This window comes from Mesorhizobium ciceri biovar biserrulae (assembly GCF_001618845.1).
GTDB classification, from domain to species: Bacteria; Pseudomonadota; Alphaproteobacteria; order Rhizobiales; family Rhizobiaceae; genus Mesorhizobium; species Mesorhizobium ciceri.
In genome coordinates, this window is the sequence record NZ_CP015064.1 from 4,132,980 (window position 1) to 4,188,117 (window position 55,138).

The 55,138-nt window shown below is 63.7% G+C and carries 59 protein-coding genes (2 of these 59 only partly in view); 27 read left to right on the forward strand and 32 right to left on the reverse strand.

What is annotated here, in order from left to right:
• Window positions 1-645, reverse strand: partial view of a transporter substrate-binding domain-containing protein gene (locus tag A4R29_RS19375; protein WP_224621835.1) — the 5' portion only. 489 nt of this gene lie to the left of the window's left edge; only the first 645 of its 1,134 coding nucleotides appear in the window; the start codon lies at window positions 643-645; its stop codon lies beyond the left edge, outside the window.
• Between the two features lie 241 nt (window positions 646-886).
• Window positions 887-1,486, reverse strand: coding sequence for a YdeI/OmpD-associated family protein (locus tag A4R29_RS19380; protein ID WP_063172634.1), 600 nt, complete (start codon window positions 1,484-1,486; stop codon window positions 887-889).
• A gap of 263 nt (window positions 1,487-1,749) precedes the next feature.
• Here A4R29_RS19380 and A4R29_RS19385 point away from each other — a divergent pair, with 263 nt between their 5' ends.
• On the forward strand, window positions 1,750-2,361 hold the full coding sequence (locus tag A4R29_RS19385; protein WP_063173738.1) for a hypothetical protein: 612 nt from the start codon (window positions 1,750-1,752) through the stop codon (window positions 2,359-2,361).
• 21 nt (window positions 2,362-2,382) lie between these two features.
• Here A4R29_RS19385 and A4R29_RS19390 read toward each other — a convergent pair whose 3' ends face one another.
• A complete protein-coding gene (locus A4R29_RS19390) occupies window positions 2,383-2,856 on the reverse strand; it encodes a cupin domain-containing protein (RefSeq protein WP_027160820.1) in 474 nt (157 codons plus the stop codon).
• A 65-nt stretch (window positions 2,857-2,921) separates the two neighbouring features.
• On the opposite strand from A4R29_RS19390, the gene A4R29_RS19395 reads away from it, so the two are divergent.
• Both A4R29_RS19395 and A4R29_RS19400 read left to right on the forward strand, forming a co-directional pair.
• Window positions 2,922-3,383, forward strand: a complete 462-nt coding sequence (locus tag A4R29_RS19395; RefSeq protein ID WP_063172635.1) for a MarR family winged helix-turn-helix transcriptional regulator — start codon at window positions 2,922-2,924, stop codon at window positions 3,381-3,383.
• 129 nt (window positions 3,384-3,512) lie between these two features.
• Window positions 3,513-4,241, forward strand: a complete 729-nt coding sequence (locus tag A4R29_RS19400; RefSeq protein WP_063172636.1) for an SDR family oxidoreductase — start codon at window positions 3,513-3,515, stop codon at window positions 4,239-4,241.
• Window positions 4,242-4,257: 16 nt separating this feature from the next.
• Here the strand turns inward: A4R29_RS19400 and A4R29_RS19405 are convergent, their stop codons facing one another.
• Window positions 4,258-5,232: a LysR family transcriptional regulator gene (locus A4R29_RS19405; protein WP_063172637.1), complete on the reverse strand. Its 975-nt coding sequence runs from the start codon at window positions 5,230-5,232 to the stop codon at window positions 4,258-4,260.
• A gap of 15 nt (window positions 5,233-5,247) precedes the next feature.
• Window positions 5,248-6,153 carry a S1C family serine protease gene (locus tag A4R29_RS19410; RefSeq protein WP_063173739.1) on the reverse strand — a complete coding sequence of 302 codons (906 nt, stop codon included), beginning with the start codon at window positions 6,151-6,153 and terminating at the stop codon, window positions 5,248-5,250.
• Window positions 6,154-6,348: 195 nt separating this feature from the next.
• On the opposite strand from A4R29_RS19410, the gene yghU reads away from it, so the two are divergent.
• A complete protein-coding gene (gene yghU / locus A4R29_RS19415; protein WP_013530630.1) occupies window positions 6,349-7,215 on the forward strand; it encodes a glutathione-dependent disulfide-bond oxidoreductase in 867 nt (288 codons plus the stop codon).
• Between the two features lie 84 nt (window positions 7,216-7,299).
• On the opposite strand, the gene A4R29_RS19420 is transcribed toward yghU, so the two are convergent.
• Window positions 7,300-7,602 (reverse strand): DUF1236 domain-containing protein, encoded by a 303-nt coding sequence (locus A4R29_RS19420; protein ID WP_063173740.1) that lies wholly within the window; start codon window positions 7,600-7,602, stop codon window positions 7,300-7,302.
• Window positions 7,603-8,221: 619 nt separating this feature from the next.
• Complete coding sequence (locus A4R29_RS19425; RefSeq protein ID WP_224674556.1) at window positions 8,222-8,440, reverse strand: exopolysaccharide production repressor protein; 219 nt, start codon at window positions 8,438-8,440, stop codon at window positions 8,222-8,224.
• Window positions 8,441-8,764: 324 nt separating this feature from the next.
• Here A4R29_RS19425 and A4R29_RS19430 point away from each other — a divergent pair, with 324 nt between their 5' ends.
• The 3 genes from A4R29_RS19430 to A4R29_RS19445 all read left to right on the forward strand — a co-directional run bounded on the left by A4R29_RS19430 (window position 8,765) and on the right by A4R29_RS19445 (window position 10,606).
• Complete coding sequence (locus A4R29_RS19430) at window positions 8,765-9,052, forward strand: hypothetical protein (protein WP_063173741.1); 288 nt, start codon at window positions 8,765-8,767, stop codon at window positions 9,050-9,052.
• A gap of 964 nt (window positions 9,053-10,016) precedes the next feature.
• Window positions 10,017-10,316, forward strand: a complete 300-nt coding sequence (locus A4R29_RS19440) for a DUF1236 domain-containing protein (protein WP_063172638.1) — start codon at window positions 10,017-10,019, stop codon at window positions 10,314-10,316.
• 77 nt (window positions 10,317-10,393) lie between these two features.
• A complete protein-coding gene (locus tag A4R29_RS19445; RefSeq protein WP_013530624.1) occupies window positions 10,394-10,606 on the forward strand; it encodes a hypothetical protein in 213 nt (70 codons plus the stop codon).
• A gap of 303 nt (window positions 10,607-10,909) precedes the next feature.
• On the opposite strand, the gene A4R29_RS19450 is transcribed toward A4R29_RS19445, so the two are convergent.
• Entirely contained in the window at window positions 10,910-11,461 is a 552-nt protein-coding gene (locus A4R29_RS19450) for an isochorismatase family protein (protein ID WP_063172639.1), read from the reverse strand.
• 350 nt (window positions 11,462-11,811) lie between these two features.
• Here A4R29_RS19450 and A4R29_RS34240 point away from each other — a divergent pair, with 350 nt between their 5' ends.
• Together A4R29_RS34240 and A4R29_RS33270 are read left to right on the forward strand one after the other, a co-directional pair.
• On the forward strand, window positions 11,812-11,901 hold the full coding sequence (locus A4R29_RS34240; RefSeq protein WP_081714185.1) for a hypothetical protein: 90 nt from the start codon (window positions 11,812-11,814) through the stop codon (window positions 11,899-11,901).
• Between the two features lie 204 nt (window positions 11,902-12,105).
• Entirely contained in the window at window positions 12,106-12,204 is a 99-nt protein-coding gene (locus A4R29_RS33270; protein WP_013530621.1) for a hypothetical protein, read from the forward strand.
• 60 nt (window positions 12,205-12,264) lie between these two features.
• On the opposite strand, the gene A4R29_RS19460 is transcribed toward A4R29_RS33270, so the two are convergent.
• The 12 genes from A4R29_RS19460 to A4R29_RS19515 form a co-directional block, all read right to left on the reverse strand.
• Window positions 12,265-13,461: a hypothetical protein gene (locus A4R29_RS19460; RefSeq protein WP_063172640.1), complete on the reverse strand. Its 1,197-nt coding sequence runs from the start codon at window positions 13,459-13,461 to the stop codon at window positions 12,265-12,267.
• A gap of 193 nt (window positions 13,462-13,654) precedes the next feature.
• The gene (locus A4R29_RS19465; protein WP_013530618.1) at window positions 13,655-14,425 is read right to left on the reverse strand and encodes an exodeoxyribonuclease III; all 771 of its coding nucleotides are present in this window, start codon (window positions 14,423-14,425) and stop codon (window positions 13,655-13,657) included.
• Window positions 14,426-14,429: 4 nt separating this feature from the next.
• A complete protein-coding gene (locus A4R29_RS19470) occupies window positions 14,430-15,074 on the reverse strand; it encodes an alpha/beta hydrolase family protein (protein WP_063168629.1) in 645 nt (214 codons plus the stop codon).
• 224 nt (window positions 15,075-15,298) lie between these two features.
• A complete protein-coding gene (locus tag A4R29_RS19475) occupies window positions 15,299-16,414 on the reverse strand; it encodes a tetratricopeptide repeat protein (RefSeq protein WP_063168630.1) in 1,116 nt (371 codons plus the stop codon).
• Window positions 16,411-17,316, reverse strand: coding sequence for a non-homologous end joining protein Ku (gene ku / locus A4R29_RS19480; RefSeq protein ID WP_024501732.1), 906 nt, complete (start codon window positions 17,314-17,316; stop codon window positions 16,411-16,413). Before ku ends, A4R29_RS19475 begins: the two co-directional genes overlap by 4 nt.
• A 419-nt stretch (window positions 17,317-17,735) precedes the next feature.
• A complete protein-coding gene (ligD, locus tag A4R29_RS19485) occupies window positions 17,736-20,228 on the reverse strand; it encodes a DNA ligase D (RefSeq protein ID WP_063172641.1) in 2,493 nt (830 codons plus the stop codon).
• Between the two features lie 45 nt (window positions 20,229-20,273).
• Window positions 20,274-20,498 (reverse strand): hypothetical protein, encoded by a 225-nt coding sequence (locus A4R29_RS19490; protein ID WP_027160830.1) that lies wholly within the window; start codon window positions 20,496-20,498, stop codon window positions 20,274-20,276.
• A 224-nt stretch (window positions 20,499-20,722) separates the two neighbouring features.
• A complete protein-coding gene (locus A4R29_RS19495) occupies window positions 20,723-21,904 on the reverse strand; it encodes a glycosyltransferase family 9 protein (protein WP_338039707.1) in 1,182 nt (393 codons plus the stop codon).
• Between the two features lie 100 nt (window positions 21,905-22,004).
• Window positions 22,005-23,228, reverse strand: coding sequence for a GNAT family N-acetyltransferase (locus A4R29_RS19500; protein ID WP_027160831.1), 1,224 nt, complete (start codon window positions 23,226-23,228; stop codon window positions 22,005-22,007).
• A gap of 12 nt (window positions 23,229-23,240) precedes the next feature.
• On the reverse strand, window positions 23,241-24,470 hold the full coding sequence (locus A4R29_RS19505; protein ID WP_063173743.1) for a GNAT family N-acetyltransferase: 1,230 nt from the start codon (window positions 24,468-24,470) through the stop codon (window positions 23,241-23,243).
• An 8-nt stretch (window positions 24,471-24,478) separates the two neighbouring features.
• Window positions 24,479-25,786, reverse strand: a complete 1,308-nt coding sequence (locus tag A4R29_RS19510; RefSeq protein ID WP_024501738.1) for an MATE family efflux transporter — start codon at window positions 25,784-25,786, stop codon at window positions 24,479-24,481.
• The gene (locus A4R29_RS19515; protein WP_082827453.1) at window positions 25,783-26,952 is read right to left on the reverse strand and encodes a glycosyltransferase; all 1,170 of its coding nucleotides are present in this window, start codon (window positions 26,950-26,952) and stop codon (window positions 25,783-25,785) included. The genes A4R29_RS19510 and A4R29_RS19515 overlap by 4 nt, the downstream gene beginning before the upstream one ends.
• 336 nt (window positions 26,953-27,288) lie before the next feature.
• Between A4R29_RS19515 and A4R29_RS19520 the strand changes: the two genes are divergently transcribed.
• Together A4R29_RS19520 and A4R29_RS19525 are read left to right on the forward strand one after the other, a co-directional pair.
• On the forward strand, window positions 27,289-28,458 hold the full coding sequence (locus A4R29_RS19520) for a DUF1972 domain-containing protein (protein WP_063172642.1): 1,170 nt from the start codon (window positions 27,289-27,291) through the stop codon (window positions 28,456-28,458).
• Window positions 28,455-29,717, forward strand: coding sequence for a glycoside hydrolase family 5 protein (locus A4R29_RS19525; RefSeq protein ID WP_063172643.1), 1,263 nt, complete (start codon window positions 28,455-28,457; stop codon window positions 29,715-29,717). The genes A4R29_RS19520 and A4R29_RS19525 overlap by 4 nt, the downstream gene beginning before the upstream one ends.
• Here A4R29_RS19525 and A4R29_RS19530 read toward each other — a convergent pair.
• Both A4R29_RS19530 and A4R29_RS19535 read right to left on the reverse strand, forming a co-directional pair.
• Entirely contained in the window at window positions 29,680-31,026 is a 1,347-nt protein-coding gene (locus tag A4R29_RS19530; protein ID WP_063172644.1) for a VpsF family polysaccharide biosynthesis protein, read from the reverse strand. The genes A4R29_RS19525 and A4R29_RS19530 overlap by 38 nt on opposite strands.
• Before the next feature lies 1 nt (window position 31,027).
• Entirely contained in the window at window positions 31,028-33,130 is a 2,103-nt protein-coding gene (locus A4R29_RS19535; RefSeq protein ID WP_063172645.1) for a GumC family protein, read from the reverse strand.
• 249 nt (window positions 33,131-33,379) lie between these two features.
• Between A4R29_RS19535 and A4R29_RS19540 the strand changes: the two genes are divergently transcribed.
• The 4 genes from A4R29_RS19540 (at window position 33,380) to A4R29_RS33280 (ending at window position 37,869) form a co-directional block, all read left to right on the forward strand.
• Window positions 33,380-34,876: a glucosamine inositolphosphorylceramide transferase family protein gene (locus A4R29_RS19540; RefSeq protein WP_063172646.1), complete on the forward strand. Its 1,497-nt coding sequence runs from the start codon at window positions 33,380-33,382 to the stop codon at window positions 34,874-34,876.
• Window positions 34,877-34,994: 118 nt separating this feature from the next.
• Window positions 34,995-36,185: an FAD-dependent oxidoreductase gene (locus tag A4R29_RS19545; protein WP_063172647.1), complete on the forward strand. Its 1,191-nt coding sequence runs from the start codon at window positions 34,995-34,997 to the stop codon at window positions 36,183-36,185.
• A 423-nt stretch (window positions 36,186-36,608) separates the two neighbouring features.
• A complete protein-coding gene (locus tag A4R29_RS19550; RefSeq protein WP_063168637.1) occupies window positions 36,609-37,640 on the forward strand; it encodes a hydroxyacid dehydrogenase in 1,032 nt (343 codons plus the stop codon).
• A 109-nt stretch (window positions 37,641-37,749) separates the two neighbouring features.
• Window positions 37,750-37,869 (forward strand): hypothetical protein, encoded by a 120-nt coding sequence (locus tag A4R29_RS33280; RefSeq protein ID WP_082827455.1) that lies wholly within the window; start codon window positions 37,750-37,752, stop codon window positions 37,867-37,869.
• 283 nt (window positions 37,870-38,152) lie between these two features.
• On the opposite strand, the gene A4R29_RS19560 is transcribed toward A4R29_RS33280, so the two are convergent.
• On the reverse strand, window positions 38,153-38,368 hold the full coding sequence (locus A4R29_RS19560) for a hypothetical protein (protein WP_024501746.1): 216 nt from the start codon (window positions 38,366-38,368) through the stop codon (window positions 38,153-38,155).
• A 547-nt stretch (window positions 38,369-38,915) separates the two neighbouring features.
• On the opposite strand from A4R29_RS19560, the gene A4R29_RS19565 reads away from it, so the two are divergent.
• Window positions 38,916-39,677 (forward strand): Crp/Fnr family transcriptional regulator, encoded by a 762-nt coding sequence (locus A4R29_RS19565; RefSeq protein WP_063172648.1) that lies wholly within the window; start codon window positions 38,916-38,918, stop codon window positions 39,675-39,677.
• Here A4R29_RS19565 and A4R29_RS19570 read toward each other — a convergent pair whose 3' ends face one another.
• Window positions 39,678-39,983, reverse strand: a complete 306-nt coding sequence (locus A4R29_RS19570; protein WP_082827579.1) for a hypothetical protein — start codon at window positions 39,981-39,983, stop codon at window positions 39,678-39,680.
• Between the two features lie 228 nt (window positions 39,984-40,211).
• Between A4R29_RS19570 and A4R29_RS19575 the strand changes: the two genes are divergently transcribed.
• The 4 genes from A4R29_RS19575 (at window position 40,212) to A4R29_RS19590 (ending at window position 44,018) form a co-directional block, all read left to right on the forward strand.
• On the forward strand, window positions 40,212-40,958 hold the full coding sequence (locus A4R29_RS19575; RefSeq protein ID WP_063172649.1) for a helix-turn-helix domain-containing protein: 747 nt from the start codon (window positions 40,212-40,214) through the stop codon (window positions 40,956-40,958).
• Window positions 40,959-41,120: 162 nt separating this feature from the next.
• The gene (locus A4R29_RS19580) at window positions 41,121-41,414 is read left to right on the forward strand and encodes a hypothetical protein (protein ID WP_013530594.1); all 294 of its coding nucleotides are present in this window, start codon (window positions 41,121-41,123) and stop codon (window positions 41,412-41,414) included.
• Window positions 41,415-41,630: 216 nt separating this feature from the next.
• Entirely contained in the window at window positions 41,631-43,601 is a 1,971-nt protein-coding gene (locus A4R29_RS19585; RefSeq protein ID WP_063173745.1) for an acyltransferase family protein, read from the forward strand.
• 111 nt (window positions 43,602-43,712) lie between these two features.
• Window positions 43,713-44,018, forward strand: coding sequence for a hypothetical protein (locus tag A4R29_RS19590; protein WP_027160843.1), 306 nt, complete (start codon window positions 43,713-43,715; stop codon window positions 44,016-44,018).
• A gap of 55 nt (window positions 44,019-44,073) precedes the next feature.
• Here A4R29_RS19590 and A4R29_RS19595 read toward each other — a convergent pair whose 3' ends face one another.
• On the reverse strand, window positions 44,074-44,676 hold the full coding sequence (locus A4R29_RS19595; protein WP_024501752.1) for a DUF6456 domain-containing protein: 603 nt from the start codon (window positions 44,674-44,676) through the stop codon (window positions 44,074-44,076).
• 251 nt (window positions 44,677-44,927) lie between these two features.
• On the opposite strand from A4R29_RS19595, the gene A4R29_RS19600 reads away from it, so the two are divergent.
• The gene (locus A4R29_RS19600) at window positions 44,928-45,209 is read left to right on the forward strand and encodes a DUF982 domain-containing protein (protein ID WP_013530587.1); all 282 of its coding nucleotides are present in this window, start codon (window positions 44,928-44,930) and stop codon (window positions 45,207-45,209) included.
• A 54-nt stretch (window positions 45,210-45,263) separates the two neighbouring features.
• The gene (locus A4R29_RS19605) at window positions 45,264-45,626 is read left to right on the forward strand and encodes a DUF982 domain-containing protein (protein WP_082827456.1); all 363 of its coding nucleotides are present in this window, start codon (window positions 45,264-45,266) and stop codon (window positions 45,624-45,626) included.
• A 249-nt stretch (window positions 45,627-45,875) separates the two neighbouring features.
• On the opposite strand, the gene A4R29_RS19610 is transcribed toward A4R29_RS19605, so the two are convergent.
• Window positions 45,876-46,544 carry a GcrA cell cycle regulator gene (locus tag A4R29_RS19610; protein ID WP_063173747.1) on the reverse strand — a complete coding sequence of 223 codons (669 nt, stop codon included), beginning with the start codon at window positions 46,542-46,544 and terminating at the stop codon, window positions 45,876-45,878.
• Window positions 46,545-46,657: 113 nt separating this feature from the next.
• Window positions 46,658-46,930 (reverse strand): hypothetical protein, encoded by a 273-nt coding sequence (locus tag A4R29_RS19615; protein ID WP_244506843.1) that lies wholly within the window; start codon window positions 46,928-46,930, stop codon window positions 46,658-46,660.
• Window positions 46,931-47,135: 205 nt separating this feature from the next.
• On the opposite strand from A4R29_RS19615, the gene A4R29_RS19620 reads away from it, so the two are divergent.
• Window positions 47,136-47,840: an XRE family transcriptional regulator gene (locus A4R29_RS19620; RefSeq protein ID WP_063172650.1), complete on the forward strand. Its 705-nt coding sequence runs from the start codon at window positions 47,136-47,138 to the stop codon at window positions 47,838-47,840.
• Between the two features lie 64 nt (window positions 47,841-47,904).
• Here A4R29_RS19620 and A4R29_RS19625 read toward each other — a convergent pair whose 3' ends face one another.
• Window positions 47,905-48,207 carry a hypothetical protein gene (locus A4R29_RS19625; protein WP_063172651.1) on the reverse strand — a complete coding sequence of 101 codons (303 nt, stop codon included), beginning with the start codon at window positions 48,205-48,207 and terminating at the stop codon, window positions 47,905-47,907.
• Between the two features lie 187 nt (window positions 48,208-48,394).
• On the opposite strand from A4R29_RS19625, the gene A4R29_RS19630 reads away from it, so the two are divergent.
• From A4R29_RS19630 to A4R29_RS19645, 4 genes are all read left to right on the forward strand, one after another.
• Window positions 48,395-48,763: a hypothetical protein gene (locus tag A4R29_RS19630; protein WP_082827457.1), complete on the forward strand. Its 369-nt coding sequence runs from the start codon at window positions 48,395-48,397 to the stop codon at window positions 48,761-48,763.
• A 91-nt stretch (window positions 48,764-48,854) separates the two neighbouring features.
• Window positions 48,855-49,436, forward strand: a complete 582-nt coding sequence (locus A4R29_RS19635) for a hypothetical protein (RefSeq protein ID WP_063172653.1) — start codon at window positions 48,855-48,857, stop codon at window positions 49,434-49,436.
• Window positions 49,433-50,047, forward strand: a complete 615-nt coding sequence (locus A4R29_RS19640) for a hypothetical protein (protein WP_063172654.1) — start codon at window positions 49,433-49,435, stop codon at window positions 50,045-50,047. The genes A4R29_RS19635 and A4R29_RS19640 overlap by 4 nt, the downstream gene beginning before the upstream one ends.
• Entirely contained in the window at window positions 50,044-50,613 is a 570-nt protein-coding gene (locus A4R29_RS19645) for a hypothetical protein (protein WP_063172655.1), read from the forward strand. Before A4R29_RS19640 ends, A4R29_RS19645 begins: the two co-directional genes overlap by 4 nt.
• 27 nt (window positions 50,614-50,640) lie before the next feature.
• On the opposite strand, the gene A4R29_RS19650 is transcribed toward A4R29_RS19645, so the two are convergent.
• The 4 genes from A4R29_RS19650 to A4R29_RS19665 all read right to left on the reverse strand — a co-directional run.
• Window positions 50,641-51,930 carry a hypothetical protein gene (locus A4R29_RS19650; RefSeq protein WP_063172656.1) on the reverse strand — a complete coding sequence of 430 codons (1,290 nt, stop codon included), beginning with the start codon at window positions 51,928-51,930 and terminating at the stop codon, window positions 50,641-50,643.
• Window positions 51,931-52,040: 110 nt separating this feature from the next.
• Window positions 52,041-53,057 (reverse strand): ABC transporter permease, encoded by a 1,017-nt coding sequence (locus tag A4R29_RS19655; protein WP_013530576.1) that lies wholly within the window; start codon window positions 53,055-53,057, stop codon window positions 52,041-52,043.
• A complete protein-coding gene (locus tag A4R29_RS19660) occupies window positions 53,054-54,622 on the reverse strand; it encodes a sugar ABC transporter ATP-binding protein (RefSeq protein WP_063172657.1) in 1,569 nt (522 codons plus the stop codon). The genes A4R29_RS19655 and A4R29_RS19660 overlap by 4 nt, the downstream gene beginning before the upstream one ends.
• 247 nt (window positions 54,623-54,869) lie before the next feature.
• A protein-coding gene (locus A4R29_RS19665; protein WP_013530574.1) for a substrate-binding domain-containing protein crosses the window boundary here: on the reverse strand, window positions 54,870-55,138 show its 3' end. It continues 679 nt past the right edge of the window; only the last 269 of its 948 coding nucleotides appear in the window; the start codon falls outside the window, past its right edge; the stop codon is at window positions 54,870-54,872.

Sequence of the window (55,138 nt, forward strand, 5' to 3'; positions counted from 1 at the left end):
GAAATCACCGGTGCTGGCCTGCGTCGCGGCGATGGTCGACCACCACATGCTGGAAAACAGTCCCTTGGCGACGCCGCCGCCGAAATCGTCATTGTGCCGGCGTTCGAACATCCAGATGAGGACGCCGACCACCACCGATATGATGACCAGCGCCAGAACCGCCTGCAGGAAGCCGAACGACGTCAGGGCATGCAGCACCGGCCGCCATGATGGCTGGTTGTTGAGCGGCGTCGCGATGCCGAGCCCGGTCGTAAAGAAGGGCTGCGTGAAGTCGACGGCCTTTTCGCGGTCCGCCGTGACCGTGATCGCGGCCATCGCCGCATCGAACCTGCCGCTGACGACACCATCGATCTGGTCCTGCACGGCAGGCACTTCGACATAGTGGAAGCGCAGGTTGAGCCGCCCGGCCATTTTCTGCCAGAGGTCGATGCTCAATCCCGACCAGCTGCCGTCCTGCAGCTTGAACGCAAAAGGCGGCGCCTGTTTTATCCCGACCGAGATCTCTTTTGCCGGCGAGGCCGAGGGGGAAGCCAGGTCGGGAGAAGTCTGATCGGGCGAAGTCTGGGCAAGCGTGACCCCGGCTCCCACACACGCGACGATGACAATGAGACCCAGCGCCATCGTCCACGAAGCAACTCTTCTCAACGGCAACGACTCCCAGCGACCGGTCCGCCGCTCGATCGTCGCGGCTTTCGAAGGGTAGCCGCCGTGCCCTCCTCCGTCCACCAGCGATGTCGTTGCTGAAGCGGCCGCGCCACGCCGACCCCGAATTGCGCGAAAACAAGCAGTTGGAACAATTTCGCGATTCAAATCCTGAAGCGCTTCGCGCAACGAGGGATCCCGTGAGGACAGGCTTGTGGCGCCGAAGACGAACTCGCGCCAAACCTCACTTCCTGCCTTGCGGATGGATCGTCTCACCGCGCTTCAGCATTGCCACAAACGCTTCGATCTTCCTCTTGCGCCCGGCCTCCGTCTTCATGTTGTGAATGCGGAAGGCGAGCGCGAAGCGGTTTTGCGCGCTGAGCTTTGCCAACATCGCCTTCGCAGCGGGTTCGGCGTCTATGGCCGCTTGCAAATCATCGGGAATTTTCATCTCCTTGCCGCTGCCATAGGCGCGCGCCCAGCGCCCGTCGGCCTTGGCCGTCTCGACCTGCTTGAGCCCATGCTCGGTCATGCGGCCCTCCTCGACCAGCCGCGCCACATTGTCGATGTTGATCAGGCTCCAGATGCTCTTCCTGCCGCGCGGCGTGTAGCGCTGCAGGAAGCTCTTGTCGTCCAACCCTTTGCGCACCGCATCGATCCAGCCGAAGCACAGCACCACGTCGATGGCTTGCTTGGGGGTGATCGATTTCAATCCCGACCCCACCTTGTGCACCTTGATCCAGACTTCGGTTTCCGTGGCGTGGTGCTTGCTCAGCCAGGCGTAGAAGCCGGCAGGATCCGCGAATTCATGAACCTTGTCGGGATCGACCTTGATCGGCGCCATCAGTCGGCCTGTCCGTTCGATGCTGTTGCCGCTCGCGTCATCGCTCTCACTGTCGTCCTGCCTCCGGCATCATGCCCATCGTCATTGGCCAGCATCGTGGCATGAATTGCTGTCAGTTTCCGGCAGCAGACTTGGCAGGCGCGGACGGCGTTCCTTCGCGCCCCTCGGCCCGAACATTTTTCTTCCCGCCCCCTGTAGAAAGTCCCGGAATACCTGCCATGCTCGTGCTCGGGCACGCCGTCTCGCTCCCGGGGGAATACGCCATGAAATCTCTGTTGCTCGCCTTTGTGTTGTTTCTCCCCACGGCCACCCTCGCCGAGCCGATCGAAACCCGGAAGATCATCACGGCTGTGACTGGCGATTTCAATGGCGACGGCGCCGTCGATCTTGCCATGGTGGTGGAGACCGAACCCGGCCATCCGATGGACGTCCACTTCTTCCTCAGGGACAAGGAGCACAATTACCTCAAACCCGTCGAGATCGTGCACGAGCAGATCCAAGGGGAATGGAACGGCTACGAGCGGGCGGGCTACGAGAACTCCGACACCGAGCCGGAACTGACGATGCTGCCCAACGGCTCGATCAAATTCTACCTGCCAGCGATGGAGATCGGCAGCGAACGGACCGACATGACGCTGACCATCGCCTGGCGCAATGATGCCTTCATCGTCGCCGGCTTCGCCTATGACCACTATGACTATTTGAAGGAGAATGCCGAAAGCGCCTGCGAGTACAATGTGCTGACCGGCAAAGGCACCAGCAGCGAAAAGCAGCCGGACGGCAGCACCAAGCACAGGACCGTCTCGGTCGAAGGCCAGAGCATCGCCTTCAAGGACTGGAACCCCGGCACCACCTTCAGCGCTTGCGGCGCGTGATCGACGCCTCTTCGACCGACTTCAGCTTGGCGGCGGCGCTGCCGGCGTCAGCCCGTGGCGGCGCATGATATCCATCATCCCAGCCTTGTCCGGCGGACCGCCGGCGGCGGCGTGGAACATGGCGAATATCTCGCGGAAATAGTCCGGACCGATCGCCGCCGGTGTGACGACGCACAGCGCTTTCGCATCCGCGCTGCCATTGTTGTCGAAGCGATGGACCGCGCCACGCGGGATGCACAGCGCTTCTCCCGGTCCGACCTCGATCGGCTTGCCGTCGACGGTCCAGGTCAGCACCCCTTCAATGCCGTAGATCGTCTCTTCGTAGTGATCATGGCTGTGCGCCGGCGCCAGCAGGCGCAGTCCGCTGGCAACCCTCAACTCAAAGGCGGCGATGCTGCCGTTCGAACTGTCGCCCGTCACCAGGAAGCGAATCGACAGCCCCTTGTCGCCGATGGTCTCATTGGCTGGATTGACCTGAAGATTCATGACCGACATTGCGCAAACCCCTCCGGTAAATTACATTTACTCGCTATCAGTAAACTCAATTTACCGGATCGTCAATGCCCACCTCAACGGAAGTTCTACAGACCAAGACCGAGAACCTGCTGATCGGCGCCCTGCTGCGCGTGCCGGCACAAGCGATCCAGCGGCGGCTGATCAAGGAGCTCAACGCCGCCGGTTTCGACGAATTGCGCCTGCCGCACATGGCGGTGTTGCAGTTTCCCGGACCGGACGGCGCGCGGCCCGGCACCATCGCCGAGCGTGCCGGCATGAGCAAACAGGCCATCAACCAGCTGCTCAGCAGTCTCGAAGGGTACGGCTACCTCGTCCGCTCCGACATTCCCGGCGATGGCGGTGCGCGCGTCGTACGGTCCACGGAACGCGGTCATGCCGCGTTCTGGAAAATGGTCGATATCCTGCACGACATCGAGGAGGAATGGCGCACCGAACTTGGGCAGGAGCGCTTTGCCCAGCTGAAAGCTCTGCTGTTTGTCGTCTGGGAAAGTCCGCTGGTGCGCTGAGCCAGAGACGGCGCTCGTCCGCCCTGCTCCATCGGCCTTTCCGATGGCACTATCGGTTTCTTCCGTTTCCTTCTGTCGCGCCGAACTGCCAATTCCTGCCCTTGTCCATCCAAGCAAAGGCAGAGCGAAATGAGCATTTCGAAACAGAAAATCCTGATCGTCGGCGGCGGCTCCGGCATGGGTCTGGCGCTGGCCCGGCACTGCGTGGAGGCCGGTGCGGCGGTTGTCATCGCCGGGCGCGGCCAAGACCGGCTGCGGCAGGCGCGCGAGGCGCTCGGCAATCCCGCCGGGCTGGAGACGGCCGTCGTCGACATCGCGCGCGAAGACCAGGTCTCGGCGCTGTTCGCAGCGATTGGCGGACTCGACCACATCGTCTGCACCGCAGCCGACATCGAAGGCGCCTACCGGCTGCTGCCGGAGCTTGACCTGATGGCGGCGCAAAAGGTGGTGGAGAGCAAGCTGTATGGCCCGCTGCTGCTCGCCAAGCACGGTGCGCCGCAGCTGGCAGTATCCGGCTCCATGACCTTCGTCTCCGGTATCGCCGCCTATCGCCCAGCCGCGCGCGGCTCCGTCGTTGCTGCTGTCAACGCAGCGCTCGAAGGCCTCGTGCGGGCGCTGGCGGTCGAGTTGGCGCCGATCCGCGTCAATGCCGTGTCACCCGGCTGGGTCGACACCTCGATCTGGGCGCAAGTGGCCGGCGACAGGAAGGACGAGACGTTGGCCGCGATGGCCAAGCAGCTGCCGGTCGGGCGGATTGGCCAACCTGATGATATCGCCGACGCCATTGCCTTCCTGATCGGCAATGGCTTTACCACGGGAACGACGCTACATGTCGAGGGCGGCCACCGCCTGATCTGAACCGCCGCTGCTTCCGTCAGGAGTTGTTTGCAAACAAGGCCTTGGAGCGGTTCGACGATTCAAGTCCTGAACCAGCCTTGGCGGGCTGCAGGGCCGGCACCAGCGTGTCGCGCGCGGCAGTGAGCAATTGCTTAAGCGCCGGCAGCTGGACGCGCCGGCGGCGCCAGATCATCACCAGCGGCGCCGTCCGCATCTGGCCGGGCCATCGCATTTCGACGATGTCGCCGCGTGCGAGCGCATCCGTGACGGCCAGGCGTGGAACGAGGGCGAGCCCCGCGCCGGCCGCCACCAGCCGCGCAATGGCGCCGATGCTGCCGACCTCGTTGGCAAGTCTGGGTGCGGCAGCGCCCGCCTCGGCAAAGGCCGTGTCGAACATGTGTCGGTAGATACATCCGGGCTCCGTTGCCACGAACTGCAGTTCGCCAAGCGCGGCAAGGTCGCCTGGCACGCTGCCCTGCCCCGGAGCCGCGACCAGCACCAGCGGTTCGGCTGCTATCGTGCGCCTGGCGAAGTGTTTATCCGACGCGCCCTTCGCGAAATCACGGCGGTCGAAGCAGAACGCGACATCGATGTCGCCATCCTCCAATTGGCGCAGCAGCGCGCCGCTGCCCGCCACCTTCATCCGCACGGTGATGTCGGGATGGCCGGCCTGGAACCCGGGCAGCCAAGGCGCCAGCCTGGCCGACGCGATCGTCTCCAGCGCGCCGATGGTCAGGTGCCCGCTTGTCGAACCTGCCGCTGCCTGCACGGCCGCGCGCGCCTCGCCGTCGAGCCGCAACAAATCCTCGGCGATCGGCTGCAGCGCTAGGCCTGCCGGCGTCAGCTCGAGACCGGACTTCGCGCGCGTGAACAGGGCAGCGCCAAGCTCGGCCTCGAGCGCCAGGATCTGGTCGCTGACGCTCGATTGCGCGAGGTGGACCACTTCTGCGGCGCGTGTGATGTTGCGGCTCCGCGCCACCGCAAGGAAGATTTTGAGCAGTCTTGGATGCATCGTGTGGCTGACGCGCTATTGCAGCTGCGGCTTCTTCAGAAAACTGCCGCGGTCGGCGGACTTGACGCGCAGCCAGGTTTCGCGGCCGTCGCGCAGCACCCGCATCGGAATCTCGGCACCGGCCGAGCCGCTCTCCCACAGCTTGCGATAGAAATCGGCGAGTCCATCGACCGCGCCGTCGCGGATGTCCGAGATGATGTCGCCCTGGCGCAGGCCAGCCTTGGCCGCCGGACCGCCTTCGGTCACGCTCATCACCACCACTCTGCCATCGCTTTCGGCCGACAGGGCGCCGAGCCATGGCCGCGGGGGCTTGGCCACCTGGCCGCGCGTCAGGAGATCGTCGAGTATGGGCGGCAACAGATCGATCGGCACCACCATGTTGATATCGGCGACCTCGCCATTGCGGCTCATCTGCAGGCGCAGCGAACCGATGCCGAGCAGCGAGCCATCGGCGCCGAACAGCCCGGCACCGCCCCAGGACGGGTGCGCCGGCGCAATGAAGATCGCCTCGTCGAGCAGATACTCCCAATAGCCGGCGAATTCCTGCTTGGTGACGATCCTGGCCTGCACCGACTGGCCGATGCCGTCGGCCAGCACCACGGCGTCGCCGATCCTGGCCTTGCCGGCATCGCCCAGCGCCACCGCCGGCAGGCCGAGCGGCGCCAGCGCCTGCACCAGGCCGAAGCCCGATTCCTGGTCATAGGCCAGCGCGTGCGCGGGGATGACGCGGCCGTCATGGCTGGTCAGCCAGACTTCATCCGCTTCGGTGATGAGATAGCCGATGGTCAGCACCAGCCCGTCATTGCGAATGACGACGCCGCTGCCTTCCCTGAGCGTGCCGAGCGCCCCGGCCGTAAAGGCATCTTCGGGAACAGTGGCCCGCACGGCAACGACCGAGCGCGGATTAGGATTGATGGTCATGCTTTTGTCCTGGGTGGGCTTTGGCGACATCTTCTATAGGTATGCCACGCAGGAGAAGGCGCAAGGGTAAGAGAAGAGCCAATTGCCGATGTTGGCACTGCGGGCATCGATAATAGTTCAACGCAAGTTGAACTTACACATCCGCAGCCCTAGTTTATGGCGACCTGCCATCCTTCCCCGACACGAGGCCACGAAATGACCGACTACACACCGCCGAAAGTATGGACCTGGAACAAGCCGAGCGGCGGAGCCTTTGCCAGCATCAACCGGCCGATCGCCGGGCCGACGCATGACAAGGAACTGCCTGTCGGCAAGCATCCGTTGCAGCTCTATTCGCTGGCGACGCCGAACGGCGTCAAGGTCACCGTCATGCTGGAAGAGCTTCTGGCGCGCGGCCACAAGGGTGCCGAATACGATGCCTGGCTGATCCGGATCAACGATGGCGACCAGTTCGGCAGCGGCTTCGTCGAGGTCAATCCAAACTCCAAGATTCCGGCCCTGATGGACCACAGTGGCACCACACCGGTGCGCATCTTCGAATCCGGCTCGATCCTGGTCTATCTCGCCGAAAAGTTCGGCGAATTCCTTCCGACCGAACAGCCGGCCCGCGCCGAGGTGCTGTCCTGGCTGTTCTGGCAGATGGGCTCGGCGCCGTATCTGGGCGGCGGCTTCGGCCACTTTTATGCATATGCGCCGGAAAAGTTCGAATATGCCATCGATCGCTTCTCGATGGAGGTGAAGCGTCAGATGGACGTGCTCGACCGCCGGTTGGCCGAGACTGAATATCTCGGCGGCAAGGACTATTCCATCGCCGACATGGCGGTGTGGCCCTGGTATGGCGGGCTGGCACTCGGCCGCATGTACAATGATTCCGGCGAGTTCCTGTCGGTGCACGAGTACAAGCATGTGCAGCGTTGGGCGAAGGCCATCGACGCCCGCCCGGCGGTCAAGCGCGGCCGCATGGTCAACCGCGCCTTCGGTGAGCCTGCCATGCAACTGCATGAACGCCACGACGCCAGCGATTTCGAAACCAAGACGCAGGATAGACTGGCCGCCGAATAGGCCATCGCGGGTCGCGGCAAAGGAAACCCGCCCCGACGCGACGTCGGGGCGGGTTTTTCCCAAGGTCCAGTACTGCGGGAATCCCTAGTGCAGCACTTCAACAATCTGGCGGGTCTCCGGATCGACGAGGACCGTCTGGTCGTTGATCACCGCGACGCGGTATTTGACGTCGGGCACCTCACGCAGTTTGACCGTATCCGGCACCGACGAGCCGAGCTTGAGCTCGACGCCCAGAAGGTTCACCGAGGCAAGCGGTTCTCTCTTGATGTATTCGCGAACGACCGTCTCCTGCTCCGGCTGGACGACGACGACGTTTTCCGCCAGCGCCGCACCAATCCCGCCCATCAGGACGACGGCGGTCGCCGCGCTCGTAAGATAAAGTCTCATGGCCATCTCCTAGTGATAACTGAATTCCGCCCTCCATAAAAACTCCACCGCTGCCATGCGGTTCCATCGTAACTTCAGAATTGGAGATATTACGATTGCAGACTGGATATTGATTGGTTGCTGATCAAACATTCGGCAGACAGCGTTCAAGAGTTTGAAAACTTGCACAGATAGGTACGGATATTTAGAGGAAGAAAATTCAATCTGAGCACCAGTGCGCCAAATCGGCCGCGCATCCGCCTCTTCATCTGGACGATTTGAAAGGCTCCGGCACGAAAAGGGCTCGCCCCGCCGGGAGCAGAGCGAGCCATAACGGCACCGATGGAGGCGGCAACCTCATCGGCACTGCCAGAGAACGCGAAGCATCAGCACTTGTTCCCAACCTGTCGGCCTGAGCACAAGGCGGAGCGGTCGCGCATGCATCCTGTTCCCATGATAACGCTGGGCCGAAATCTCCAGCAGGGATATGCTCAGAAGGCGCCGTCTCAGCGACCAAACACCTTGCCGTCGGTCGTGATCGCGCTGGTGGCGACGTTCCCCGAGTTTGCCCGGGCGCACGCGCTCGAGTGGACGGCCTGGTATGGAAACGCCATTCCTGATCGGTCCCGGTCACCCGGTCTCAAAGCTGGACACCGTCGCGATGCAATGGCGGAAAGGCGTCTACCGGATCCTGGCTCGGCACGATGTCATGTGCGCGCCTGAAGATCAGCCTCACGACGAGCACGAAGTAGCCGACCTGCAGGACAAGCAGCGTCGCTATCGTCCAGGCAAATGCCTCCCAGAAGGAGCCGGTGGTCATATAGGTCCAGACCGCGACGATGACGGCCGTGGCTGACATTCCTACCAGAAACTGTCCAAAATACATGGTTTCCAAAACCGTCGAAACCGCGCCGGTTCCAACCAGTCCCTGCCTCATTTCATTTCCCGCGGACAACATTTCATTATTTTAGCAACTTCGCAAGTAAGGGGTCAGTCGCCGCAAGTTCTCCATTTGCGCGGCAACTTGGCAACTGTGCGGGCCGCGGCCGCGGTGCTGGCGGGGCTGGGCTGACACGCCAGCCGTCGACAATCCAGGAGCACGCCCGGTCTTTGCACTTCGGGTCCGGAACAAACGCCGGCACGCCGAGTTTCGCCTCCAGTTCTTCAACGATTGGAGGCCAGCATGGCACCTCGCAACAAACCAAGCGCCGACATCGAAGATGACGCACCGCGGGCGGATGGGCCGACCATCGAGCAGCAGGATTGGGATGCAATCAAGGGCGGCGAGATCCTGCCAGAGTCCGTGCCGGAAAACGGCGACATGCGTTACGGCGTCGAAAAAGACGGCGATCTGCCGGACGAGGACGACGATAACGCGTACCAGGACAGCGACGACGCCCTCCCCGATGATGAGGAAGAAGCCGCAATCACGCACGATCAGACCCGAGAGGGCGGATTCGACGAGACGTGAGCTATTCGTCGCCCGAGACATGACTGCCTGTTGTTGAACTTGCCAAAGCCACATTTTCCATGCCCGGTTCGCGGGCGATTTTGCTTGGCCAGCTAAGTTTTCCGCCCAGGCAATATATCAGGTTTACCTAAAGTAACGGAACATCCAAGGGACATTATCGGAACTGAACAAGGCCCCTTGGACCTTTGCGCTCGGCAGATAAGACCTTGGTCCTACAGGAAAAAGCAAAAGCCCAAAGTGACCGATTGAGGCTTCCAACGAGGGAACATCGGGCCTCGCTTGTCGTTTGTCGCAGAACTCGGCACCGCCGGGTGTCTGGAGAACGCCGCGATGTCCCACCGATCCACCATCATCAAGACAGGCTATGGCCCAGGAACGGCGATTGCCGTGCTCATGGTTGGATTGACGGCGGTGGGCATCGTGTTCCTCATTCTCGGCAGTTCGCTTTACTTCAGCGAGCAGCCTACGGATCAACGTGTCTTGTCTTCGCCGCCGGCCCGATCGATACACACGGCCCGATAGCAGAGCGGCAAACTGAACGAGCAACTGCTGGACGATAGCGACGAGCAGGCCGGCGTATGGTGAAGATAGAGGGTTCGCCAGGCGCCGAAGCGGCTTGCGAACCCTCTCAGCGCAGGAAGGGACGTTGCTGCGCCGATCGACGACATGTCAGCCAAGGACTATTCCCATCACCAGAAAGGTAACGGCTGTCGCGAAAATCGGTGCGAGCAACCAGCGCGCTTGGCCAACACTTTTGTCCATCTGTTTCTCCGAATTCCGGGAGACAAACAGCCGTGAACAGAGAGCCGTTCCCGTCGGTAAGACCAATGCGCTCTCGGGCCAGACTTAAGTCGCAGACAGCATCCGACCGAAGCCCAATCTGAGGAACATTTTCAGTTGGCTCAAGTTCAGTTGCCGTCAGCGTTGGACGATCTTGTCATGCTGACTCGCAAGGAGAAACAGTATGAAAATGCACCTAACGGGCGCCGCAGCGGGGCTGTTGCTGTTGGCCGGAGTGGGCGCCGTTGCCGCTCAGGACGTTGTCATCCAGCCTGAACAGGACACGGTCATCCGCGAGTATGTGAAGAAGCAGCCCCTCGCTTCGGTCAAGATTCCCGGCGTGGAACTGAATGTTGGTAGCGCGTTGCCGGATACGGTCGAGCTTCATGAGATCCCCGACGTCAAATACCGCTACGTAGTGGTCGACAACCGCACCGTCCTGGTGGATCCGGGCACCCGCAAGATCGTCAAGGTCTACGACTGAACTTGGAATTGTCCCAAACCCGCCGCCAGCCATGGCGGCGGGTTGCCCATGTCAGTTTCCAATCAGGACGAGTGAAGATGATAAGCAAAGCTGTGACATCCCCTGCTTTGGGCGTTCGCCTGGCCGATCTCCAAGCCCGGATGCGCGATGCGCGGGTGACGGATGCCGAAATGAAAACCTTTCAAAAGGTCGCGGCCATCATGGAAGATCGTCACGGCCGGATCGATGGCGACGACCTGATTGCGGTGTCGTTCCTCGCCGATCCGGTGCAGCACCGGCAAACGCCTTGAACGACATTCCCAATAACCAGCAGGCTTTTTGACTCCCGGACCGGGAAAGCGCGCCGAAAGTCTCAGCCGAATCCGCCCTTTTGCTCCGGCCTATTCCGCTTTCGCGGAAGTTTCGAGCGGCACGCAATGTGCAATGTTGCTAATGCGGCGGTACGAGCCGCCCTGGTTGACGCGGGCGCCCGAGCCATCCCAACAATGCGCCCCCCCGTCCGCGTCGACCACGGCAGGCGCCCGGCGCTGTCTTCCCTCGCGAAGTCCTCAAGCCGGCCTGCCTGATAATGCGGCCTGCGGCGACGTTCGGGCTCAGCCGCCGACAAGCGCCTTTGTGGTCACCAGATTGACGCCGGCCTCGGCGAATTCGCCATTGTGCCTGATGATGACCTGCTCGGCACTCTCGCTGGCATTGTCCAGCGTGCTGTGCGCATCGGACACCACGGTCACGCCGAGCCCTCTGGCGGTCGCGCCCTTGACCGTCGCGGCTACGCAAAAATCGGTCTGCGCGCCCAGGAGCACGACAGCACCCGCACCCTGCCCGGCAACCCAGTCGCCGAAGGCGGGATTGCTGAAAGCATCGCGCACGGATTTGGCAAAGGCCGGCTCGTCCGCAGCTTGGCCAAGTGCGGGCCAAACCGGCCAGCCCGGCTGATCCGGTGCCAACGGATCGCCTTCGGGTCCATCATGCCTGACAAATGCGACCTTGCGCCCGCCGCCCCGCGCCCAGTCGATCACCGCTTTGGTGCGCTCGACTATGCCTGGCGCATCATGGATCGGCGGTTCGTGCACGCCGTCGAACATACCGGTCTGGAGATCGATGACGATGAGCGGCGCGTTGTCTGGGAGGCTGGATGCTGGCATGGGCTTTACATAGCACGGCGGACAAGGTGATCAAGATTTGCTCATTCCGACGCGCCGGCAAACAGCACGACGCCGTCACCGCCGTCGGGCGGCCAGTCGCGGGTGGTGCGATCATTGCCGCCGGTCAGCACCGCGGCGGACGCCCGCATAGATCGGGCCGGTCTTGCTGTCGAACAGCGCGATCTGGTGGCCGGTGTCCATGCCCCATAGCCGGGCCGTGCCGTCGAGCGAGCCGGAGGCCAGGCGCTGGCCGCCAGCCGATAGCGCCAGGAGGGCCGCCGTTGGCGCCCGGCTTGGTTGACACATGTCGCGCATCTGCCATGCTCGCCGAGGATTCTGGAGAGATCACGATGAAGAAGACTTACGCGAAGCCGACCTTCGTCAAGAAGGGCAAGCTTTCCGCCGTCACGGCAAACGCCCCGAGCAGCGTCACGCTTTAATCCGGCGCATCTCTGGCGGATCGCGCCGGCGCTGGAGAGCAAACTCCAGGTGCAATTGGTTTTGGGATGGCCCGAAGCAAAGAATAGGGACCCTGGCCCCTTGTCGCGCATTGTTGGGTTTATTGTTTGTTGCTTTCAGCTCGCATGGTTGACAGATGGCCGCAGTATGGCATCATCAGGCTGGGATTTTAGGAGAGTCTGAAAATGAAGAAGATTTATGTGAAGCCGTCGTTCTTGAAAAAGGGCCGTCTGTCGGCGGTCACAGCGTCGAACGGCGCCTCGATTATCATCGTGCCGGGCTGATCGTAAACGTAACCTGATTGAAGCGGGGCGAAATTCGCTCCGCTTTGGCATGCCCAAATCTCAGCGTGTCAGGACCAAATCGTCCACGACCATTTGCCAATAGTGCTTCGTCGACAGGCGAACACGCGTTACAGCTTTGAGCATCGGGGCATAGTGCAACGGCGTCAGCGCCGACAGCGTGATCTGATCGCTTGCAATCAGCTGCTCGCCAAGCCAGCTTTCGATCAGCGCCACCTCCCCTTCCGACGCCAGCCAGGCGGCGCTCAGCATGACCGAGTGAAAGCCGAACGGCCGTTCGCAGCTGAATTCGGCAGGCAGCCCGCTGCTGGTGTAGAGCACATGGTCACCGGAGACGTTGCCATTGACATAGCCCTGGCTGTCCTTGGTGTAGTCGCGCGCCATCGCATTCAGGTTGCGCCACGCCAATCCGGCATGACCGGCCGGAATTTTCCTGAAGGTGCGCGACGTCACATCGTCGAAACCGATCGTTTCGAGAGCGGCATCAGTGGCAATGCCGGCGCGTTGCGCGGACAGCAGGCCGAGATCCGCCGAGTAGGGCGACAGCGTCAGCCGCCGCTCCAAGCCTTCGCCACTGATGCTGACCGTGTCGGCTTCTTCAGCCAGGTCGAAGCTGAAGACGGCACCCGGCGCCAGTGTCCGCGTCTCCAGGACGTGCCCGTCCCCCGACACGGAGAGGGTCGCGGGTCCATCGCCGGCAACGCGCCCGCTGACGCGGCGCGGCGGCGCCAGACCGACCGGCAGCAGCATCTCCTGTGATACCATCCCGGCCGGCGAACCCGGCAGCGGCATGAAGTGTCGGGACTGAATGTCGTTTTCGCTTTTCGCCTGCCAGCCGGGCGGCACCGAAACCACAAAGCGCCAGTTGCCCGGCTTGCGGATCACGGCCTTTCTGCTTTTCACCGACATGGGAAAATTGGCAAAGCCGGCATTGTTGGTGCGCGCGGACGCGGCGAGCTTGCCGGCTTCGTCATACAGCCGCACCATGATCCCGGCCATCGGCCGGTCTCCGGCGCCGTATTTGCCGTCGCGATCGACATCGAAATAGACGAAGGACGAGTAATTGAGCATGCCTCCGCGGCCGCTCCAGTCGGTGCGGACGGCATAGTCGGCAGCCGGATTGGTCTGCCGCCGTCCCTTGCGGCGGCTGCGCTTCCGCCGCAGCCGCCAGGACACGACAGCTGCCGCAAGCACCACAATGGCGGCGAACAGTATCTCGACAGCGCCCAAGTCAGGCATGGAGCCTCCTTTCACAGATCTCGTGGAGGATTGCGTTCATGGGCGATCCGGCTGCGTCGGAATACTTTGCCGACAGGCTATTGCATGTCGGCCAAAAGCGAACCCGGGTTTGGGACAGCGACATGCATCAAGACAAAAGACTTAAAGCGCGTTGCATGGATCCGTTCAAGCGCGACGCATGAAAGCAGTCGCCTTACTTCAATTCCACCCACACCGGCGCATGGTCGCTGGCACCGTCCTCGCCGCGCACGTCGCGATCGATGCCGGCGGCGGTCAGGCGGCGTGCCAGTTTCTTCGACAGCAGGATGTGATCGAGCCGGAGGCCCGCATCGCGCGGCCAGCGGTTGCGGCGATAGTCCCAGAATGTGTAAAGCGTTTCCTTCGGATGCTTCTTGCGCAGGGCATCAAGCCAACCCTGGTCGAGCAGGCGCCGGAACGACGCCCGGCTTTCCGGCTGCACCAGCGCGTTGTCGTCATAGGAGCGGGTGGCGTAGATATCGCGCGGCTCGGGCACGATGTTGTAGTCGCCGGCCAGCACCACCGGCAGGCCGGTGTCGAGCAACTGTTCGGCATGCGCCTCCAGCCGCGCGTGCCAGGCGAGCTTGTAGGCGAATTTCGGGCCGGGCTGGGGATTGCCGTTCGGCGCATAGAGGCAAGCGACGACAATGCCATTCACCGCCGCCTCGATGTAGCGGCTCTGCCTGTCGGCTTCGTCGCCGGGCAAGGCATCGCGGGTCAACACGGGCTCGGCACTCCGCGCCAGGATGGCAACGCCGTTCCAGGTCGGCTCGCCCTTCCACACCGCGCCATAGCCGGCCGCCGCCAATGCCGAGCGCGGAAACTGCATGTCGCGTGCCTTCAACTCCTGCAGGCACACGACATCGGGCTTTGCCACAGCCAGCCATGTCAGCAGGTTTTCAAGCCGGCTGTTGATGTTGTTGATGTTGAAGGAGGCGATCTTCATCGCTTCAGGAAGCGATCCGACCCGACCACGCCTTGACCGTCTCGGCCAGCGTCTTCAGATGATCGGCGGTCGAAAACCCCGAAACACTCTTGCGAGGCTTGAGATCGTGGTCGCCGTCCTCCAGCCAGATCACCTCGACGCGATCGGAAAGGTCATAAGTCGCAACCTCGTCCCTGGTGCCGAACTCGTCGCGGGTGCCCTGGAAGATCAGCGTCGGTGTCTTGAGATCGGCGAGGTGTTTGGTCCGCAATTGATCGGGCTTGGCCGGCGGATGGAAGGGATAGCCGAGGCACAGCAGGCCTGAAATCTCGCCCTTGGCAAACATCTCGTCGGCGACCATCGAGGCGACGCGCCCGCCCATCGACTTGCCGCCGATGACGAGCGGGCCGGTCACGCCCTTCGCCCTGAGGTCGGCTATCGCCTTGATATATTCCGGGTTGACCGTCTCGGCCCGCGGCGGCGGCTTGCGGTGGCCGTAGCGGCGGGCAGCCATATAGTGGAACTCGAAGCGCGCGACCTGGAAGCCGGCCGCGGCCAGCGCCTTGGCGGTGGCGGTCATCGAGGGGGAATCCATCGCCGCGCCCGCGCCATGGGCGAGCAGGATGGTGACCGGGGCACTGTCGGGACCGTCGAAGAGAAAGGTGGTCATGGTCTGATGTCCTGCGCGACGGCGACGCTGCCACTCTTCCCCCTCGTGAGGGAGATGCCCGGCAGAGCAGAGGGGGGCGTGAAGAAATGCCAGCCTTCGGTCAAGCTTGCGTGCGGGAAAACGCTCCGAAATTGGCCGATCTGTTGGCGGGACAGCGCCCCCCTCTGCCCTGCCGGGCATCTCCCCCACAAGGGGGGAGATCGGCTGTCATCGCTAATCATCCCTCACCCCGCCGTACGCGCCAACTGCAGATCCACGAACTGCACGCCCTTGGCCGCCATCCGCGACCACTCGGACTCCGCATCGAGTTCGAGATAGCGCACCCACAGCCGCCGCGCCTCCGGCAGATCGCCGGCGTCGAATTCGAGCCGGGCGAGGTTGAACACCGGATCGGCATAGTTTTTGTCGAGCGCGATCGCTTTCTGCAGGTGCCTTCGCGCCGAGGCCTCGCGGCCCTGCTCGCTCATCAGCCCAGCGAGGTTGAACCAGGCCTCGACGAAGGCCGGATCGAGTTTTATCGCATTGATATAATCGTGCGCGGCGTCCGCCGCGTGGCCGCCGGCGCGCAGGCAGTTGGCGCGGTTGAAGGCGGCAATCGCATCGCTCGGATCGATGGCGAGACAGCGCTGGTAGAGTGCGGCTGCCCTATCATGGTCGCCACCCTCCTCCGCCGCTTCGGCCTCGGCAAACAACTCTTCCAGTGTGTCGTCGCCTGCCGAACCGGCGCTGCCCAAATCGAACAGAAGCTGTCCGTCGAGTTCGCTCTGGCCGCCTTCGAGGTAGATCGCATCGGCGCGCCCATGCTGCGAGCCGACATTGAGCGACTTGGCGGTCAGCGACGCCACCGGGCCGGAGCGGTGGACGGAGCGCGCGATCGCCCCCCATGTCGCGCCGCCGGCGACGAGCCCTGCATATTTGCGCGCCAGGATCAGGTCGCGGAAGGAATAGGGTTCTGCGTCATGCTCGAACGCATCGAACAGTGACAACAAATCGAGCTCGGCGCCGGATAGCCGCGATTGCTCGATCAGCGATTGCCGCGACAGCGAAGACGCCTCCGGTGCCTTCATCAGCCCGAGAAGGCGCAGGAATCCGTTCTCGCTGAGGAGCTTGTGCCCGGCCGCGCGCTCGGCGGCGACACGGCGCTCGATCTCGGCATCGCCGTTCCTGGAGAGCCCGGCCTTAGCGAGCAGCGTGCGGCCGCACACGACATGCGTGGTGCGCCTGGTGACGCCGCGCCGCAGCTGGCCGTGCTGACGTTCGACTTCACGCGCGGCCAGTCTGAGCGGAAACGCCGCCAGCGCGCCTATGGTGCCGAAAACAGCGCCGGCCGGTGCCGTCATTTCTTGCTCTTGCCGACCGCCTTCAGCAGATTGGCCTTCAGCGGATTTTCAGCAGCACCACCCGCTGCCGCTTTCTTTGCGGCTGGCTTGGCAACCTCGTCGGCCTTGCTCTTCGACTTGGCTGGCGGCTTCGATTGCGACAGGCTCGCCTTCAGCGCATCCATCAGGTTGATGACATTGCCGCGCTCCGGTGCCGCCGCAATAATCGGCTTGTGGCCTTTCAGCTTCTCGCGGATCATCGTCATGAGCGCCGCCTCGTAGCGGTCCTCATAATTCTTCGGATCGAAGGTGGTTTCCTTCTGCTTGATCAGCGCTTCGGCGAGCTGCAGCATTTCGGGGTCGGGCTTGCCAGCTGGAATATTGCCAAAATATTCAGCCGTTCCACGCACTTCGTTCGGGTTCCTCAAGGTGCACACGAACATGCCGTTCTCGCGCGCGCCGATCGTCACCACGCGCTCGCGGCTCGACAGCACAAGGCGGGCGATGGCGAGCTTGCCGGATTTGCGCATCGCTTCGCGCAGCACGGCGAAGGTTTCCTCCGCCATCGCGCCGTCGGGCGCCATGTAGTAGGGCGCGTCCTGGTAGATGACGTCGACCTCGTCCTCGTCGACGAAGGCCTCGATGTTCATCGTGTGATTGGATTCGATGCGCACCGCGTCGAGGTCTGCATCATCGATGATGATGTACTGCTTGTCCTCGTATTCGTAACCCTTGACCAGATCAGCACGCTCGACGAGCCCTAGTTCGGGGTCGACCGGCTTCATGTTGATGCGGTTATGGGTCTTCTTGTGCAACTGGTTGAACGAGATGCGCTCGCTGGCGCTGGTGGCGGGATACAACCGCACCGGACAGCTCACGAGGCTGAGTTTGAGGTAACCTTTCCAACTTGCCCTAGGCGCCATGAAACACTCCTACGCGGTCATGCACTGACAAAGACCTGCAGCGCTTTCGTCCGAGGACGATTGAGGCTGAGCAAATCCTACACCGACCGCACACAATACCGGCAAATCCCTGACGAAATCTTCCGCCATGCATTTGAGGTCGTGGACAGAGAATAATTCAAATTGTTGGAAGCGTCGATGGACTGGAATTTGAAACGCTGGCGGGACAGCGCCCCCCTCTGTCCTGCCGGACATCTCCCCCTCAAGGGGGGAGATCAACAGCTTCGGCGTCTCGCCCACTTCAGCAGCGTTGCAGATTAGCGGAAGCCCGGGTAGTGGCCAATCTCCCCCCTTGAGGGGGAGATGTCCGGCAGGACAGAGGGGGGCGCCACGGATCGCGGCGGTCCTTGTTCTGCAACTACTTACTTCGTCTTCTGCAACTACTTCGTCGCCCCCGAGACCACCGGCAGATCCCGCGCAAACTTATCAATCTCCGCCCACGGATCGCCCGACGTCGCCAGCAGGCCTGGCAGCGACGAATAATTCAGATCCTGCGGTGCATCGATGGATTCGAGGTCGCTCCAGCTGACCGGCGTCGAGGCCGGCAGATTGGTGCGGGCGCGCAAGGAGTAAGGTGCTGCGGAGGTGTGGCCGCGCGCATTGCGGTGGTAGTCGATGAAGATGCGCTTCTTGCGGTTGTCCTTGCCCATGGTGGTGGTGAAAGTATTAGGCGCCGTTGTCGCCAGATGCGTGGCGATCGCGCTGGTTGCCTGGTGCAGTTTCTTCCAGTTCTGCTTGCCTGTCACAGGCACCGTGATGTGGATGCCGCTGCCGCCGGAGGTCTTTGCGAACGGCACCAGCCCCAGGCGCTCCAATTCGTCCTTGATGTGCACCGCGGCCTCGACCACCTCGCGCCAGTCGATCCCTTCTCCCGGATCGAGATCGAGGACGATCTGGTCGGGTCTGTCGAGGCTGGCGCGGTGGGTGCCCCAGGTGTGGAACTCGACGACGCCGAACTGCGCCAGCGCCAGATACCCTTTCGCGCCTTCGACCGAGAGATAGGATTTGGTTTCGCCCTCGGAATTTGTCGCCTCGAATGTCACCACCGAGGGCGGCATGCCGGTGAAGGCGTGGCGCTGGAAGAAGCAATCCTTCGGCAGGCCGGTCGGGCAGCGCACCAGCGACACCGGCCGGCCGAGAATGTGCGGCAGCATGAAATCGCCGACCAGCGCATAATAGACGGCGATGTCGAGCTTGGTCGGGCCGGTCTTGCCGAACAGCCGGCGCGTCGGGTTGGTCACCCAGATGGTGGCAAGGTCAGCCTCGGCGATCAGCCGCTTGCGTGTCGAGGATACCGGCGTCGACAGGCCGACATCCCTCAAACCGCGGAAGACGCCGTGGCGCAGTGCGTTGTCCGCTGTGCGGTTGGCGTAGTGGATGCGCGCCGACAGCAGCGGCCGCACCCAGTTCATCTCGCGCATGATCTCGCGCGGAACGCCCTCGGGCGCGGTGGCGCCTTCCCGCAGCGGCTCCAGCCTGGCGAGCAACTCACCGGCGGTGGCGGCATCGAAACCGGTGCCGACCTTGCCGCGATAATGCAATTCACCATCCTCGAACTCTGCCATGCCGAGCGCCGCCAGCCCTTCGGCCGCATCGGAAATGGTGAAGCCGGCGATGACGAAGTCGCCCGACTGCAGCGCCTTGGTCTTGGTCCAGCTTTTGCTTCGGCCGCTCTGATAGATGGCCGTGGCGCGCTTGGAGACGACACCCTCCAGCCCCAGTTCCGACGCCTGGTCGTAGAGCCCCTGCCCCGAGCCCTCGACATGGTCGGAGAACTGGATGGCGGAATTGGCGCCGAGGCCCGACAGCATCTGCGCGAGCAGCGCCTTGCGCCGGACCAGCGGCGCCTTGGTCAGGTCCCAGCCGTCGAGATGGAGAAGATCGAAGGCGTAGAAATGGAGCTTGCTGCCGGCGCCCTCCGCCAGCGCATCCTGCAGCAGCGCGAAACGGCTGATGCCCCGGGCGTCGAGCACCACGATCTCGCCATCGATGATGGCGTCGCGGCACGGCAGTTTGGCGAACGCATGCGGCAGGTCGCCATAACGCTTCGTCCAGTCGATGCCGCCACGGGTGATCAGCTTGACCACGCCGTCAGTGAGATGCGCCATGGTGCGGTAGCCGTCGAATTTGATCTCGTGCAGCCAGACTTGTTTGGTGTCTTCGCCATCGGGCGGTTTTGGCACCTGCGTCGCCAGCTGCGGCTCGATACGGGCAAGCATGGGGGCCTTGAAGGCGCCCGGCAGCGTGCCGGGCTTCAGCGATCCCTGTCTGGGCGCGGGTTTGGCGGCGGGCTTTGCCGGCGCCGCCAGCTCCTCGATGCGCAATCCGGATTTGACGCTCTCCGGCCGGGCCGTGAGGATGTCAAGCGCAGTGTCGGCGGCGAGGTCGCGCTCTTTGAACAGCAGCCAGTTCTTCTTGTTTTCGTCCTCGCCGGGTTTCGGTTTCAGCCGTGTCAACATCCAGCCGCCATTGAGCTTGGCGCCGGCCAGCCGGAACTTGAAGGCGCCGGTGCGCAAGCTCTTTTCGACATCGTCCATCGGCGCCCAGCTGCCGGTGTCCCAGACGATCATCGGCCCGCCGCCATACTCGCCTTCGGGAATGACACCCTCGAAGTCGATATATTCGAGCGGATGATCCTCGGTCTCGACCGCCAGCCTTTTGTCGGCCGGATTGAGCGAAGGCCCGCGCGGCACCGCCCAGCTCTTCAAGACATCGCCGACCTGCAGTCGCAGATCATAATGGTCTGCGGTGGCGTGGTGCTTGTGCACGACGAAGCGGTTACCGTCGCTGCTGACGAGCCCGCCAACCGGTTCCGGCGTCTTGGCGAATTCGCGTTTGGCGCGATAGGCTTTGAGCTTTGGTGGAGTTGTCATCGCAAAGATCGAAGCACGGCGGCCAGGAACAAGCCAGTCACGCTCTCAATCGTCAGCGGCCGGCGTCAACTCGAGCTCCGCCGGCGACAGCCCTTGCTGCAACTGGCTCAGCCGGAATTCGTCGACCCAATAGGCCTCGCCATCGACCAGAACCCGGGCTTGGTAGGTGCCCTCCGAAAAACGCTGCTCGGTGATGTAGACCTTGTGACGATCGAGCGCTTTGCGCACCGCGGCGCGTTTGGAATTCTGACCTGTGACGGGACTGAACATGACACTGCCCTCGGTCGCCCTGACACGCAACACGGCCGCTGTCGGCGGCCTTGCGACTGGCTCCAAGGATGCCGGAGACGAGGTGTCCTGTCAATTTCGTGGCAGTGCAGATTGCAGTCCGGTTAAATTTTGCAGTCTTTTGAAGATGCTCGGGTCTCGGCCTGAATCACGATGTGAAGCGCGCGAAGACGAAGCCGCGCGTGATCGTGCCTATTGCCGCCAGCCTACGAAGCGGCCGGCATACCCGAATGAGTGGATTTTCGGACTGCCCCGATGAGATCGAGTGTCGCTGCCGCGACCTCGGCAACCTGAAGCCGCTGCACACAATAGACCCCACCGGGGTTGTTTTCTTTACAAACACCTGGAGCGATGCATGGACAGGGCATGACCGGCTGGAGCGTCCGGTTCGGGACACCGAACGGGCCCCATTGCTCGGGCGACGTCAGGCCGTACAACCCCACCGCTGGAGTTCCGACAGATGCCGCGATGTGCATCGGGCCGCTCTCATTGCCTAGAAAGATTGATGCTTCGGCCAACAATGCCGTCAGGACTTCAAGCGAGGCCTTTCCGACGACACTGGCGACCGGCGACGCTGCCACTTCAAGGATCCTTTGCGCGGCAAGCCCCTCATCCGGCCCACCAACGAGCAGAGATCGCAACCCGGTTTTGGCGTATACCTCGTCGATGACCGCAGCAAAATGTTGCGGCGGCCAACAACGTCCTTCGAACCTAGCGCCGGCATGCACGGCCACATATGACTTCTTTGCCAAAGCGTTTTCCGCAAGAATCCTGGCACACTCTTCCTGGGCGGTCCCGTTCGGCTGCAGCCGAGGCGTTGGGTCCTGACAATCCAACCCAAGCGCGTGGAGTGGAGACAGGTTCCTGTAGAGATAATGGGGGCCGCCCTGTCCGAAAGTCGCGGCGAGAACGTTTGCAAGCTGGATTTCCCAGAACTTCATCGGATGCTCGGAAGGATCGAAGCCGACGCGAAGTGGAGCGCCGATCAAACGATGCATTATCCGCGAGGTTTTTGAATCGGTAAGGTCGATGCTAAGATCGAATTTTCGACGCCGCAGATCAGAGATGACGCCACGATAGTCGCTCAAACGCTTGAGCAGAGTCCTTCCTCTGCCGCGGGATTCAAAGCCAACGGCAACATCGGCGATCCCTTGCGCGACGATGAACTGCTTGAGTCCCGGCGCACAAAGCATGGTTACCGATGCTTGTGGATAAGAAAGACGCAGATTGCGAACCAAAGCAGATGTCAGAACGACATCTCCAATGTACTTCGTTTGAATAATGAGGATGGAACGAATCCCATCTCCTAAACTTGCATTCATCGAGGTGATCTGCCGAAAACGCCAATTTGAGAAAATCTGCCGACGACACTCATTTCTGAACGTCAAGCGCGCTTTCAAATATAGAGCCAACCAACCCTGTCAACAACCTTGCCGGCCTTGGTGCCTCTTTGCATCGGTCGTCGGCAGGACCGGCAAACGCTCGTCCTCAGTCCTTCAGTCGCCGCAAGCGGCGCGTCAGGCCCTGAACGGCTTTGAGCAGCCGGGGGCGCGACCGCGTCATGCCTTCGACCCGGCTGCGCAACAGAATGGCTGCGTTCGCAGCCCTGCCCCGCACCGTCACCGGTTCGCAGATCTCGGCCAAAACCGAACTCGAGGCACCAATATGTTGCTTGTAGCCCTGGCCGCCGACCGACAGGTCGAAATAGTCGAAGCCCCGCTCGCATCCCCACATCATCAGCTTGCCCATCGTCGTCAGGCCGGGTGAGACATTGGCGACCGCGTTCTGGTCGATGCCCAGCAGGAGGGCGTGAAGTGTGCCTTTTCTGACCAGCACATAGATGGAGGCGAGCCAGGCTTCACCGACGCGTAGACCGAAGAGCCGCACCGATCCATTGGACAGACCTTGCAGCGCCGCGGCGCGGTAGAAATCGACGACCGGGACCTGCGTCAGGAGATCGAAACGCCCAAGCTCACGAAAACGCTTCAGCCGCAGTTCCAGCAGCACATCCAGGAGCTCCTCGGTCAGATCCGGCGTGTCGGCCTCGACCAGAGCGAGGCCACCAAGCTGTTCGAAGCCGCGGCAATGCTTGCGGAAGGCCTTGGCAAAGGACGGCTTGCAGATCCGCTTGATGAGCGTCTCCGGGTCGCCATGCAGGACGAGGCCGGAGGTGACCTGGATGGAGTCGCGCGCCACCGAAAGCAGTGCCAGCGGATTGACCAGGCCGTGGATCTGCTGCGGGATCCCGGCGATATGGATGCGATCCGCCGGTGGCAGAACGGCACGGACCGCCGCCCACATGGCGTCGGCACTCTGCCTGGTCCACGCTCTCCCATCCGCCAGCAGCGGCACCGAGTAGTCGCACACGCGGCAGCTCAGCCATTCGATGACGTGGTGGCCGAGGGCCCGGCGCCGCATCAGCGGCAGCAGCATGGCCGGCGCGCCGGTCACGGCGTCACTCACCTCGATGACGACCAGGTCCGCGTCCTTGGGCATCAGCCGTGCGGCGATTCCTTCGACCCAGGCATAGTGCTGATGGGCAGTGCAGACGCCGTGCGCCTCAAGCAGCAGCCATAGCAGCCTTACGGTATCAAAACTGGTGTGCAGCCGAGCCGTGAAGTGCGCGGTTGCATCAGCGTTGGCGACAGTCGGGGAAAACCGCCCACCGGGCAAATCCCTTATCGGAGTCGTTCGCGCCGCGTAGCTTGCCACATGCTTCTCCCGTCATTCCGAGCCCCCACGCAGGCGCCGCAAGTCCCGCATCAGTCCCTGGAGCCTCTTCAGCAGCCGAGGTTTGGAGCGCACGAACACCTCGGCCCGGTTGCGGACCTCGATGGCTGCGCTCACGGCGCTGCCTCGCACCGTAATCCCGTGGCAAAGCTCGCGCAGGCCCGAACCCACGGCACCCATATGTTCCTTATAACTCTGGTTGCCGACCGACAGGTCGAAATAATCGAAACCGCGGCCGCGCGCCCAGCTCATCAACTTGCCCATGATCAGAAGTCCCGGCGAGACATTGGGCACCGCGCCCTGATCGATTGAGATCAGCAGAGCATGAACGGTGACTTGATGGATCAGCAGGTATTGTACGGCGATCAGAGCTTCACCAACACGCAACCCGAAGAGCCGCACCGATCCATCCGACAGGCCCTCGAGAGCGGCGTTTCGATAGAAGTCGACAGCCGTCGCCTGCGTCAGCAGGTCGAAGCGGCCCAGTTCGCGAAAGCGGCTGAGCCGCATCCGGACCAGGCCGCCGAAGATGACCTCCACCAGGGCCGGCGTGTTGGCTTCGACCAGTTCCACGTCGCCAAGCCGTTCGAGGCGGCGCCAGTCCTTGTTGAAGGCCTTGACGAAGGATGGCCGGCATAGGCGCTTGAGCACGGTTTCCGGGTCGCCGTCGATGGCGAGGCCGAAGCTGGTATGCAGGGAATCGCGCGTGGCTGCGAGCAAGGCCAGAGGGTTGGCGACGCCGCTGATCGATTGCGGAATTCCCGTGATCTGGATGCGGTCCGCCGGCGGCAGCACGGAACGCACCGCAGCCCACGCGGCCTGCGCCGATTGCATCGTCCACGGGCTGGCATCTGCCAGCAGCGGTGCCGAATAGTCGCAAACGCCACAGCTCAGCCATTCGATCACCCGATGGCGGAAGGCCGGCCGCCGTATCAGCGGCACCAGCATTCGCGGTGCGCCCGTCACGGCATCGTTTACCTCCACGATGAGCAGTTCCGCACCTTCCGGCATTAGCCGCGCGACGATCCCCTCGGCCCAGGCATAATTCTGGTGGGCGGTGCACACACCGTCCGCCTGGAGGCGCAGCCAGAGCGGCCTCACCGCTTCCAAGCTGGTGTGGAGCCGCGCCGTGTAGGCATCGATGGCGACGACGGTGGCCGGATGGGAGGACTGGCCATCGGGCGAGCCGGTCACCGCAGCAATTTGCACCGCCTGGACTGCCATGTTTTTTCCTATCGCTTTGCCGTAGCGAACGGCAGCGTCCGCCGCCACGCGCCCAACCGGCTGTCGCGCGCCTCATCGGGATGCTCGATATTCCACATGCGGTGATGCGCGAAATACCACGATGCCACGAGCACGAACATCTCCGAGACGGCGGAACCCAACAACGCCCACGGCGGAGACGCGATTGCCAGCAGGGCCGCGATCAGCGCCAGCCCGACGACCGCGCCGCCCGTGGTGATGAACGCGACGATCCGAAAATCGCCGAGTATCTCAAGCACGATGCGGGGCATGATATAGAGCATGATCGGGACAAAATTCGCGATCACGAAAAGCCCGATGAACCAGGTCGAAGCGTCCTGGAGAGCCTGGGATTTTATCATCGGCAGGACGAACATGATCGCACATCCATAAGCAAGGCCGCCGAGCCCCATGACGAGCGCCCAGATCTTGGCCTGCGTCCAGACACGGCCTGTTTCATTGTTCCGCATCAGCCTGGCGAGATCCGGCTGCGTCATGTTGACGAATGCAAGGCTGATGATGCGCAGCGGAGCAAACAGCACCAGAACCGCCGCCAGCGGTGCGTAGGCGGCTGGCCCGGCAATGCCGGCGACCAGCAGCGCCAGACATTGACCCTGGATGTTGGTGGTGGTCGCGCTGAATGCCGACCAGCGCAGTTGGGGCCAGAGCCTGACATAGCGTCGGCGCGTCGGCATGCGGAAGCTGATGCGAAGCGAGCGCCGAGCCAGGCGGACCAGGACGAAAATGCCGAACACATTTGCGGCTGCAAGTGCATAGAATACGGTCTGCAGCGGGTCTTGGACCAACCAGATCGACAGCCCGGTCAGGACACAGCCGGCGACTGTAAAAGCGCCATCGCTGATGGAGACGACAACCTGCTGGCGCCGTGCGAAGAAAGCCGTGCGCATATGGCTGCGCAACGACCAGGCACCGACAAAGCAGCCGGCGGCAATTCCGCTTGGATCTCCAAGGACATGCATCAGAACAGCCGTGCCGACGGCCATCAGCAACGCCACGATCAGCGCCGCCGTTCCGAACGCCACGTCATAGGTATCGACGCCGGCGCTGTTGGTGCTCTTGCTCATCCAGATGCTGGCGGGAACAGCGGTGAGCGACCTGATATAGGACAGGCCGACCCCGCCCATCACCATGCCGATGGCGAAGAGGCCGTAGCCCTGCGCCGACAGCATGTGCAACAGCATGATGTTGAGGGCGAAATGAAAGCCGCTCTGCATCGCCTCGCCGCCGATCATCAGCACGAGGCGTCGAACCAGATGGCTCGGAAACGCTAACTTCACGGCCGTGTCTCCGCTGCGCGGGCAGCGGGCGCCCTGCCCGGCCGCGCGATGGTCGTCTTCAGCTTTTCGGCGGCGATCGCGGTGATCGCCGCGGCCGCGACCGGCTCGCTGAAGATCGCCTCATAGCGCGCGCGCCCGGCAGCGACAAACCCGCGCCAGGCGTCAGGGGCGAGGATGATCTCCTGCAATTTCGCGCCAAGAGCTACTGCGTCGCCGGGCGGAACATGCCAGCCGGTCTGCCCGTCGCTGACCACTTCCACCAGCCCGCCGATCGCCGACACAAGCGGCGGCCGGCCATAAGCCATCGCCTCGATGGCGACGCGGCCCAGCGATTCCGGACGCCGCGACGGCACGGTGACGATGTCGGCCCAGCGATAATGCTCCGAGGGATCGGGAATGAAAGGCAGGACTCCGACGCGCCCGGCAAGCCCCATGGTTTCGACCAGTTCGGCAAGCGCACGCTCGCGCTCGGTGCTTTCGAAGGCGCCGCCGACCAGCCTGACCTCGACCCTTGCCTGGAGTTCTGCCGGCATCGAGGCGATCGCCTCCAGCAGGACCTCCTGCCCCTTGATCCGGTTGATGCGGCCGAGCAGCAGCACCCGCAATGGGCGCTTGCCGTCATACGTCATTGGTTCGACCGCCGCCGGCCCGGCAACGCCGTTGTAGACGACATATGCGCGCGCCGCCTTGGGATCGCCAAACGCGGTGCGTGTCGCGCGCGAATTGAAGATCAGATCCGCATGGCTCCAGCGCATCAGGCCGACAAGTACCCTGCGCATGGCGCCTTCGGGGATTTCGTGGATGTGCAGGACGGCCTTGTAAGGCAGCAAGCGCGCGGCCAGCGCATAGTCGGCAACGATCGAGGTGTTGACATAGACGAGGTCGCAGGCCTTGAGGCGCCGCCACGCCCTGAACACGGCAACCGGCAATCGCGCCATCTCGACTGTCGCAAGGCGCGCAATGGCCTGGCGCCTCAACACCCAGAGCGGTTCGAAGACGATCCGGCTGGCATGCGCTTCCAGGATCTGGACGATCGGCCCGCTGCGCGGCAAGACCACCTCGATGTCGGCCGACGGAAACGCGGCGCGCAGCGCAGCCACGCTCTCCGCGAAGCTGCGGTCAGAACCATAGAGTTCATAACCCTGATGAACGCAGGCAATCCGCATCTTTGTTTCCCGCCGGGTGCTACAACCATCGCGCTGGGCGATTGTGGCAGAACCCCGTCCGCAAGAATCATGCCTGGTTCGATATGTCCGACTATCGGTTCGATATGTCCGACTGCCGGCCGTACGCCCCTGGCATTGCTTCGTTTCGATACAGCTACGCACAGAAGGGTTGACCGAGAATGAAACAACCACCGGGTTCAACACCGTTTTTTTACAACCCCGCGCCATGATCCCCTCCCAGGATACCGAAATCGGAAGATGGCACGAAAGTTGCGGTCTGCTCATTATAAATTAAGCAATATCTAATATATGAGATGTGTGAAAGTGCCGCCGGCCATGAAACCAGAAAAGCCCGCCATTCTAATCCTGGGGACCCGCGGCATACCCGCGGCCCATGGCGGCTTTGAAACCTTTGCCGAAAAACTGGCGCTGTTTCTTGTCGGGCGCGGCTGGAAGGTCGGCGTCTATTGCCAGGATGAGGTCGAGCGGATCGACCAGCGGGTGCGCAGCGAAACCTGGCGCGGCATCGAGCTCATTCACATCCAGGTCGCCTCCAAGGGACCGCGCGCGACCCTGGAATTCGACTGGCAATGCGCCCGCGATGCTGCCAGGCGATCGGGCGTTTGCCTGGTGCTCGGCTACAATGGCGCGGTCTTCCTGACCTGGCTCAGGCTGAAGCGGCGCAAGATCTTCACCAACATGGACGGCATCGAGTGGCGTCGCCCCAAATGGGGGATGGCGGCGCGAACCTGGTTCTGGCTCAACGAATGGATCGGCGCTTGGGCCTCGCATCGGCTGGTCGCCGATCATCCCGCCATCGCCGATCACCTGGCGACGCGCCGGCCGCGCAGCGCCATCGCCACCATCGCCTATGGCGCCGATCCGGTGGCATCAGCGCCCGAGGCGCCGGTCCGGGCGCTCGGCCTCGAGCCCGGGCGTTATCTCGTCTCGATCGCGCGCATCGAACCCGACAACAACATCCTGCCGATTGTCGAAGCCTTTTGCTCCACCAAGCGCGACATGAAGCTGGTGGTGCTGGGAACGCTGTCCGACGACATCCCCTACCATGCCGCCATCCGCAAGGCGGCGAACGGCTCGGTGGTGCTGCCGGGCGCCATTTACGACCAGGCAACGGTGAAGGCCCTGCGCTTCCACGCCCGCGCCTATCTGCACGGCCACACGGTGGGCGGGACCAACCCGTCGCTGGTCGAGGCGCTGGCGGCCGGCAACATGGTGATCGCGCATGACAATCCCTACAACAGATGGACCGCAGGGGCTGCGGCGATCTACTTCACCGACAAGAACAGTTGCGCCGAGCGGATGCAGCAGGCGCTGGACGATGATGCCCTGGTCAAGGCCTGCGGCGTTGCCGCGAGGGCGCGGGCCCGCGAAGCCTTTCGCTGGGACGATGTCCTGCTCGCCTATGAAAACGAGGCCTATCATCTGCTCGGCATGACCGCCGCCAAGACCACTGCGATGGATCACGCATCGCCAGGAACCGTATGATAGGCTGGTCGCGCCGGCGGGTGCTGCGGACCGCGCTGTCCACTGCAGCGGCTCTCGGCTCGCTCCCGGTCGCACCAATCGCTCGCGCCGCCGCCGAGACGCGGTTTCGGCGCGGCGTCAACGCCTGGCCCTGGTTCTCGCTGACGCGTGAATTTCCCGCACCCCGCACCGATTACGGCTGGCCGCCCTTCCAGTCGCAACGGCCGGTGCCGACCCCAGACGACCTGCGTCGGTTGCGCGAGACCGGGCTCGATTTCATCCGCTTGCCCATCGATCCCGGCCCTTTCCTAGCCGCCGACGCCAAGACGCGCAGTCAGTTGCTGGACATGCTGGACGCCGCCGTCACCGCCACCCTCGACGCCGATCTTGGCATCATCGTCAACATCCAGGCCAACGCTGCCACCCATTACTGGAACCCCGACCGCATGGTCTCCAGCACCGCCGCACCCGCTTTCGATCTCTATCGCGGGCTGGTCGGCGAGCTTGCCGGCAGGCTGGCGCGGTTCCAGCCCGGCAGGGTGGCGCTCGAGCCGGTCAACGAACCGGCGCAGGCCTGCGCGTCGAACGTCTGGTTGCAAATCCAGCTCGCGCTTCTGACCGCGGCAAGGGCATCGGCAGCGACCCTGCCGTTGGTCGTCACCGGAGGCTGCGGCTCGATGGTGAGCGGACTGACCGCGCTCGATCCGGGCCCGCTGTCGCCCTTCGAGCCGATCCTGTTCACCTTCCACTTCTATGAGCCCTATCTGTTCAGCCATCAGGGCGCGCCCTGGATGCGCGAGCCGGTCTATCGGTCGCTCAACAATGTGCCGTGGCCGGCATCCGCCGGCTCGCTGCAACAGACGCTGGCATCGGTCAGGGCGCGCATGGCGCAGGACACCGAAACCCCTGAAGACGCCAAGCAAGCAGCCTATGCCGAGACCGAGCGTGTGCTGAAAGTCTATTTCGACGCCCAGCCCGACCGCTGGTTTGTCGACAAATATCTTCGCCAGGTCCGCGATTGGGCCGATGGCCATAGCCTTGCGCCGGAACGCATCATCATGGGCGAGTTCGGCGCGCTGCGCACCGACGCCCGCTATGTCGCCGCGCCCAATCCGGATCGCGGGCGCTACATCGCCGATGTGAGGCGGAGCGCCGAGGAACTCGGCTTCGCCTGGGCACTGTGGGATCTCTTCGATGGCATGGGCATGATGGACGACACCACCCGGGCGCTGGACCCCGATATCATCGCGGCGCTTGGCCTGACCATGCCGGCGGACTGACCGGCCTGAACGCTGCCCGCGCCGGCCGATAGAGCACCAATGCCAGCACCACGAACTTGGTCAGCAGCGTCGTCTTCGACGCGACGCTTTCCGAAGTGTTGATCAGGATGACCCAGCCCAGCATCGGCAGCCAGATGCCGGGATGGCAGCGGCGCGCCACCTCGAACAGGAACAGCACGAAGCCGAACGTCAGCAAAAGCGTGAAGAAGGCGCCCTGATAAAGGACCGTGCGGATGATCGGGTTCTCGATGCCCTGTTCGAGACCGTTGATGCGGCGCAGGCTGTCGATCAGGTCGACATCCGGCCCCACGATCAGATCGCGCAATTCCAGGTGCTTGAAGAGCTCGAACATCTCGACCCGGGCATTGGCGCTGCCGCTGTCCGACACGAAGCGCTCCAGCAGCGCGTCGAAAAAGCCCAGATATGCCGCCACGATGATGACGACCGGCAGCAGGGCGGCGAGCATGAAGCCGAGTGCCGCACCCAGGAGATTGACGCGGCCCTGGCGCAATTTGGTGATGCCCTGAAAAAGCAGGTAGCAGCCGCCGAGCACCACCGTCGTCACCATCGCCGTGCGGCCGCCGAAGGCGACGAGTGCCGCGCATTGCAAGCCGATCAACCCTATCCGCACAGGCATCGACAGGGATCTGGCACCGGAGAGCAGCGCAAGCACATAGATCGACGTCACCATGGCATTGGCAAGCGGATGCCCCTGCAGCGCGCTCGAGCGCAGATCGGTGGTAAACGCCACGCCGTCGAGGCGATAGGGGAAGATAAGCGTCTTGGTGGCGAACTCGAAAAGGGCAAGCAAGGCATTCGCTGTCATGACCACGTGGACGACGGTCTGCAGCCCGGCGAAGGTCCGTTCGTCGTCCTCGCTGAGCATCAGCACGAGAAGTGCCGCAGCCACGAACGTATCGATCATGCCGGCCATACCGGGCCGCTGCCTGGCGATGACGACGACCAGAAGCACGATCGATATGGCGGCCATCAGCGAGCTGGCCGGCCGCCTGTCGGCGAGATGGACGATATGGCCGACCGGATTGCCTGATGCACAGGAGCGCCAGGCAAGCAGCAGGACGATGAGATAGGTGGACGGGTGGATCTTGGTCGCCGGGTTGCCGAACAGGCCATCATAATTGTAGCCGACCAGCCACAGCATGCCCCCCGAGATGCTGAACAGCACCGCCACCGCCGCGATCAGTCCGAAGCGCGTCAGTGCATCGACCGAGGTGCCGGAGATGGGCGTGCCGTCGCGGGGTGCGGCAGCACCATGGTTCGAAGCGCTTGCGCTCCAACTGGCCGCCATATCAGGCGGCCTCGTCGACCAGCAAGGCGGCTGTCGGCAGGCGCCCCATCACGGAGACCGCCTGCGAAGTCGTCGTGACGTCGCGCATCGGGGTGGCGTTCAGCGTGGCGACGAGCACGATCTCGTCGGCCATGGCGACCAGCGGCGAGGCATTGAGATTGTCGGCCAGCGCGCCACCGTCGATGACGACGAGCTCGAAGCTCCGGCTGGCCCGCGCCAGCATCTGCTGCGCAAAATAGATGCCATGCGCTTCCTGGAAGACCGCCTTTGAGCGGCCCCTGCCCAGCACGGCAACGTTGCTGCCGGCGGCGTAATGGCTGACGGCCTCGAACGCGTACTCGCCGCGCAGAACATCGAGGATCCCCGGCTGCGGATCCTTCTGGCCGACGCCGCCAGCATTGGCATCGATGAACAGCACACGGCTGCCCCTGGATGCCGCGGCATTGGCCAGCAGCCGCGCCACCCGGCTACGCTGCGCGCCCTCGCCCGGCGACGATGTCACCAAGATGGAAGGCACCAGCGGCCAGTCCGCCGGACGCTGGCCCGAACTGAACATGCGCCTCAGCGCAAGGCCGACGACGGCATCGGTCTTCTGGCTGGAGGCGGCGGCGCGCGCCCCGCCGAAAGGCCACCAGCGCCGGCCTGTGTCTGACTTTGCCGGCACCACGCCCAGCACCGGCGCGTCGATGGCCGACTGCATCTGGGCGCTGGAAAGCACCGTCGGCGAGGAATATTCGGCGATCAGCGCCAGACCGGTGCCGAGCCCAAGGCCGCCGAATATCGCGCCCAGCAGCAGCAGCGGCAGAGGCGGCCAACTCTTCTTCAAGGCGGGCATGGCGTTGGAGATGATGCGCGCATTGGTGCTGTCGACATTGATCTGCTCGCGCGTCTCCTGGGCGCGCTGGAGATAGTTCGAGTAGACGGAACGCAGCGCCTCGAGGTCGCGCTGCAATTCGCGCAGCCGCACCGAGGCCTGATCCGTGTCGAGCGACTTGCTCTTCATGCCGGCGACCTTGGCTTCCAGCGCCTGCTGGTTGGCCAGCGCCCGTTCGTAGTCGGTCTCGGTGGCGGTGGCGATGCGGCCAAGTTCGCGCGCGATCAGCTGGCGCGTGTCGCGCAGTTGCTGCTGGGCTGCGATCAGCGAGGGATGACGCGGCCCCAACTCCGTGCCGAGCTGCGAGACCTGGTCGACCAACGTCGCCTCCTGCGCCCGCAGGCTCGAGATCACCGCCGAGCGCATTGCTTCCGAAGTTGCGTCCGGCGTGCCGCTCTGCCGGCGCATCTGATCGACCTGCGCCTTCAGCGCCGCGGTGCGGCTCTGCGCCGCCGCAAGCTGCGTGTTGATCTCGGTCAGTTCCTGGTCGCTGACCAGATTGCCTGCCGCCATCACCATGTTGTTGGCGGACTTGTAGGCTTCGACGGCGTTTTCGGCTTGCTGGACGCGCTTGCGCTGCTCGTCCAGCCGCGCGGTGATCGACTCGGAAGCGTCCTTGGCCATTTTCGCGCGCGCGCTCGCCTGGTCGACCAGGTAGGCCTGCGCGATGGCGTTGGCCAGGAGGGCGGCCTTGTCGGCGCTCTTGGCGGTGACGATGACGTCGAGGACCAGGACCTTGTCGGCCCGCTTCACCGCCAGGCGCCGGCGCAGCGCGTCGAGTGTCTGCACCGACCTGTCGCCTTCGGCTGATGCCGAACCGAGCAGGCGCGACAGCAAGCCCTGCCCATTGAATTCCGGATCCTGCGTCAGGTTTGTCGCCGCGATCGCCCGCATCAGCACGCCTGTCGACTGGACCACGCTGACCTGGCTCTCGACCTGCGTGATGCCGCCATCGGGTGAGATACGGCTGGGATTGACGTCGTTGGTGACCACCTGCAGGTCCTGCGGATCGATCAGGATTTCCGCCGCCGAGCTGTAGAGCGCCGGTGTGAAAAGGCCGTAGAGCAGGGCGACCAGCGTCAGCAGTGCGACGGTGCCGAAGATCCAGAACCGGCGGCGCACCAGGATGCGCTTCAGATCGCCCAGTTCGACAGTGGAGGCTGCATATGATCCCGCGCGTGCCGGATCCGGGGAGTGTTGCTGAGGAACCATGGGCAGGGATGATTGCATGGCTGCCTCCGACAATACTCCATATGCCGGCAAGATCAGTTTGCGGCGCTAACCTAGCTATTCCTCCAACTGTTAAAACATTGTTAATTATGTTGAGAGGTGACGTGAATTTTGGCACGCGGTTTGCTTAAAAATATACATATCGAGGTGTTGGCTACGCAGCGAGCGGAGACGAATGCAGATGGGGTTACAATTTGACCGGACCGGCCTGGCCGGCAAGGCCGGGCACCGCCTTTTCGGACCTCCAACATGCAGATAAGCCTCCGCCTGGACGGCGACTGCGTCCGCGCCTTTCACGTCACGCTGCTGGAGCGCCTCGCCGCGCTCGAAGACGTCGAACTGTCCGTCGATGTCAGGCCGGCGGGCGGCGGCATTCCGCGCAGCGCCGCGGCCCTGTTTCAACTCGAAACGGCGATCCACGGACTGTCCCATGATGGACTGGCCAAGCGTGTGCCGCTTTCGGTGCTCGCGCCCTACCGGCAGTCCCCCGCTTCGCCTGACCTGGTCATCGACCTCAGCGGCGATGTCAGGCTGGAAAACACACGGATCTGGCGCGTCACCTATGACGGCGCCAGCGGCGAAGCGGCCTTGCTGGCCCTGATCCTCGCAGGTCGCACGCCGCTTGCCCGCATCGAGGAGAACGGCGTTGCGATCGCCGCCGGGCGTCTGGGCACCGAATATGGCGGCATCGCGCTGGCGTCCTTCCAGGATATGCTGGCGCGCACAGCAAGCCTGATCATAGCTGCCATGTCAGGCGCGGCAAAGTCCGTGCCTGATCTGCCCGAACCGGCGCAGGTGGGTGGCCCGCCGCCAATGCCCTCGGCGGGCAAGCTTGGGGTCAGGGCCGGCAAGGCGCTGGCGCGGCGGATCATCCAGAAGATCTATCACCTTTGCTACAACGCGCCGCACTGGAAGGTCGGCTGGCGGCAAACCGGGAGCCGCGATCTGTTCGAGCTGCGCGCGCATCCGGCGTCGGGTTGGCAAGAGTTGCCGGACGACGGCAGCCGCTTCTACGCCGATCCGTTCCCCATCCTCTACCAGGGCCAGCTGACCCTGTTCGTCGAGGACTATATCCATCGGCTCGGCAAAGCCATCATCTCCGCCGTTCCCTTCGGCCCGGCAGGCCCGCTCGGAAGGCCTGAACCGGTGTTGGAGCTGCCCTACCATCTCTCCTACCCCTTCGTCTTCGAGCGCGACGGCGAGGTCTGGATGGTGCCGGAAAGCTGCGCCAACGGCACGGTCGATCTCTACCGGGCCACAGCTTTTCCCGGCGGATGGGTCAAGGAGGCGACGCTTCTGTCCGGTGTCGTCGCCAGCGACGCCACGCTTGTCGAGCATGGCGGCGCCTGGTGGCTGTTCGCCACCGTCCGCGACGGCGGCGGCGCCTTCTCCGACGCGCTGCATCTGTGGTCGGCGCCGGATTTTCGCGGCCCCTGGACGCCGCACCCCAAAAATCCCGTGCTGATCGATATCGCCTCGGCGCGGCCGGCCGGCCGCATGGTCAGGCGCGGCAACGACCTGCTGCGCCCGGTCCAGGACTGCCGCAGGAGCTATGGCGCGGCGCTTGGCATCGCACGCATTTCTCACCTTGATTTGATCGGCATGGAGCAGGTCGTTGAAACCATCTTAAATCCAGGTGCGCTATGGAGTGGGCGTAAACTTCACACGCTCAACGAGGCTGGCGGCTTTGAGTTCATCGATGGCTCGGCGATCGCACCGCGCTGGAAGCAGCGGGCCCGCGATTAACCTAAACATTGGTTACTACCAAGCACGCGCGCCGGTTGCTTGCGGTTGATTTAGGTCCGGAAGATATTTTCTACCGGAGATTGTGAAACGCGCCGTTGCCATCAGAAAGAGCAGCAAAATGAGTATCTCAGAGGCTGGCCCGGCCCAAGTCGATGTGGCGATCGTCGGTGCCGGAATGGCCGGCACGACCTTGGCAATTCTGTTGGGACGAGCCGGCCGCAAGGTGGCGCTGATCGATCCGCACCGCGTCCACCACGAGGAATTCCGGGCCGAGAAGATCGGCATGGACCAGATGCTGCTGTTCGAAAAGCTCGGCCTCGATGCGACACTCAAGCGTCTCGTCACCTCCACGACCGACACGCATGTCTTTCGCCTCGGCCAGTTCTTCGCGCATGAGAAGAAGGCTGAATTCACATTCTCCTATGGCGCGCTGATCAATGGCCTGCGCGACGCCTTGCCTGCGCAAGTGCCGCTGACGGTCGGCAAGGTAACCGAAGTCTCGACTGGACCGGACCGGCAGCGGCTTGTGCTGGCCGACGGCACCGTCATCGATGCCCGCCTGCTGGTGGTGGCAACCGGTCACGGCGAGGCGGTGCGGCGCGCCGTCGGCGTCGAGCGTATCGAGCAATCGAAGGCGCATTCACTGTCGATGGGATTCGACCTCGCCATCTCGCCCAGCGATTTCGGTCATCAGTCCGTCACCTGCTACAGCAGGCGGGCCGCCGACCGTATCGCCTACATCAGCATCTTTCCCCTCAGCGACAAGATGCGGGCGAACATGTTCCTCTATCGCAATGTGGCCGAGCCGTGGACGCGGGCGTTCCGCCAGGAGCCGCAAAAGATGCTCTGCGAATTGATGCCCGAAATAGCCGTGCGATGCGGCAACTTCGAAGTCGCGAGTCCTGTCGAGGTCAGGCAGATCAGTCTGAGCACGACGCAAGGCCATCGCCGCGACGGGGTCATCTTCATCGGCGATGCTTTCTGTACCACGTGTCCGACGCCGGGCGTCGGCATCGGCCGCGTGATGACCGATGTCGATCAGCTCCATTCGGTTCACATTCCACGCTGGCTCGAAACTCCAGGCATGGCGGCTGACAAGATCAACGCCTTCTATGACGACCCGGTCAAGGTGGCTGCCGATGAGGATGGCATGCGGGTCAGTTACTATGCCAAGTCGATTACCGCCGACACCGGGCTGGAATGGCGCGTGCGGCGCCTGCGCAACAACACCGCGCGCCAGCTGATGATCATCGGCCGTAAGGTCCGGCATCTGGGACAACGGCGGGCACCCGTGGCCAATATGCGATAGGGCGCGACCAGTGGCGCCCTATCGCCGATATTGATTGCCCTTATAGGGCGAAGGCGTCAGTCGCCAACCGCTCAGGTTGCCGTCGGCGGAGGTCTCGATGGGGCAGTCTGGGCCGTGACACCCGAAAGCCTGTCGCGCTTCTGCAAGGTTGGTTTCTCGTATTTCTTCACTGTAAAGTGCCCTCCGAATTGATACGGCGCCAGCAGAACCAATTCCCTGCCCCGTGTCAATTGTGCCATTACTGGTTCTTACGTCGTATCCACGCCATCGCGGTCAAACGATTATTCACTGTTGCATTGCCGGCACATATCGGCTCCGACAGGTCACCTCATCCCAGCGCCAATCCCGCTCTCCTCGGCCGCGCGATGTTGTAAATCGTTTCATCCAAGGTATTTTGGCCGTTGGGGAACAGAGGGAATAGTCATGTCCAACAGCGCCTTGCCGCTGGTCATCAGTGCGCCTGAACCACGCACGCTCGACCTGATCTTCACAGCCCGGCAGCTGGCGCGGCTCAAGGCGCACTATCGCATCGTCGAGACGACCGCTGACGGCGTCGCGAAACTGCCGGCCGACGTGCTGGCCGAGGCGCGCTATATCATCGGCCAGCCGCCCATATCGCCCGAAACGCTCGATCGGATGAAGACACTGCGTTGCGTCTTCAATGTCGAGACCAACCTCATCAACAACATGCCCTACGAGACGTTGTTCGCGCGCGGCATCCATGTCGTCACCACCGGCCTGGTGTTCGCCGAGCCGGTCGCGGAGCTTGGCCTTGCGATGGCACTCAATCTCGCCCGCGGCATCGTCGATGCCGACCTCGCCTTCCGCCAGGGACAGGAACTGTGGGGCGGCGACGGCAACCAGACGGCGCGGCTCCTGTCTGGCGCCGATGTCGGCATCATCGGTTTCGGCGATCTCGGCCGGGCGCTCAACCGGCTGCTGTCGGGTTTCCGCACCCGCACCAAAGTCTTCGATCCGTGGCTGCCGCCATCGATCCTCATCGACAACGGCGTCGAGCCGGCCTCCCTCGACGAGGTGCTGTCGACCAGCGACTTCATCTTCGTCGTTGCCTCGGTGACCAGCGAGAACCAGGGTTTTCTCGGTGCCGACGCCTTTGCCGGCATGCGCAAGGGCGCTGCCTTCATCCTGCTCAGCCGCGCCGGCGTGGTGGACTTCCCGGCGCTGATGGCGGCGGTGAAGAGCGGCCACATCGTCGCCGCCAGCGACGTTTTCCCCGAAGAACCGCTGGCGCGGGACCATCCGGTGCGCGCCCTGCCCGGCTTCCTGCGCTCGGCTCACCGCGCCGGCGCGCTCGACATCGCCTTCAAGCGCATGGGCGATATGGTGCTGGAGGACATGGACCTGATCGACCGCGACCTGCCGCCGCTGCGCTCCAAACGCGCCGAGCGCGAGACGGTTTCGCGCATGCGTTCAAAGCCGGCCGACAGGAATTGAGGCGTGGATTTTCGTTCGGGTTGGCCGGCCCTCGACCAGCTCGGCTTGACAGGAGCGCGGCCGGCGATGACGCTGCCGCAATCGAACTTTGCGGAGGGAGGCCGTGACCATGAAGAAGATCTATGAAAAGCCGATGCTGCTCAAACGGCAGAAACTCTCCGCCGTGACGGCGCAGCAAGCCACTTCAGGAGTGACCGGTCCGATCGGCCCGACAGGCCCGACAGGCTGACGCCTCACGGTGTTCGATGAAGGTAGCATTGGACGCGCCCGCGGGTCGGCGGCGAGACGGCAATCGCTCCAGGCGCAGCATCAGTGTTTATGGCTGCTCTTCGCTCTGCGGGCAACCGCTTCCATAAAAGAGCGGGCGGCAGCGTCACAGGCTGTTCTGGACGGTCCATTCGCGGACAGCACGACCTCCGCGGCCTTCCGCGACATGCCGTATTTCCGGGCGAAGACCGCAGCGTCGTAAGGTTCGTTTTCGGCCGGTGCCGCGGACGTGATCCTGGCCTTGGTCATTGGCGGGTCCGCCTGAAACTCTCAAGCAACTCGCCTTCATTGCGGCAGCCATTCTGGAACAGCGAAAACACCGTGGCTGCCAGAAGCTGCACGTCCGACTCCCCCGACATGCGATCAAATTTGCGCTCCAGGCAGACCCGATCGAAGACGCGCTGGCACAGTTGCAGATCGGAAGGATGGAGACCGGGATTGCGCTTACGAAGGCTCGACATAAGAAGCCCCTTTCGGAGCAGCGGCCACTTTCTAATGCATGTCGTCCAAAAGTGACCTCGGTTTTGGGAGAACGACATGCATAAACAAAGACCCTAAAGCGCATCGCATAAATCGGATCAAACGCGATGCGCTTTAGACGCTGTGGGTCAAAAAATGAAATCGGGCTGAGCAAGAGTCAACATCGGCCTTCATCACAGTAACTATCGTACAATTCTCCCCCCGGTCCTCCCCCTTCTTCGAACGGTCCCCAGGCCCAGCGCGACATGGCGCTTTTCATTGGCCAGCGGATTTTATCGGCGTGATCCGGCGCTCTCATGAAATATGTCGGTTTTGTACCAAATGGCGTTTGGTACGTTTCCGACACTAACATTCAGGCCGATCTTTTCATATGCGAACAGGCGTTGGGGGGCGCCGTGCTTCGAATTTCATATCGCATTAATATCTTTCTGCGTTCAGAGCCCCTATACATAGGCCATCGTCCTCACGTTTTTACGGGCACGGACGGCTGGGAGATTGGATGGCTCTTGCCCTGCATTGGGCCACGCCATGTCTGATCCCAACAAAAACTCTGATCCCGACAAAAAACCCAATCCCGACGGGAACCATCCGTACCGAAACCAACTGCTGCGGCGCATGCCTGCGGATGATCTGGCGTTGCTCGAGCCGCACATGCAGCGCTGCGACTTGCCATTGCGCATGATGCTGGTGACCCCGAATGTTCCGATCGAGGCCGTCTACTTCATCGAACAGGGCATTGGTTCGGTGGTCGCCAGCACGGCAAGCGGCCAAGAGGCCGAAGTGGGCTTCATCGGCTTCGAAGGCATGACGGGATACTCCCTGGTGATGGGCGACGACCGTGCGCCGCATGCCTGTTTTGTCCAACTCGAAGGCGAAGCGATCCGCATCGAAGCCGGCGCTTTCAAGGCAGCTTTGGAGGCAAGTACGACCTTGCGCATGTTCCTGCTGCGCTTCGTCAACGCACTACAAACCCAGGCCGGCTGCACCGCGCTCGTCAACGCGCGGCTGAAGCTCGAGGAGCGGCTGGCGCGATGGCTGCTCATGTGCGACGACCGGGTGCCCGGCGAACATCTCGCCATCACCCACGAATTCCTGGCCATCATGCTTGGTGTCAGGCGGCCAGGCGTCACCGTCGCGCTTCAATTGCTCGAAGGCCGCGCGTTGATTCGCTCGAGACGGGGCGAGATCGTCATTCGCGACCGCGCCAGGCTGCTGGAACTCGCCAATGGCAGTTACGGCGAAGCCGAGGCCGAATATGCAAGGCTGATCGGCGAGATCGGCGCGGCCTGATCAGGAGCGGCTGCCGCCGGCATCCGGCTTGCCCGATGTCGCTTTGCCGGGCGGTGCCGCACCGCCTTCTATGGGCCCATCCCTGCCGATCGGCCCATCCCTGCCGATCGGCCCATCCTTGCTGATCGGCAAGCCGGCATGCTCCAGGCTTGCAAGCTTGCACTTCGTCTGCTCGGCCGCCGCTCCGACAAGGCAATCAATGGTGAACATGGCACCGGCGTGATCGCTTGCCGCGACCGCCTGGCGGATTTTCGTCAATTGCGCCTGCGTGTAGTCCAGAAGCTCGACCAGGCCGGTATGATCCAAACCGCCCTCCATTACAGGATGTCGAGAGGCCGATCCGAGGTCGCTCTTGCCACCGAAATACGCCCCTTTACGCGGCTTGCATAGCCGGACTGTCAGAATCGTACAGCCTACGCTCTACGGGATCGTTGCCTATTGGCCAAAGGTCCATCTTCGCGCCAGCGCCACGGCATGCAAGTGTATATAAGCTATCGCTTGAGTACTGGTCCGTACGTCTGTCGGGGAGATGTCGTGCCAATTCGCGAGAATCTCGCCGCCAATCTTAGGCGGCTGGTCCAGCGCCACGCTTCCGTCAGCGCGGTGTGCCGTGAGCTTGGCATCAACCGCACCCAGTTCGAGCGCTATCTGCAAGGCAAGGCGGTGCCCAACAAAACCACCGCCAGGCTGATCTGCGATTATTTCAAGATCGACGAAAACGAGCTGTATCGCGAGCCGGCTGTTCCCGCAGCCAAGGGCGACGGCAACGCATCGCTGCGCGAGGCACTGTACGAAAACATGGTGCGGCCGCCGTCGCCCGCCATCGCCGGCGGCACTTATTTCACCTATTTTTCGGTTCCCGGCCGCCCCGACCTTCTGATGCGCTCGGTCACCTTCCTGCGACGTGAGGCCGAGCTGGTCACCTTCAGGCGGGTGACGCGGTGGGCCCCGGGCGATGGCCAGGGTGGCGCCAGAATGCCCGGCAACCACTACGGCGTAGCGATCTCGCGCCTGAACTGGATCTATTTCACAGGCATCAACCGCCGCCAGACAAGCGAGCCCTCGATCATGACCGTACAGTGGGCTCCCATCTCCGAACCGGTTCTGGTCGGCAGGGCGATCGTCCTCACAGGATCGGGGCCGGCCTTTGTGCCGGTCATCATGCGGCAGGACGTCACCAGGGTCAGCATGAAGCGGGCGCTGCAGATGGCCCATATCGTCAGCCTCGACGACCCCAGCGTCGATCGACTGGTGGTCAGTCTCGCACGAGAGACCCGATAAACTCGCCTCCTACGGGAAAAATCGGGGAAAGTTTCAAGTTTTTCGGCTATATTTTTCCTCGTTTCGGCTTTTCTGCGCAAAAAATGCCGGAACTTTCACCCAAACCTGTCGTTTTCCAATGGATCGTTGCTTCGACGATCCCAAAGCAACAGGAGAGTACCCATGAACATCAAGATGATCTGCTTGGGCGCCATGGCACTTTCGATGGTCGGCGGCGCGGCGTTTGCCAAAACGTCGGCTCTCGACGATCCAGCCAAGATGCAGCCCTTCTACACCGATAGCAGCATGAAGACGATGGTCAGCAACGACGACTTCGTGAAAGCCTGGAAGGCCCTTACGCCGGACGACCAGACCGCGATGATGAAGGCCTGCGAGGACGAGGCGAAGGACGCCACTGCGGCCAACAGCCATCCCGAATTCTGCAGCAGCGTGAAAGCGAACGGCGGCAGCAAGTAGCAGTCCAGCAACCCGAATGAGAAACAGCCCCGCGCGGGGCTGTTTTGCGTCTGCCGCAGGTGTGCAGACAAGCCAGCCACGCAAGGATCGGCCCGGCCGGCACCCGGCCCATCTCCCCATTTCTGCCATGTTGCACTGCGATAAATTTGTTGCATTGCGATATCGGCCTGCACCGCCGACATTGCACAGGGGCTGGGCTTGCACGAGGGAGCCGTCGTGGCAGCATCGTTCCGGCCGGACATACAAGGATTGCGCGCGCTCGCCGTCGGCGGCGTCGTCGCCTACCATTTCGGCCTCACCGCGCTCCCCGGCGGCTTTGCCGGCGTCGACATCTTCTTCGTCATCTCGGGCTGGCTGATATCGACCCATCTCATGCAGGAGATCGGCGAGACCGGCCGGCTCGACCTCTGGCGCTTCTATGCCAGGCGCGCGCGGCGGCTCCTGCCGGCAGCTTTGTTCGTCATCCTGGTCACGCTGGCCGCCGGCTACTTCATCCTGGCGCCGCAGGAGCAGGCGCTCTATTCGCGCGGCGCCATGTTTGCCTCCGCCTATGCCATCAATCTGTGGCTGCTGCGCTGGTCGTTCGACTATTTCGCCGCCGACGCCACCAGCAATCCCTTCATCCACTTCTGGTCGCTGTCGGTGGAGGAGCAGTTCTATCTGGCCTGGCCGGCGCTGCTTCTGCTGGCCGCCTGGCTGCGGCCGGGCCGGCGAACGGCCGCAGCCATGATCGGCGTGGTCGGCCTCGCCTCCTTCGCCGCCTGCCTGTGGCTGACCAGCGCGGCGCCGGCCTGGGCCTTCTATTTCTCGCCGCTGCGCGCCTGGGAGTTCGCTGCCGGCGGCCTGGCGACGCTGGTCCCCATGGCTTTGCTGCAGCACCGCACCTGGCTGCGGCCAGCCCTTGGCTGGCTCGGCCTGGCGCTGATCGCGACGGCCTATCGCCTGTTGAGCGAGGACCTGCCCTTCCCCGGCTGGTATGCACTGCTGCCGGTTGCCGGCACCGTGCTGGTGCTGCTGAGCGGCGGCTGCGGGGAACAGACCAACGGGCGGACCGACCGGCACGTCCTTGGCCCGGCCACCGCTTTGTCGCTGCCGCCCTTGCAATGGATCGGCACGCTCTCCTATTCGCTCTATCTCTGGCACTGGCCGGTCATCGTCTACGCCGGGATGCTGACGCCCGATCTTACGGTGCCGCAGCGGCTGGGCTGCGGCGTGCTGACGCTGGCGCTGTCGGTGCTCACCTATCACCTCATCGAGAACCCGGCACGACGCGGCGCCTGGCTGACGGTGGGCGCTCGCGCGCTCGCACCCGCGCTGGCGCTGACCGGTGCCGGCGTGGCGGTCGCCTACGCCAATGCGCATCTGGCCACGCGCAACATCGGTCCCGAGCAGCGCGGCATCGAGCAGGCGGCCGAAAGACCTTCCATCGCGCGGGCCGTCGACAAGAACTGCCTGGCCGACTTCCAAACGGTGACGCCGAAACCCTGCACATTCGGCCCGGCCGATGCCACCCGCACCATCGTGCTGTTTGGCGATTCGCACGCCGACCACTGGTCGACGCCGCTGATCGAAGCAGCCAGGCGCAACGACACCAAGGTGGTCACCTACCTCAAATCATCGTGCCGCGCCTCGCGGCTCTCCACCTTCAACACGGTGCTGAAGCGCGACTACACCGAATGCGACGCCTGGCGCGAGCAGGCCATATCAGAGATCATCCGCCGCAAGCCGCGCCTGGTGGTGATCTCCGAATTTTCCATCGGCAATCTGACCCGCGATCTGCCCGCCGCCGAACGCACCGCCGAAGTAGCGCGCTGGCAGGCCGGCCTGCGCTCGACCTTGCAGGCCTTCAGCCGGGCCGGTGTCGAGACGGCAGTCATCCGCGACACGCCGATCAACGCCAGCTTCGCCGGCTCCTGCGTGGCGCGCACCCTGTGGTGGCGCGAGGCACCCTCGCCGCACTGCGACACGCCAAGGGCCGAAGCCGCCAACGACAGCACCGCCGCCACCGAGCGCGCCGTGGTGACCAGCGTGCCCGACACCCGCTACATCGACCTCACCAACCAATTCTGCGGCCCGACCTCCTGCCACGTCGTCATATCAGGCAAGCTGGCGTTTCGTGACAGGCACCATCTGGCGACGGGCTTTGCCGAGACACTGGCGGGGCCATTGGAGAGGGCCTTGTTTTAGGCGCCTGGGCATCTGCGCCCCGGTCTGCATTGTTCGTCACATCTTACGGATCTGTGGAACGAGGCTGCAACTCGGCAGTTATATTAGCCTAACCTTGAAAAGGAGGCAGCTATGAAAAAGCTCCTGCTTGTTTCGGTTATCGCCATTGCTTCGGCGGCGGCGATGATCGCCCCCGCCGACGCCCGCAGCCGTATCAGTATCGGCATTGGCGGCTATGCAGACGACTATTACGGCGACGATTATTACAATGGTTACGACTATGGCGATCGCTACTATCGCCCTTATTACCAGTACGACGCCTATGACAACGGCTACAGGCCGCGCTATTACCACCGTCACCACCGTTGCCACATCGCACTGGTCAAGCATTGGCGCCATCACCACAGGATCGTCGAGGAAATCCGCGTCTGCCGATGATCTGATCCTGTGAAAAATGATCCGGCCGGCGCCGCCGGCCGGATATTTGCGCCGCTCACCCCACCCGCCTCCTCATCATCATCCCATAATGCACCGCCAGCAGATCGAGCCCCACCTTCAGCAGCTTCGTCACCACGTTCCGGCCCTCGCCGGTCTGCTCGGACAGGCGCTTGAGGGAACCGTCCGCGCAGCAGACTTGTCGTACCACGGCGGCCACCTCCCAATGGCCTAGCGCTCTTGTGGCGGCGGCATAGGCCCTGCCGGCGTCGAGAACGCTGTCGGCAATGCCGCCGCCCTCGCGGCCGCCGTCGATGCGCTCGGTCCAGCGCATCGGCTTGACATCAGCCTGCTGGCTGCAGCGGAAATCCTCGCGGTAGCGCAGGCCTGCCTCGCGCTGCTGGCGCGACAGTGAGGTGATGCCGACGAGCGCATCGATGGCGCGCAGCCGCACGATGCCGCCGGTCGCGGCGCAGCCGTCATTCGACACTTCGTAGACACGCGCAGCCTCCAGCGTGCCCGCTGCCAGCCGCTTGCGGCCGAAGGCGTCATCCCTGAGCGCGAAATCATGGCCGATCTCGCGGCGTATGCGCACCTGCTCAGCCTCGCCCTTCGGCAATTTCGGCGCCTGCGGTTTTGCGGGTCTGGTCTTTTTGCTCATGGGAGGCTCCTGGTTGGGATGGTGGTGGGAGGCCGGCACGTGGCGATCCTTCGCGCGCCCTCGGCCCTGCCGGGCATCTCCCCACGCGGTGGCAGAGCGGAGCGGAGCGCTGCTCGGTTGGCCTTCAATGAACCGTAGGTCGTCGCCTCTTCGCCGCCGCGCCAGCATCCCTGCCGTCCGGCATCCAGGCTGATGGAACCGGCGCGAGTTTTCGGCGTTATGTCGCGTCCATGCCAAGGGGAGGTTCGGCGATGACAGCCTTCATGCCGGTTACCGTGCGCTTTTGCGACAACAAAACCATGCTGGTCAGTTCGGTGGCCGGAGCCGCCGAGGCACTGCGCCACCAATGGCCCGACAAGACAGCGCCTGGCTATCTCGAGGCTTCCCGGCTGGTTACGCTCGCCGTGGACGGCATCTGCTGCCAGCGCATCGCGTTCGACGCCTTCACCAGGGCGGCCAAGCAGCAGAACATACTGGTCGACAGGCCCAAAAGCCGCGCCCATGACTGGCTGGATGCGGTGGCTAGCCCGTGAGGAGCGGGCGCCGCCCGAAAAATTGATGCAACCGGCCCCCAGCGGGGCGCGTTTATGGGTGCGGTAGCTGGAGCCGCGCGCAAAGCGAAGGTGAACGCCGTGGGTACGATGAAAACCGGAGTGCCGCTCAAAGTGCGGGTGGAAGATGAGATCGAAGAGATCGACAGCGTCAGCGAAGCCGCCGATTTTCTCCAGCGCTGGCCGCTGGAGCGGCGCGGCCATGTCTACCGCAGCGCGCTGAACGCCTGCAGCGCGGCGATCGCCGCCCAGATTTCCGAAGCCGACGCCATGAAGGTGTTTACCGGCTTTGCCCGGGTGACCGGCATATTGGTCGGCGAGGGCAACCCGCCGATGGCGATGGACGCAAGGAGCATGCAGAGCCGCACGCCCAAGCAGGGCGGGCAGATGCCGAAATAGGGCTTTGCTTCTTTCTCCCCGTTTACGGGGGTGAGGTGTGATCCGCGCAGCGGACGAAAAGCCAATTGCTTGGCTTTTCGAACAGCGAACGCCCGGCAGGGCAATGAGGGGCGGCGCCAGCGCTTCGGTAAGTGGCATATGAATCGGATGCTTGAATTTCATGTCAGCTTCCATCCTGCCTCGTCAGCGCTGCCCCTCATCCGCCTGCCGGCACCTTCTCCCCGTGAACGGGGGAGAAGAGATCAAACCTCACCCCGTCGCAACAAATACGCGGCGCTGGAAGCGGGCCTGGTGGTAGGTACAATAGCTTTTCAGCGCCCTGGTGCGCATGCCGCAGCACAGCATATCGGCGCCTGGGCGGCTGCCTGGCGCCCCCTCTTCGGCAATAGAAATGTCCGGATCCACCTCCACCGTCAGATCCAGCGGCGCACGGCAGCGTGAAAACAGGCAATCGATGAAGCGCATCGCCACGCCATGCGGCTGCCGGCCGATGGCCGCGCGCGGCGGCGTCGGCGCCTCCAGGCGATAGGCCACGCCGTCGGCGATCAGCACGCCCACCTCGCGCACGAACGAATGCGCGCGCCTGGGCCGGGCCACTTCACGCGCATGGATGTCCTTGGCGGCAAGCACGCCCTCCATCTTGCCGACGACAGGCGTCGCTTTCGCCGACGCGCCACTCGCCCGCTTGCTTCCAGCGCGCTTGCCCACGGCCTGCCTGGATCGCGGCGGCGGCCCCTTGCCATTGGCAAAGCCGATCGCGCCGAGCATGGCGTTGCGGTGCACGATGCCGATGATGGCGTCGCGCGACACCGGACTGCCGCGCAACGCGCTGAACGCGACTGCAATCCTGGAGGCTGAGAACCCATCCTTCAGCCAGCGGGCGATCTCGTGCAATTCCGCGTCGCTATAGCTTGCCATATCCAGCTCCATCCAAAGTTCGGCCGCGCGCCGTCGGGCAGCGTCAAGGTTCGACCCGGTCGCCAGGCCGCAGTCAGGTTGTTTTTCAAGAGCCGGCTCTCAGCCGGCCAGCCTCAGCCGGCTTGGGCCGATTTCCCGCCGGCAAGGTGCAGAAGCCGCGCTTCGGCCGTGTTTCTGTCCAGGGCGGAAACCGCCCTGCCCGTCAGCCTGTCGAACAGGATGACGGTGCCGTCCTCGGTGCGGATGCAGGATCGGCCTGCCGCAAAAACAGAGCCGGCGCCATGCCGGCCGAATTGGGGGCCGAAGCCGCTGGGAGCGGCGGCTCCGGCCGTTCCGGTCGCCGGAGACAGGCGGCGGACCGGACCCGAGGCTGGTCGGTCAGGCACTGGGCCTCGGGCTTCATCCGGGCCGGGGAGGAGGACGGCCGGGATGAAAGGGAATGGGCGGTTATGACCGCCGGGCGCGCCTCGCGTGAGGCCGGCGACTCGGCGCCATCAAAGCTGGACAGGTTTTGCATGACCGGATATAAGCATAACTCGAAAATAGATGCAAGCCATTCTTTCATAGACGAGAGCGGCTTTCATCCCTCACATGGGCGCCATGGCAAAAACGGAACTGTCGATCAAGGTCGGAGCGGCGATCCGCAAGGCGCGCAAGCAGCGCGGCCTGGTCATGCGCCACATCGCCGAGCACAACGACACCGATGTCGCCGCCGTCGGCAACTGGGAAACCGGCCGCAATCTGCCCAAGACCGAGAACCTGCTGAAGACCGCCGCCTTCCTGCACGTCGACCCGGTTGCGCTGGGCCAGGGGCAGGTCGTGTTTCTCGACGATGCCGGACCGGTTGCCGATGCGGAGATCGTCACCGATGCGGGTCCACTACCCGCCAGCTCGATGGACATCGAGGTGCTGGGCGCGGCTGTCGGTGGCGACGATGGCGATTTCACCTTCAACGGCGAGCCGGCGGGTTACGTCCAGCGCCCGCCGGGCGTGCGCAACCTGCCGAAGGTGTTCGCCCTGCACGTGCTCTCGGATTCCATGGTGCCGCGTTACGAGCCCGGCGACCTGATCTATTGCGGCGGCCGCGACGCCGTACCGGGCGACCATGTGGTGATCGAGACCTTCCCGGAGGAAAACGAGCGCAACGGCAAGGCCTTCATCAAAAAGCTGGTCAAGCGCACGGCGGGCGAGCTGGTCGTCGAGCAGTACAACCCGCCGAAGACGCTGACCTTCAACCGCTACGCCATCAAACATGTCTGGCGCGTGATTCCGCTGAAGGAATTGCTGGGGTATTGAGCAAGGGACGCTCTTCCTTCTCCCCCTGCGGGAGAAGGAAGAACCAGCGCTGGCACCCTCCCACTCAAGCCCGCCGCGATCCCTCCAGCGGCACATCCCTGTCGCTCAGCATCCGCGCTTCGCTGCGCACGCGCTGGCGCTCGTCGACAAACGCCGCCTGGATCGAAATCGCCGTCCCCGGCAGTCCGTCGGCGCGGCAGGCCGAACAGACGATGCGGCCCGACAGAGTGGACAGCGGCGTATTCCCCGTCACCCCGAACCGCTTCAGCTGATCGGGTCGCCACCACCTATTGCGGCCACAATCGGCGCACTCGACCGAGATCGAGGCGACATGCGCGATCGTTGGTTCCTTGCCCGGCAATGCCATCGCCCCTGCCTCGTCTTTGTTCCTGATTTGTTCGCATATTCCTGTGTTTTGCGCCGGGAGTCGAGTCGCAGTTTTCAAACTTTCCCAGAAGTTTTTCTTCTAGCGTAATTTGAGTTATGCTTTCATAAATGTATGAAAATGTGAGTCGGGCACGAACCTGCCCACTGCATCAGACCCGGGAGCGATAATGGACGCTTTTGCCGCCGATTTTGCCCGTTCCTGCGGCTACGCCGGCGACAGCCTGGCCTTGCTTGAAGCCTTCGAAGCAATCCGTCGCAGCGGCATCGCCCACGCCCGTCAGGATCACGTCAGGCGCAAGGCGGTGATCGACGAGTTGAAACCGTCGGAGGCGCTGTTCCTGGCCGCTATCGGTCCGGCACTCTCGGCGCAGGAGGCAATCGAGGACGCCGCCCGCTTCATAGCCTGCTGGCGCAACATACCGCGCTGGCGCCAGGAGCGGCGCCTGCCCGACCTGATCAGGGCCAAGCAGCAGCGCCTGGTGGCGCGCTATTTCCGCCGCCATGGCCACAGGCTCTGGGCAAGGGAAGCGGTGTGAGGACTGGACCAGCCATTTGCGGGTTCCATCAGCCATTTTTTCTTTCTAGACTGCGCAGGGGTGGCTGACCGTTCGACGTGCATAGTTTGGAATGTTCAAGACTGCCCGCTCAAAATTTCAAACCTGGATAACGGCCGGCGCGGGAACCATCGCCGCCCTGCTCGTCGCCGGCCTGATGGGCGCGTTCGGCGCCCTGCCCGCCCACGCCCCGCCGCAATTGCCGCCCGATGCCGCCATCGATGCCGGGCGCTGGCGGGTCCAGCCCGCGGGCGCCTATGTCAGCCGCGCCAAGGTCTATGGCGTGGCGCTGAAACCAGGCCAGAAGGCGCTGGTGTTGGAGGCCGATCTGACCAATCGCACGGCGCAATCCGACAAGGCTTATTTCAACGTCATCAAGCCGGACGGGATCGACCTGCCCGATTCCACGCCGATGATCGCGCTGGCCCGCGATTCGACGCTGACGCCGGAACTGCATCCCGGCATGACCGAACGCATGGCCTATGTCTGGCCGCTTGCCGGTAACGCCGCCGTGCCGGCAAATCTCAGCTTCGGCGTCACCGCCGAGATCTTCAAGCCGCGCGACAATCTTTACGGCACGCCGGGCTGGTTCAATCCCTATCGGCTCGGCACCGTCACCATGCCGGTCGCCGACCTGCCCGAGAGCGGCTCATGAGGATCCGCGCCATCGGCAATCTCCTGATCGTCGCCGCCACCGTGGTGCTCAGCTACGGCATGCAGGTGTCGAAGCCGCATTATGCCGAACTCACCGCGCCGATCCCCATTGATGGCGCCATGCACGACACGGTGCGGGCGCGCAGCTTCGATGTCCGCCTCGACAGAATGGTCTTTGCGCGCACGCTGAAGACCAACCAGTTCGGCCAGGAAAGGCTGCTGACCACCAGCGGCCTGTGGGCGGTGGCAGCGACCAATCTCACCGCCACCAGCACCTCCACCACGGTCGCCGACGGCACCTGGCAAGGCCCGACCGGCCTGCGCTACCGCCAGACGGAGCGGCTCAACTATCGCCAGGATATGCCGCCACATGCCGTCGATCCAGGGCTGGAGAGAAGCGGCCTGTTCGTCTTCGAGTTGCCGGCCGACCAGATCCGAGGCGCCAGCCTGCTTATCGCCGCACGTCAGTTCGGCCCGCTCGACGCCCAGGCTCGCATCAGCCTCGATGCCGTTCCGACCGGTGCCGATGGTCAACCGGCGGATGTCTTGCCGCTATACGATCTCGACGCTCCTGCACCGCCGCAGGGCCAGACACGGCAGGGCAAGACATGAGCGCGGTTTCAACCGACATCGACCCAGCCGGCGGTGGCGAGAAAAAATGGCGACGGCGCGGTCTTGCCGCGCTCGCTATCCTGCTGCCGCTGACGCTGGCCGAAACCAGCTATGACAGCATCCGTGAATGGCTGCATGGCGAGGACCTCATCGCCAGGGATGTCGAGTTTGGCCAAGGCGCGCCGTTCGGCGGCAGCGAATGGCGGCTGGCCGATTTGCGCGGCGGCAAGGCCGGCCGCTTGCCCGAGCATGCCTTGGCCGTCATCGCCACCTTCGCCGTCACGGTCGGCGATCCCGATCTGCAAAAGCAGTGGCTGGGCTGCAAGGTGATGCTGACCGACGCCGCCGGCCGCCGCTGGCTGCCCGACTTCATCTCCGGCGTCAGCCTGCCGGACGGCGTGATGAACTGCACCTCGGCGATCTTCTCCGGCGCCAAAAAGGGCGAAATCATCAGCGTCGGCGAGACCTTCATCGTGCCCGAGGATGCCATCGAGACCATCCGCCCAGCCGTTGGCCTGGGCAGCGAGCGCCCATGGTTCCTGCGTTTTCAGCGGCCGCCGAAGTGACAGCACCCTTCTCCCCGTAAAGAAAGCTCACTTCCCCGCCCGCTTCGCCATCGAAAACGCCGTCTCCAGCACGGCGGCGAGAAAGCATATGCGCAGCGGCTCGATCAGGATGCCGGTGGAAGAATCCTGGAACGGGCTGCCGAAGAGCAGCGTCACGGCATGCGAAAAAATCTGCCAGATATCGAGCTCGTGTGGGCCGATCAGCCGCGTCGCGCCGAGCCACAGCCAGGCCGCGCCCCAGTCGAGCAACCGGTAGCCGACCACCAGCGTGCACAACAGCACCAGGCTGGCGCTGACCGTCAGCCGCACGCCGTTGGCGATCGGCAGATAGCGCGAGCGGTAGCCGGCGATGAAATGCTCGACGAAATCGCGCAGGAATTTCGGCAGGCCGGCATAGCGCTGGCCGGCACGCTCCAGCCGGCCGTGCACGCGCATCAGGGCAGCATCGTCGCGCACATCATAGCCGTAGATCAGCGCCGCCATCACCAGCCAGATCAGCGGCAGGAGCATGAAGAAGAACAGGTTGATCGCAGCCGTCGACGGCGCGATCGAGGAGATCTCGACCGGCACCATGGGTGCGGCCGAGACCATCGGCACCGGGTTTGCCAGCCCGTCCACCGATGCCTGCAGGACCGACCAGAAATTGCGGCTCATCAGCCATTGCAGGGCCGAATCCTTCCAGCGGCTGATCACGTAGAGACCGACGAAGATCCAGTTGGTCTCGCAGATCACCACCACGATCTGCCAGAACGACGCGGCACCTGTTTCAGCCTGCATGAATTTGGCCAGCCGGCGGATCAGCCAGGACACCGCCACGGAGACCAGCAGCCAGCGCGAGTCGAGCACGTCGAGCACATCAGCGCTCTGGCCGAAATCGGCCTGGTCGAGTGTTTCGCGCGAATACTGCCGCACGATGTCGCCCAGAAATCCCCAGGCGGCATAATAGGCGAAGAACGGCAGAAGCGCGATGGTGATCATCCGCACCAGCCGCGAGCCGCGCCGGTCAGCCTCGGCACCCGGCTTCATTTGCGTCTCGGTGGTTGCGGCCTTGTCGGCGCCGCGCTGCGCGGCCACCACATGCGGCAGGCCGGGGCGCAGCACGTGGAACATCGCCACCGTCACCACCAGCTGCGCCAGCGCCACTAGGGTCAGCATCGCCAACCCGGCGAAGTGATTGGCCAGCGCCACCTTCGCCGCCAGCAGCATGAGGAGATCGCCGACCAGCACGCCGGCCAGCACCAGGGCGATGAGCTGTGGCCAGAACCGCAGCAGCAGCGAAAAACCTAGGGTGATCGGTCTGATGATATCGGCAAACATGAGGTTCTCTCACGATGCCACCCGCCAAAATCTTTCTAGCAAAGCATGATTGTTTTGCAAGGAAGGGGGCTCCCCTTCTCCAACAGAGGGAGAAGGGAGAACCGTCCCCCTCACCTTCTTACCCTCGACTTCAGCCACCGATCAAACGCCACCGCCAGGATCAGGATGAGCCCGATGACGATGCTTTGCGTGTAGGACGAGACGTTGTTGAACTGCAGCCCGTTTTGCAGCACGCCGATGAGCGCCGCGCCCACCACCGTGCCGCCGACCGAGCCGATGCCGCCGAACAGCGAGGTGCCGCCGATGACGACGGCCGAAATGACGGTCAGTTCGTAGCCGATGCCCGCCACCGCTTCCGAGGAGTTCAGCCTGGCCGACAGCACGAAGGCCGCGAGCCCGGCGAAGAAGCCGACAATGACGTAGACCGAGACCAGGATGCGGTCGACGCGCAGGCCCGACAGCCGCGCTGCTTCCGCATTACCGCCGACGGCATAGACGGCCCGGCCATAGCGCGTGTAGCGCAGCACGATGTGGCACAGGATGGCGGCCGCCGCGAAGATCAGCGCCGGCACCGGCACCGGGCCGATCAGCCCGGTGCCGAACCAGCGCATCGAGGCGTCGAAGCCCGAGATCGGGCCGCCATTGGAGATGGTCAGCGTCAGCCCGCGAAACACCGTCAGCCCGCCCAGCGTGACGACGAAGGGCGGCACTTTCAGCCGGGTGATGACAAGCCCCTGCACGCCGCCGGCAGCGGCTCCGACGATGATGGCGGCCAGCAGCGCGGCGAACCAGCCGAACCCTTGCGTGCCGCTCGTCGACAGCGACAGCGTGTTGGCCGTGCCGCCCTTGGCGACCACGGCGGCGACCATGCCGCAGAAGGCGAGCAGCGAGCCGACCGACAGGTCGATGCCGGCGGTAAGGATGACGAAGGTCATGCCGAGCGCGATCAGCCCGGTGATCGAGATCTGCCTTGTGATGTTGAACAGGTTGATCGGGTCCATGAAGCTCGGCTTCAGCACCGTGAAGACGATGATCAGCGCCACCAGGAACAGCAGCGGCCCGAAGCTCATCAAAAGCCGCGCGAAGTTGATGCCGCCGCGCTGATCCTGCTCCCCCGCCACGCTCATAGTGTCTCCTTGCGGTCGAGTGCCATCAGTTCCATCAGTCTTTCCTCGTTTGCTTCTACGCCCGGCATCTGGCCGGTGATGCGTCCGCGGCGCATTGTGACAATGCGGTCCGACACCGCCAGCACCTCGGGCAGCTCGGACGAGATCATCATCACCGCAATGCCGCGCGCCGCAAGCTGCACCAGGATCTGGTGCACCTCGGTCTTGGCGCCGACATCGACGCCGCGCGTCGGCTCGTCGACGATCAGCACTTTCGGATCGCGCGCGAGCCAGCGCGCCAGGATCACCTTTTGCTGGTTGCCGCCCGACAGGCCCTCGATCGCCTGCTCGGCCGAAGCCATGCGGATCGACAGCATCTTTCGAAACCCGGACAGCGCATCGCGCTCGCGCCGCTCGGCCATGAAGCCGAAACCGTTGCTGAAGCTGCCCAGCGAAGCGATGGAGAAATTCGGCAGGATGCCCAGCGCGGCAAAGATCGCCTGGTGCTTGCGGTCCTCCGGCACCAGGCCGATGCCGAGCGCAATGGCGTCCGCGGGCGATGCCGGGGCGATCGGCTCGCCGTCGAGCGTGATGGTGCCGGCCGCGATGCGGTCGGCGCCGAAGATGGCGCGCGCCAATTCGGTGCGGCCTGAGCCGACAAGCCCGGCAACGCCGACGATTTCACCGGCCTTGAGGTCTATGTCGACGCCGTCGAGCACGATGGCGTGTGGCGCCTCGGGGTCGCGCACGGTGCGCAGGCCGCGCACCGACAGCACGACATCGCCGGCCACCGCGCGTTGCGCCGGCCGGGCGTAGAGCTCGGACGCCGCGCGGCCGACCATCTTCTCGATGATTTTCGGCAGCGCGATCGGCCCGCCTTCACGGTTAAGGTGGCCGGCAAGCCTGCCGTCGCGCAGCACCGTCATGCGATCGCATATGGCGGACGCTTCCTCCAGCCGGTGGGTGACGAACATGATGGCGACCTTGTCCTTGCGCAGCCGGTCCATGATCGACAGCAGCCGCTGCACCTCGGTCTCGGTCAGCGCCGAGGTCGGCTCGTCCATGATGATCAGCCGGCTTTCCAGCGACAGCGCCCGAGCAATCTCGACCAGTTGCTGCTCGGCCACCGACAATGCCGAGACCGGCGTCATCGGGTCTATGGAGAGACCGACGCGGGCGATGATCGTGCGCGACTCCTGCTCCATGCGCCTCCAACTCACCAGCCCGAGCGGGCCGATCGGCGCGCGGCCGATAAAAATGTTCTCCGCCACGGTCAGCGTCGGGATCAGGCTCAGTTCCTGATAGATGGTGACGATGCCAAGCCGCTTGGCATCCTGCGGGCTGGAGGGATGATAATCGGCACCGTCGAAAGTGATGCGGCCACCCGATGGCGGCATCACACCCGAGAGGATTTTCAAGAGCGTCGATTTGCCGGCGCCGTTTTCGCCCAGCAGGCCGAGGATCTCGCCGGGGCGGATATCGAGCGAGACATCGCTGAGCGCGGTGACGCCCGAGAAATGCTTGGTGATGCCTTCGACGGCAAGCAGGATGGGTTCGGGCGAGGCGGCTTCAGCGGCTGGCGGCAAGGGTGGCTCCTTCCATGCAGTTGATGTCGCCTGTCAGCGCTTGAACGCCCCCCTCTGTCCTGCCGGACATCTCCCCCTCAAGGGGGGAGATTGGCTGTGTCACCGGCGACACCTTTTCTTTCAACATTTGGGAACTGGCGAAAGCAGGAGGAACAGTCGATCTCCCCATTGAGGGGGAGATGTCCGGCAGGACAGAGGGGGGCGCTGTCCCGCCGGCTTTGCCAATCGGCCGATCCCCGCCAAACCCCTACTTCGTCTCGCCAATCCGCTCCGCCTTGTCGAGATTGTCCTTGCCGATGACGATTGGCGTCAGCAGCACCAGCTTCTCCTTCGGCTCGGTCTTGTCCTTGGCAAAGGCCACCGCGATGCGCACCGCAGTGCGCGACTGCTCGCCGGGGAATTGCTCGACGGTGCCCGCAAGCTTGCCGTCGCGTACGGCGACCAGCGCTTCGGGCAGTGCATCGAAGCCGTAGATCTTGACGTCGGTGAAGTTGCGCGCGGCACAAGCCTCCATGG

Bases quoted from the DNA above. Each gene is read 5' to 3' on its own strand.
- A4R29_RS19445 (WP_013530624.1), top strand. From the start codon at position 10,394: ATGATAAGCAAAGCTGTGACATCCCCTGCTTTGGGCGTTCGCCTGGCC.
- A4R29_RS19385 (WP_063173738.1), top strand. From the start codon at position 1,750: ATGAAATCTCTGTTGCTCGCCTTTGTGTTGTTTCTCCCCACGGCCACC.
- A4R29_RS19655 (WP_013530576.1), bottom strand. From the start codon at position 53,057: ATGAGCGTGGCGGGGGAGCAGGATCAGCGCGGCGGCATCAACTTCGCG.
- A4R29_RS19560 (WP_024501746.1), bottom strand. From the start codon at position 38,368: ATGTCGAGCCTTCGTAAGCGCAATCCCGGTCTCCATCCTTCCGATCTG.
- A4R29_RS33270 (WP_013530621.1), top strand. From the start codon at position 12,106: ATGAAGAAGATTTATGTGAAGCCGTCGTTCTTGAAAAAGGGCCGTCTG.
- A4R29_RS19630 (WP_082827457.1), top strand. From the start codon at position 48,395: ATGGACGCTTTTGCCGCCGATTTTGCCCGTTCCTGCGGCTACGCCGGC.
- A4R29_RS19425 (WP_224674556.1), bottom strand. From the start codon at position 8,440: ATGTCAGCCACGGCCGTCATCGTCGCGGTCTGGACCTATATGACCACC.
- yghU (WP_013530630.1), top strand. From the start codon at position 6,349: ATGACCGACTACACACCGCCGAAAGTATGGACCTGGAACAAGCCGAGC.
- A4R29_RS19440 (WP_063172638.1), top strand. From the start codon at position 10,017: ATGAAAATGCACCTAACGGGCGCCGCAGCGGGGCTGTTGCTGTTGGCC.
- A4R29_RS19545 (WP_063172647.1), top strand. From the start codon at position 34,995: ATGAGTATCTCAGAGGCTGGCCCGGCCCAAGTCGATGTGGCGATCGTC.
- A4R29_RS34240 (WP_081714185.1), top strand. From the start codon at position 11,812: ATGAAGAAGACTTACGCGAAGCCGACCTTCGTCAAGAAGGGCAAGCTT.
- A4R29_RS19450 (WP_063172639.1), bottom strand. From the start codon at position 11,461: ATGCCAGCATCCAGCCTCCCAGACAACGCGCCGCTCATCGTCATCGAT.
- A4R29_RS19625 (WP_063172651.1), bottom strand. From the start codon at position 48,207: ATGGCATTGCCGGGCAAGGAACCAACGATCGCGCATGTCGCCTCGATC.
- ku (WP_024501732.1), bottom strand. From the start codon at position 17,316: ATGGCGCCTAGGGCAAGTTGGAAAGGTTACCTCAAACTCAGCCTCGTG.
- A4R29_RS19490 (WP_027160830.1), bottom strand. From the start codon at position 20,498: ATGTTCAGTCCCGTCACAGGTCAGAATTCCAAACGCGCCGCGGTGCGC.
- A4R29_RS19550 (WP_063168637.1), top strand. From the start codon at position 36,609: ATGTCCAACAGCGCCTTGCCGCTGGTCATCAGTGCGCCTGAACCACGC.
- A4R29_RS19475 (WP_063168630.1), bottom strand. From the start codon at position 16,414: ATGACGGCACCGGCCGGCGCTGTTTTCGGCACCATAGGCGCGCTGGCG.
- A4R29_RS19530 (WP_063172644.1), bottom strand. From the start codon at position 31,026: ATGGCGGCCAGTTGGAGCGCAAGCGCTTCGAACCATGGTGCTGCCGCA.
- A4R29_RS19600 (WP_013530587.1), top strand. From the start codon at position 44,928: ATGACAGCCTTCATGCCGGTTACCGTGCGCTTTTGCGACAACAAAACC.
- A4R29_RS19505 (WP_063173743.1), bottom strand. From the start codon at position 24,470: ATGGCAGTCCAGGCGGTGCAAATTGCTGCGGTGACCGGCTCGCCCGAT.
- ligD (WP_063172641.1), bottom strand. From the start codon at position 20,228: ATGACAACTCCACCAAAGCTCAAAGCCTATCGCGCCAAACGCGAATTC.
- A4R29_RS19645 (WP_063172655.1), top strand. From the start codon at position 50,044: ATGAGCGCGGTTTCAACCGACATCGACCCAGCCGGCGGTGGCGAGAAA.
- A4R29_RS19635 (WP_063172653.1), top strand. From the start codon at position 48,855: ATGTTCAAGACTGCCCGCTCAAAATTTCAAACCTGGATAACGGCCGGC.
- A4R29_RS19460 (WP_063172640.1), bottom strand. From the start codon at position 13,461: ATGCCTGACTTGGGCGCTGTCGAGATACTGTTCGCCGCCATTGTGGTG.
- A4R29_RS19540 (WP_063172646.1), top strand. From the start codon at position 33,380: ATGCAGATAAGCCTCCGCCTGGACGGCGACTGCGTCCGCGCCTTTCAC.
- A4R29_RS19420 (WP_063173740.1), bottom strand. From the start codon at position 7,602: ATGAGACTTTATCTTACGAGCGCGGCGACCGCCGTCGTCCTGATGGGC.
- A4R29_RS19605 (WP_082827456.1), top strand. From the start codon at position 45,264: ATGGGTGCGGTAGCTGGAGCCGCGCGCAAAGCGAAGGTGAACGCCGTG.
- A4R29_RS19620 (WP_063172650.1), top strand. From the start codon at position 47,136: ATGGGCGCCATGGCAAAAACGGAACTGTCGATCAAGGTCGGAGCGGCG.
- A4R29_RS19405 (WP_063172637.1), bottom strand. From the start codon at position 5,232: ATGCATCCAAGACTGCTCAAAATCTTCCTTGCGGTGGCGCGGAGCCGC.
- A4R29_RS19515 (WP_082827453.1), bottom strand. From the start codon at position 26,952: ATGCGGATTGCCTGCGTTCATCAGGGTTATGAACTCTATGGTTCTGAC.
- A4R29_RS19640 (WP_063172654.1), top strand. From the start codon at position 49,433: ATGAGGATCCGCGCCATCGGCAATCTCCTGATCGTCGCCGCCACCGTG.
- A4R29_RS19610 (WP_063173747.1), bottom strand. From the start codon at position 46,544: ATGGCAAGCTATAGCGACGCGGAATTGCACGAGATCGCCCGCTGGCTG.
- A4R29_RS19525 (WP_063172643.1), top strand. From the start codon at position 28,455: ATGATAGGCTGGTCGCGCCGGCGGGTGCTGCGGACCGCGCTGTCCACT.
- A4R29_RS19390 (WP_027160820.1), bottom strand. From the start codon at position 2,856: ATGTCGGTCATGAATCTTCAGGTCAATCCAGCCAATGAGACCATCGGC.
- A4R29_RS33280 (WP_082827455.1), top strand. From the start codon at position 37,750: ATGAAGAAGATCTATGAAAAGCCGATGCTGCTCAAACGGCAGAAACTC.
- A4R29_RS19470 (WP_063168629.1), bottom strand. From the start codon at position 15,074: ATGACCACCTTTCTCTTCGACGGTCCCGACAGTGCCCCGGTCACCATC.
- A4R29_RS19465 (WP_013530618.1), bottom strand. From the start codon at position 14,425: ATGAAGATCGCCTCCTTCAACATCAACAACATCAACAGCCGGCTTGAA.
- A4R29_RS19595 (WP_024501752.1), bottom strand. From the start codon at position 44,676: ATGAGCAAAAAGACCAGACCCGCAAAACCGCAGGCGCCGAAATTGCCG.
- A4R29_RS19410 (WP_063173739.1), bottom strand. From the start codon at position 6,153: ATGACCATCAATCCTAATCCGCGCTCGGTCGTTGCCGTGCGGGCCACT.
- A4R29_RS19380 (WP_063172634.1), bottom strand. From the start codon at position 1,486: ATGGCGCCGATCAAGGTCGATCCCGACAAGGTTCATGAATTCGCGGAT.
- A4R29_RS19400 (WP_063172636.1), top strand. From the start codon at position 3,513: ATGAGCATTTCGAAACAGAAAATCCTGATCGTCGGCGGCGGCTCCGGC.
- A4R29_RS19520 (WP_063172642.1), top strand. From the start codon at position 27,289: ATGAAACCAGAAAAGCCCGCCATTCTAATCCTGGGGACCCGCGGCATA.
- A4R29_RS19430 (WP_063173741.1), top strand. From the start codon at position 8,765: ATGGCACCTCGCAACAAACCAAGCGCCGACATCGAAGATGACGCACCG.
- A4R29_RS19565 (WP_063172648.1), top strand. From the start codon at position 38,916: ATGTCTGATCCCAACAAAAACTCTGATCCCGACAAAAAACCCAATCCC.
- A4R29_RS19590 (WP_027160843.1), top strand. From the start codon at position 43,713: ATGAAAAAGCTCCTGCTTGTTTCGGTTATCGCCATTGCTTCGGCGGCG.
- A4R29_RS19395 (WP_063172635.1), top strand. From the start codon at position 2,922: ATGCCCACCTCAACGGAAGTTCTACAGACCAAGACCGAGAACCTGCTG.
- A4R29_RS19580 (WP_013530594.1), top strand. From the start codon at position 41,121: ATGAACATCAAGATGATCTGCTTGGGCGCCATGGCACTTTCGATGGTC.
- A4R29_RS19535 (WP_063172645.1), bottom strand. From the start codon at position 33,130: ATGCAATCATCCCTGCCCATGGTTCCTCAGCAACACTCCCCGGATCCG.
- A4R29_RS19650 (WP_063172656.1), bottom strand. From the start codon at position 51,930: ATGTTTGCCGATATCATCAGACCGATCACCCTAGGTTTTTCGCTGCTG.